57 protein-coding genes and 6 pseudogenes (2 of these 63 only partly in view) are annotated in these 56100 nt (G+C 74.2%); 43 read left to right on the forward strand and 20 right to left on the reverse strand.

Features of this window, described 5'->3' with window-relative positions; genetic code table 11:
• From REH70_RS08110 to REH70_RS08125, 4 genes and pseudogenes are all read left to right on the forward strand, one after another.
• A pseudogene (locus REH70_RS08110) lies at positions 1-698 on the forward strand (CoA-acylating methylmalonate-semialdehyde dehydrogenase) (its annotated part extends 788 nt beyond the left edge of the window); the annotation flags it as partial.
• 76 nt (positions 699-774) lie between these two features.
• On the forward strand, positions 775-1329 hold the full coding sequence (locus REH70_RS08115; RefSeq protein WP_310753631.1) for a Gfo/Idh/MocA family oxidoreductase: 555 nt from the start codon (positions 775-777) through the stop codon (positions 1327-1329).
• Positions 1330-1339: 10 nt separating this feature from the next.
• Positions 1340-1792 (forward strand): Gfo/Idh/MocA family oxidoreductase, encoded by a 453-nt coding sequence (locus REH70_RS08120; RefSeq protein WP_310753633.1) that lies wholly within the window; start codon positions 1340-1342, stop codon positions 1790-1792.
• A 124-nt stretch (positions 1793-1916) separates the two neighbouring features.
• On the forward strand, positions 1917-2780 hold the full coding sequence (locus tag REH70_RS08125; protein WP_310753634.1) for a TIM barrel protein: 864 nt from the start codon (positions 1917-1919) through the stop codon (positions 2778-2780).
• A 93-nt stretch (positions 2781-2873) separates the two neighbouring features.
• Here REH70_RS08125 and REH70_RS08130 read toward each other — a convergent pair whose 3' ends face one another.
• Entirely contained in the window at positions 2874-3287 is a 414-nt protein-coding gene (locus REH70_RS08130; protein ID WP_310753635.1) for a UTRA domain-containing protein, read from the reverse strand.
• On the reverse strand, positions 3272-3619 hold the full coding sequence (locus tag REH70_RS08135) for a GntR family transcriptional regulator (protein ID WP_310753636.1): 348 nt from the start codon (positions 3617-3619) through the stop codon (positions 3272-3274). Before REH70_RS08135 ends, REH70_RS08130 begins: the two co-directional genes overlap by 16 nt.
• A gap of 338 nt (positions 3620-3957) precedes the next feature.
• On the opposite strand from REH70_RS08135, the gene REH70_RS08140 reads away from it, so the two are divergent.
• The 9 genes from REH70_RS08140 (at position 3958) to REH70_RS08180 (ending at position 14365) form a co-directional block, all read left to right on the forward strand.
• Positions 3958-5244: an extracellular solute-binding protein gene (locus tag REH70_RS08140; RefSeq protein ID WP_310753637.1), complete on the forward strand. Its 1287-nt coding sequence runs from the start codon at positions 3958-3960 to the stop codon at positions 5242-5244.
• 128 nt (positions 5245-5372) lie between these two features.
• Positions 5373-6344, forward strand: coding sequence for a sugar ABC transporter permease (locus REH70_RS08145; RefSeq protein WP_310753639.1), 972 nt, complete (start codon positions 5373-5375; stop codon positions 6342-6344).
• Positions 6341-7159 (forward strand): carbohydrate ABC transporter permease, encoded by an 819-nt coding sequence (locus REH70_RS08150; RefSeq protein ID WP_310753641.1) that lies wholly within the window; start codon positions 6341-6343, stop codon positions 7157-7159. Before REH70_RS08145 ends, REH70_RS08150 begins: the two co-directional genes overlap by 4 nt.
• 4 nt (positions 7160-7163) lie before the next feature.
• Positions 7164-8519, forward strand: coding sequence for a hypothetical protein (locus tag REH70_RS08155; RefSeq protein ID WP_310753643.1), 1356 nt, complete (start codon positions 7164-7166; stop codon positions 8517-8519).
• Positions 8516-8911 (forward strand): hypothetical protein, encoded by a 396-nt coding sequence (locus tag REH70_RS08160; protein WP_310753645.1) that lies wholly within the window; start codon positions 8516-8518, stop codon positions 8909-8911. The genes REH70_RS08155 and REH70_RS08160 overlap by 4 nt, the downstream gene beginning before the upstream one ends.
• 225 nt (positions 8912-9136) lie before the next feature.
• The gene (locus REH70_RS08165; protein ID WP_310753647.1) at positions 9137-11515 is read left to right on the forward strand and encodes an EAL domain-containing protein; all 2379 of its coding nucleotides are present in this window, start codon (positions 9137-9139) and stop codon (positions 11513-11515) included.
• A 147-nt stretch (positions 11516-11662) separates the two neighbouring features.
• Positions 11663-11878, forward strand: a complete 216-nt coding sequence (locus REH70_RS08170) for a hypothetical protein (protein WP_310753649.1) — start codon at positions 11663-11665, stop codon at positions 11876-11878.
• Positions 11879-12053: 175 nt separating this feature from the next.
• The gene (locus REH70_RS08175; RefSeq protein WP_310753650.1) at positions 12054-12839 is read left to right on the forward strand and encodes an MASE1 domain-containing protein; all 786 of its coding nucleotides are present in this window, start codon (positions 12054-12056) and stop codon (positions 12837-12839) included.
• Entirely contained in the window at positions 12782-14365 is a 1584-nt protein-coding gene (locus REH70_RS08180; RefSeq protein WP_310753651.1) for an EAL domain-containing protein, read from the forward strand. The genes REH70_RS08175 and REH70_RS08180 overlap by 58 nt, the downstream gene beginning before the upstream one ends.
• Here the strand turns inward: REH70_RS08180 and REH70_RS08185 are convergent.
• The 3 genes from REH70_RS08185 to REH70_RS08195 form a co-directional block, all read right to left on the reverse strand.
• Positions 14355-15470, reverse strand: a complete 1116-nt coding sequence (locus REH70_RS08185) for a glycosyltransferase (RefSeq protein ID WP_310753653.1) — start codon at positions 15468-15470, stop codon at positions 14355-14357. The genes REH70_RS08180 and REH70_RS08185 overlap by 11 nt on opposite strands.
• A 323-nt stretch (positions 15471-15793) precedes the next feature.
• Positions 15794-17203: a DUF2254 domain-containing protein gene (locus REH70_RS08190; protein ID WP_310753654.1), complete on the reverse strand. Its 1410-nt coding sequence runs from the start codon at positions 17201-17203 to the stop codon at positions 15794-15796.
• A 49-nt stretch (positions 17204-17252) separates the two neighbouring features.
• Positions 17253-17777 carry a nitroreductase/quinone reductase family protein gene (locus REH70_RS08195; protein ID WP_310753656.1) on the reverse strand — a complete coding sequence of 175 codons (525 nt, stop codon included), beginning with the start codon at positions 17775-17777 and terminating at the stop codon, positions 17253-17255.
• A 227-nt stretch (positions 17778-18004) separates the two neighbouring features.
• Between REH70_RS08195 and REH70_RS08200 the strand changes: the two are divergent.
• Positions 18005-18763: pseudogene (locus REH70_RS08200) on the forward strand (MFS transporter); the annotation flags it as partial.
• A gap of 382 nt (positions 18764-19145) precedes the next feature.
• On the opposite strand, the gene REH70_RS08205 reads toward REH70_RS08200, so the two are convergent.
• Positions 19146-20000, reverse strand: coding sequence for a potassium channel family protein (locus tag REH70_RS08205; RefSeq protein ID WP_310753657.1), 855 nt, complete (start codon positions 19998-20000; stop codon positions 19146-19148).
• A gap of 140 nt (positions 20001-20140) precedes the next feature.
• On the opposite strand from REH70_RS08205, the gene REH70_RS08210 reads away from it, so the two are divergent.
• From REH70_RS08210 to REH70_RS08225, 4 genes and pseudogenes are all read left to right on the forward strand, one after another.
• Positions 20141-20896 (forward strand): 5-oxoprolinase subunit PxpA, encoded by a 756-nt coding sequence (locus tag REH70_RS08210; protein ID WP_310753658.1) that lies wholly within the window; start codon positions 20141-20143, stop codon positions 20894-20896.
• Positions 20893-21561 (forward strand): carboxyltransferase domain-containing protein, encoded by a 669-nt coding sequence (locus REH70_RS08215; protein ID WP_310753659.1) that lies wholly within the window; start codon positions 20893-20895, stop codon positions 21559-21561. Before REH70_RS08210 ends, REH70_RS08215 begins: the two co-directional genes overlap by 4 nt.
• 167 nt (positions 21562-21728) lie before the next feature.
• Positions 21729-22238 (forward strand): hypothetical protein, encoded by a 510-nt coding sequence (locus tag REH70_RS08220; protein WP_310754199.1) that lies wholly within the window; start codon positions 21729-21731, stop codon positions 22236-22238.
• Positions 22124-22546 (forward strand): annotated as a pseudogene (locus REH70_RS08225) (allophanate hydrolase subunit 2 family protein); the annotation flags it as partial. The gene REH70_RS08220 and the pseudogene REH70_RS08225, both read left to right, overlap by 115 nt.
• Before the next feature lie 13 nt (positions 22547-22559).
• On the opposite strand, the gene REH70_RS08230 reads toward REH70_RS08225, so the two are convergent.
• Both REH70_RS08230 and REH70_RS08235 read right to left on the reverse strand, forming a co-directional pair.
• Complete coding sequence (locus REH70_RS08230) at positions 22560-23039, reverse strand: pyridoxamine 5'-phosphate oxidase family protein (RefSeq protein ID WP_310753660.1); 480 nt, start codon at positions 23037-23039, stop codon at positions 22560-22562.
• The gene (locus tag REH70_RS08235; protein WP_310753662.1) at positions 23036-23506 is read right to left on the reverse strand and encodes a hypothetical protein; all 471 of its coding nucleotides are present in this window, start codon (positions 23504-23506) and stop codon (positions 23036-23038) included. The genes REH70_RS08230 and REH70_RS08235 overlap by 4 nt, the downstream gene beginning before the upstream one ends.
• Between REH70_RS08235 and REH70_RS08240 the strand changes: the two genes are divergently transcribed.
• The 9 genes and pseudogenes from REH70_RS08240 (at position 23505) to REH70_RS08275 (ending at position 32139) form a co-directional block, all read left to right on the forward strand.
• Positions 23505-24998, forward strand: coding sequence for a GAF domain-containing protein (locus REH70_RS08240; RefSeq protein WP_310753663.1), 1494 nt, complete (start codon positions 23505-23507; stop codon positions 24996-24998). The genes REH70_RS08235 and REH70_RS08240 overlap by 2 nt on opposite strands.
• 238 nt (positions 24999-25236) lie before the next feature.
• Entirely contained in the window at positions 25237-25539 is a 303-nt protein-coding gene (locus tag REH70_RS08245) for an ATP-binding protein (protein ID WP_310753665.1), read from the forward strand.
• The gene (locus REH70_RS08250; protein ID WP_310753667.1) at positions 25532-26308 is read left to right on the forward strand and encodes a metallophosphoesterase family protein; all 777 of its coding nucleotides are present in this window, start codon (positions 25532-25534) and stop codon (positions 26306-26308) included. The genes REH70_RS08245 and REH70_RS08250 overlap by 8 nt, the downstream gene beginning before the upstream one ends.
• Positions 26305-27501, forward strand: a complete 1197-nt coding sequence (locus REH70_RS08255) for a glycoside hydrolase family 88 protein (RefSeq protein WP_310753668.1) — start codon at positions 26305-26307, stop codon at positions 27499-27501. Before REH70_RS08250 ends, REH70_RS08255 begins: the two co-directional genes overlap by 4 nt.
• A gap of 150 nt (positions 27502-27651) precedes the next feature.
• Positions 27652-29331, forward strand: a complete 1680-nt coding sequence (locus REH70_RS08260; RefSeq protein ID WP_310753669.1) for a DUF222 domain-containing protein — start codon at positions 27652-27654, stop codon at positions 29329-29331.
• Positions 29318-29644: a hypothetical protein gene (locus REH70_RS08265; RefSeq protein WP_310753671.1), complete on the forward strand. Its 327-nt coding sequence runs from the start codon at positions 29318-29320 to the stop codon at positions 29642-29644. Before REH70_RS08260 ends, REH70_RS08265 begins: the two co-directional genes overlap by 14 nt.
• A 153-nt stretch (positions 29645-29797) precedes the next feature.
• Positions 29798-30322 (forward strand): annotated as a pseudogene (locus REH70_RS20560) (glucose-6-phosphate dehydrogenase); the annotation flags it as partial.
• Between the two features lie 56 nt (positions 30323-30378).
• Positions 30379-31206 (forward strand): annotated as a pseudogene (locus tag REH70_RS08270) (glucose-6-phosphate dehydrogenase); the annotation flags it as partial.
• Positions 31207-31494: 288 nt separating this feature from the next.
• Positions 31495-32139: a vitamin K epoxide reductase family protein gene (locus tag REH70_RS08275; RefSeq protein WP_310753672.1), complete on the forward strand. Its 645-nt coding sequence runs from the start codon at positions 31495-31497 to the stop codon at positions 32137-32139.
• A gap of 23 nt (positions 32140-32162) precedes the next feature.
• Here REH70_RS08275 and REH70_RS08280 read toward each other — a convergent pair whose 3' ends face one another.
• From REH70_RS08280 to REH70_RS08290, 3 genes are all read right to left on the reverse strand, one after another.
• The gene (locus REH70_RS08280; protein WP_310754201.1) at positions 32163-32786 is read right to left on the reverse strand and encodes a response regulator transcription factor; all 624 of its coding nucleotides are present in this window, start codon (positions 32784-32786) and stop codon (positions 32163-32165) included.
• A 70-nt stretch (positions 32787-32856) separates the two neighbouring features.
• Entirely contained in the window at positions 32857-34137 is a 1281-nt protein-coding gene (locus REH70_RS08285; protein WP_310753674.1) for a threonine/serine exporter family protein, read from the reverse strand.
• Between the two features lie 65 nt (positions 34138-34202).
• Positions 34203-35048 carry a thioredoxin domain-containing protein gene (locus REH70_RS08290; RefSeq protein ID WP_310753675.1) on the reverse strand — a complete coding sequence of 282 codons (846 nt, stop codon included), beginning with the start codon at positions 35046-35048 and terminating at the stop codon, positions 34203-34205.
• Positions 35049-35297: 249 nt separating this feature from the next.
• Here REH70_RS08290 and adhE point away from each other — a divergent pair, with 249 nt between their 5' ends.
• On the forward strand, positions 35298-37943 hold the full coding sequence (gene adhE / locus REH70_RS08295; protein ID WP_310753677.1) for a bifunctional acetaldehyde-CoA/alcohol dehydrogenase: 2646 nt from the start codon (positions 35298-35300) through the stop codon (positions 37941-37943).
• 11 nt (positions 37944-37954) lie between these two features.
• Here adhE and REH70_RS08300 read toward each other — a convergent pair whose 3' ends face one another.
• A complete protein-coding gene (locus REH70_RS08300; RefSeq protein WP_310753678.1) occupies positions 37955-38968 on the reverse strand; it encodes a squalene cyclase in 1014 nt (337 codons plus the stop codon).
• A 29-nt stretch (positions 38969-38997) separates the two neighbouring features.
• Here REH70_RS08300 and REH70_RS08305 point away from each other — a divergent pair, with 29 nt between their 5' ends.
• From REH70_RS08305 to REH70_RS08315, 3 genes are read left to right on the forward strand one after another with little or no spacing between them, the layout of a single operon-like run.
• Positions 38998-39909: an LLM class flavin-dependent oxidoreductase gene (locus REH70_RS08305; RefSeq protein ID WP_310753679.1), complete on the forward strand. Its 912-nt coding sequence runs from the start codon at positions 38998-39000 to the stop codon at positions 39907-39909.
• 5 nt (positions 39910-39914) lie between these two features.
• Entirely contained in the window at positions 39915-40085 is a 171-nt protein-coding gene (locus REH70_RS08310; protein ID WP_310753680.1) for a hypothetical protein, read from the forward strand.
• Between the two features lie 56 nt (positions 40086-40141).
• Entirely contained in the window at positions 40142-40504 is a 363-nt protein-coding gene (locus tag REH70_RS08315; protein ID WP_310753682.1) for a hypothetical protein, read from the forward strand.
• On the opposite strand, the gene REH70_RS08320 is transcribed toward REH70_RS08315, so the two are convergent.
• Complete coding sequence (locus REH70_RS08320) at positions 40495-41121, reverse strand: hypothetical protein (RefSeq protein ID WP_310753683.1); 627 nt, start codon at positions 41119-41121, stop codon at positions 40495-40497. The genes REH70_RS08315 and REH70_RS08320 overlap by 10 nt on opposite strands.
• 92 nt (positions 41122-41213) lie before the next feature.
• On the opposite strand from REH70_RS08320, the gene REH70_RS08325 reads away from it, so the two are divergent.
• A complete protein-coding gene (locus REH70_RS08325; RefSeq protein ID WP_310753684.1) occupies positions 41214-41570 on the forward strand; it encodes a hypothetical protein in 357 nt (118 codons plus the stop codon).
• 95 nt (positions 41571-41665) lie between these two features.
• Positions 41666-41899: pseudogene (locus REH70_RS08330) on the forward strand (VOC family protein); the annotation flags it as partial.
• Between the two features lie 145 nt (positions 41900-42044).
• Here the strand turns inward: REH70_RS08330 and REH70_RS08335 are convergent.
• From REH70_RS08335 to REH70_RS08345, 3 genes are read right to left on the reverse strand one after another with little or no spacing between them, the layout of a single operon-like run.
• Complete coding sequence (locus REH70_RS08335) at positions 42045-42668, reverse strand: YdeI/OmpD-associated family protein (RefSeq protein WP_310753685.1); 624 nt, start codon at positions 42666-42668, stop codon at positions 42045-42047.
• 4 nt (positions 42669-42672) lie between these two features.
• On the reverse strand, positions 42673-44718 hold the full coding sequence (locus REH70_RS08340) for a VWA domain-containing protein (RefSeq protein WP_310753687.1): 2046 nt from the start codon (positions 44716-44718) through the stop codon (positions 42673-42675).
• Complete coding sequence (locus tag REH70_RS08345) at positions 44711-46093, reverse strand: magnesium chelatase (protein ID WP_310754202.1); 1383 nt, start codon at positions 46091-46093, stop codon at positions 44711-44713. The genes REH70_RS08340 and REH70_RS08345 overlap by 8 nt, the downstream gene beginning before the upstream one ends.
• 92 nt (positions 46094-46185) lie before the next feature.
• Between REH70_RS08345 and REH70_RS08350 the strand changes: the two genes are divergently transcribed.
• The 9 genes from REH70_RS08350 to REH70_RS08390 all read left to right on the forward strand — a co-directional run bounded on the left by REH70_RS08350 (position 46186) and on the right by REH70_RS08390 (position 52598).
• Entirely contained in the window at positions 46186-47847 is a 1662-nt protein-coding gene (locus REH70_RS08350; protein WP_310753688.1) for a circularly permuted type 2 ATP-grasp protein, read from the forward strand.
• Positions 47841-48779, forward strand: coding sequence for an alpha-E domain-containing protein (locus REH70_RS08355; RefSeq protein WP_310753690.1), 939 nt, complete (start codon positions 47841-47843; stop codon positions 48777-48779). Before REH70_RS08350 ends, REH70_RS08355 begins: the two co-directional genes overlap by 7 nt.
• A 2-nt stretch (positions 48780-48781) precedes the next feature.
• Complete coding sequence (locus tag REH70_RS08360; protein ID WP_310754203.1) at positions 48782-49627, forward strand: transglutaminase family protein; 846 nt, start codon at positions 48782-48784, stop codon at positions 49625-49627.
• An 11-nt stretch (positions 49628-49638) separates the two neighbouring features.
• Positions 49639-49938, forward strand: coding sequence for a hypothetical protein (locus REH70_RS08365; RefSeq protein WP_310753691.1), 300 nt, complete (start codon positions 49639-49641; stop codon positions 49936-49938).
• Between the two features lie 20 nt (positions 49939-49958).
• Entirely contained in the window at positions 49959-50540 is a 582-nt protein-coding gene (locus tag REH70_RS08370; protein WP_310753692.1) for a transglutaminase family protein, read from the forward strand.
• An 85-nt stretch (positions 50541-50625) separates the two neighbouring features.
• The gene (gene arr, locus REH70_RS08375; protein ID WP_310753694.1) at positions 50626-51054 is read left to right on the forward strand and encodes an NAD(+)--rifampin ADP-ribosyltransferase; all 429 of its coding nucleotides are present in this window, start codon (positions 50626-50628) and stop codon (positions 51052-51054) included.
• Positions 51055-51085: 31 nt separating this feature from the next.
• A complete protein-coding gene (locus REH70_RS08380; RefSeq protein WP_310754506.1) occupies positions 51086-51268 on the forward strand; it encodes a hypothetical protein in 183 nt (60 codons plus the stop codon).
• Entirely contained in the window at positions 51223-51879 is a 657-nt protein-coding gene (locus REH70_RS08385; RefSeq protein ID WP_310753696.1) for an SDR family NAD(P)-dependent oxidoreductase, read from the forward strand. The genes REH70_RS08380 and REH70_RS08385 overlap by 46 nt, the downstream gene beginning before the upstream one ends.
• Positions 51876-52598 (forward strand): SDR family oxidoreductase, encoded by a 723-nt coding sequence (locus REH70_RS08390; RefSeq protein WP_310753697.1) that lies wholly within the window; start codon positions 51876-51878, stop codon positions 52596-52598. The genes REH70_RS08385 and REH70_RS08390 overlap by 4 nt, the downstream gene beginning before the upstream one ends.
• Positions 52599-52653: 55 nt before the next feature.
• Here the strand turns inward: REH70_RS08390 and REH70_RS08395 are convergent, their stop codons facing one another.
• The 4 genes from REH70_RS08395 to REH70_RS08410 all read right to left on the reverse strand — a co-directional run bounded on the left by REH70_RS08395 (position 52654) and on the right by REH70_RS08410 (position 55416).
• Positions 52654-53214 (reverse strand): hypothetical protein, encoded by a 561-nt coding sequence (locus REH70_RS08395; protein WP_310753698.1) that lies wholly within the window; start codon positions 53212-53214, stop codon positions 52654-52656.
• Positions 53211-54152, reverse strand: coding sequence for a cold shock domain-containing protein (locus REH70_RS08400; protein WP_310753699.1), 942 nt, complete (start codon positions 54150-54152; stop codon positions 53211-53213). Before REH70_RS08400 ends, REH70_RS08395 begins: the two co-directional genes overlap by 4 nt.
• Positions 54153-54261: 109 nt before the next feature.
• Entirely contained in the window at positions 54262-54711 is a 450-nt protein-coding gene (locus tag REH70_RS08405) for a hypothetical protein (RefSeq protein ID WP_310753701.1), read from the reverse strand.
• A gap of 105 nt (positions 54712-54816) precedes the next feature.
• Entirely contained in the window at positions 54817-55416 is a 600-nt protein-coding gene (locus REH70_RS08410) for a GrpB family protein (protein WP_310753702.1), read from the reverse strand.
• A gap of 162 nt (positions 55417-55578) precedes the next feature.
• On the opposite strand from REH70_RS08410, the gene pflB reads away from it, so the two are divergent.
• Positions 55579-56100, forward strand: the beginning of a protein-coding gene (pflB, locus tag REH70_RS08415) for a formate C-acetyltransferase (RefSeq protein WP_310753704.1). Its footprint extends 1743 nt past the window's final position; the window shows 522 of its 2265 coding nt (coding positions 1-522); the start codon lies at positions 55579-55581; the stop codon falls past the right edge of the window.

Here is a 56100-nt window from a genome sequence, read left to right on the forward strand (position 1 = left end):
TTCGCCGCGGCGCAGATCTCCGCCGGGGCCTTCGGGTCCGCGGGGAGCGGTGCATGGCGGTGCCGGTCGCGGTCGCCGTGGGCTCCGCCGCCGAGCCGCTCGTCGCCGAGCTCCGCAAGGCCGCCGAGGCGATCGTCGTCGGGCCCGGGGACGCCGAGGGGGTGGACATGGGACCCGTCATCACCGCCGAGTCCCGCCGCCGCGTCGTCGACCACGTGACCCGTGCGGTCGACGCCGGAGCGGTCGCCGTCGTCGACGGGCGCGACCTGACCGTGGCCGGTCACGAGGACGGGCACTTCGTGGGCCCCACCGTGCTCGACCGCGTCTCGACCGACATGACCGCCTACTGCGACGAGGTCTTCGGCCCGGTACTCACCGTGCTGCGGGTCGACACGTTCGAGGAGGCGCTCGCGCTGGTCAACGCGTCGCCGTTCGGCAACGGCGCGGCCATCTTCACCGACTCCGGCGAGCTCGCGCACCGCTTCACGACCGAGGTGCAGGCCGGCATGGTGGGCGTCAACGTCCCCATCCCGGTCCCGGTGGCCTACCACTCGTTCGGCGGCTGGAAGCAGTCCCTGTTCGGGGACCACCACGCCCACGGCCCTGAGGGCATCCGGTTCTGGACGCACGCGAAGGTCATCACGACCCGCTGGCCGCACCAGGACAACCCGGTCACCGCGAGCATGAGCTTCCCCGCTCCTGACCTCGGGCGCCCGCCCCGCCGCGTGCCGGCGCACCCCACCCGTCCCGCCCCACCTGCTCGAGAGGACCACCGTGATCGACATCGCCGTCATCGGCGCCGGACGCATCGGGGCCGTGCACGCGGCCTCGGTCGCCGCCCACCCGGGGACCCGGCTCGCCCTCGTCGCGGACCCGTTCGGTGACGGCGCGGCGCGCCTCGCCGCGCCGTACGGGGCGCGGGCGACCACCCGGGTCGAGGACGTCTTCGAGGCGGCCGACGTCGACGCCGTCATCATCGGCTCACCCACGCCGCTGCACGTCGACCAGATCGTCGCCTCGGTCCACGCCGGCAAGGCGGCGCTGTGCGAGAAGCCGGTGGACCTGTCCCTCGACCGGGTCGACGCCTGCCTGGCGGCGATCGCCGGGCAGGAGCACCGCGTCATGATCGGGTTCAACCGGCGGTTCGACCCGAGCATCGCCCAGATCCACGCCCGGGTCGCCGACGGCGAGATCGGGCCGCTGGAGCAGCTGACGATCATCAGCCGCGACCCGGCTGCGCCGCCCGCGGCGTACGTGGCGCAGTCCGGGGGGATCTTCCGCGACATGACGATCCACGACCTGGACATGGCCGCGCACTTCCTCGAGTGAGGTGGTCGAGGTGAGCGCGGTGGGGCAGCACCTCGACGCGGAGATCAGCGCCGCGGGGGACTGGGACGCCGCGGTCGTGACCCTCACCGCCGCCAACGGCGCGGTGGCCACCATCATCAACTCGCGACACTGCGCCACGGGCTACGACCAGCGGCTCGAGGCCTTCGGGCCGTTGGGCTCGCTCGAGCTGACCAACCCGACGCCCGCGCACGTCCGGCACGCCTCGGCTGACCGCTCGGGCGCCGCGGGGCCGTACCTCGCGTTCTTCCTCGAGCGGTACGCGGACGCCTACCGGGCGGAGCTCGACCACTTCGTGCAGGCGGTGACGTCCGGCCGGACCCCCGTGCCGGGCCTCGCCGAGGGGCGCACCGCGCTCGCCCTCGCCGACGCCGCCACCCGCAGCGCGACCACCGGCGGACGCGTCCGGCCGGACGGCACCCTCACGACGGCATCGGCCCGCTGACCGCCCGGTCGACCGGCGGTCACTCCCCGGATCGCGCACGGACGTGGTGCCCCCGCGGGGGCGGCGCGCGTCGCGAACCACCGAACCCAGGGCCGGCGTCGGCCCGCGAGCACGAGGAGCAACCATGAAGATCGCCGGTGCGCCCATCAGCTGGGGCGTGTGCGAGGTCCCCGGCTGGGGCTACCAGATGGGCCCGGAGCGTGTGCTCACCGAGATGCACGAGCTCGGACTGACCGCGACCGAGTTCGGGCCGCAGGGCTGGCTGCCCCAGGCGCCCGCGGAGCGCGCGGCGGTCCTGGCCCGGCACGACCTGGCCGCCGTCGGCGCCTTCGTCCCGGTCGTGCTGCACGACCCGGGCCACGACCCGCTGCCCGCGGTCGACCGCGAGCTCGACAGCTTCGAGGCCGCCGGCGGCGACGTGCTCGTGCTCGCCGCGAGCTCGGGGCAGGACGGCTACGACGAGCGACCGGAGCTCGACGACGCCGGGTGGCAGACCCTGTTCACCAACCTGGACCGGCTGCGCGAGCTCGCCACGTCCCGCGGAATCCAGGCCACCCTGCACCCGCACGTCGGCACGATGGTGGAGCGCGCCGACGAGGTCGAGCGCGTGCTCGCCGGCTCCCGGATCTCCCTGTGCCTGGACACCGGTCACCTGCTCATCGGCGGCGCCGATCCGGTGGCTCTCGCCCGCGAGCACGCCCACCGGATCAACCACGTGCACGCCAAGGACGTCCGCGCCGACCTCGCGGCGCGCGTGCGCAGCGGTGACCTGAGCTACACCGACGCGGTGCGGGCCGGGATCTACACGCGTCTCGGCGAGGGCGACGTCGACTTCGCCGCGATCGTCTCCTCGCTCGACGCCGCCGGGTTCGACGGCTGGTACGTCCTGGAGCAGGACACCGTCCTGGAGCAGGAACCCACGGGGGAGGGTCCGGTCGGGGACGTGCGGGCCGCGATGGAGCACCTGCGGGGCCTCGCCGGCGGGTGACGCCCGCGGTCGCCCCCGAGGCGGCCGGCGACGCGTCGCCCGGGACGCGGGCGGGGCAGCGGGCGGGAGGGCGGACGGCGCGCGCCGGCCTGCTCAGGGGGCGAACAGCGTGGTGGAGAAGCTGTACCGCGACGCCTGGTACAGGTGCACCCCGTGCTCGATCGGCCGTCCGGCCGGGTCGTAGGCCGTGCGCTGCATGGTCAGCAGCGCCGCGCCGGCCTTGAGCTCGAGCGTCCTGGCCTCCGCGGCGGTCGCGGCGCGTGCGCCGATCACCTGGCGCGCCATGTGGATCTCCACGCCCCGGGCCCGGAGCGCGGCGTAGAGACCGACGTCGGCGAGCTCGTCCTCGTCGGGCGCGAGGGCGACCGGCAGGTGGTTCGTCATGAGCGCGAGCGGCTCCCCGTCGGCGAACCGCAGCCGGCGGACCGTGACGACCTCGGAGTCGACCGGGATCTCCAGGGCCTCGCACACCTCGGCCGAGGCGCGCCCGGTCACGTACTCCAGCACCGTGGTCGTCGGACGACGGCCAGCCGTGTCGAGGTCGTCGTAGAGGCTCGACAGCTCGACCTTGCGGCGGACCCGGACCGGCGCGACCTCGGTCCCCACACCCTCTTGCGCACGAGCATCCCGAGGTCGACGACCTCCTGCAGCGCCCGACGCGCCGTCGGGCGGGACACCTTGAGCCGGTCGGCGAGTGCGATCTCGTTCTCGAGCCGCTCGCCGGGGAGCAGCTCGCCGGACTCGATGCTGCGTTCGATCGCCTTCGCCATCTGGTGGTAGAGCGGCACCGGGCTCGTGCGGTCGAGCTCGATGTGCAGCTGCGTGCCTCTGTCGGGCATGTGAACCGGTCCTTGCGGGGCCTGAGGTCCGGCCGGACGGCCCGACCGGTCTGGAGCGTCGGTGTGTCCAGACAATAGGAGTATCTTACGGGCGCCGCGGTCGCCACACGGGCGGAACGGCGGTACGCCTGTGCTCTCGGGTCCGATCTCGCCGCGGGCGCCGAGGTGGGTGTGGACGGACCCTTGTCAGCGTCGACGTGACGTGGTTAGCATGTCCGCATGTCCGGACAAAGGTGCCACCGGAAAGCGGTTGCCTCCCCGGGCCCCGCGGACACGGCTCACCGATGAGCGGTACGACGACGAGGTCGCAGCCCTTGCGGCCCGCAGAAGGAGACACCATGTTCACCACCCGATCGCGGCGCGTCACGGCAGCGCTGGCCACCGGAGTCGTGCTGAGCGTCGTCGCCGCGTGCGGCGGCGGAGACGACGGCGGCGCCACGGGCGAGGCCGGCACCGACGAGCCCCTGCAGTTCTTCCTCTCCGGCGACGCCAACCAGGGCGGCGGCTTCGCCGCGATGGCGGAGAAGTACGAGGAGGAGACCGGGGTGACCGTCGAGATCGTCGACATCGCCAACGCCGACCTCCCCACCAAGCTGAAGAACGCCGCCCAGGCGAACGACCTCCCGGCGCTCGCCCGCGTCGGCGGGGTGGACCCCGTCTGGGGAGACCTCACGGTCGACCTCAGCCCGATCCTCGAGGGCAGCGACATCAACGCCGAGCTCGCCGCCGTCGACCCGGACGGCAAGGTGCTGTCGCTGCCGACCGACGTCACCGCCGTGGGCCTGTTCATCAACAAGACGCTCTTCGACGAGGCCGGTGTCGCGTACCCGACCACCGCGGACGACATCTGGACGTGGGACGAGTACGTCGCCGCGGTCAAGGAGGTCCAGGCGGCGACCGGGACCACCTACGGGATGGTCATGGACCGGTCCTCGCACCGCCTCAAGTCGTTCCTGTTCGAGTTCGGCTCGGAGTACTTCCAGGCCAACGAGGACGGCGAGTTCGAGACCGACGAGGAGATGAAGGTCGCGCTCGAGTACTTCAAGAGCCTCAACGACGACTCGTTCATGCCGCGCTCGGTCTGGCTGAGCGACGCGGACGGCAACGCGCTGTTCAAGAGCGGTGACGTCGTGTCGTACTACTCCGGCTCGTGGCAGATCGCCGACTTCGCGGTGAACATCGCCGACTTCGAGTGGGCTCCCGTCCGGCTGCCGATGCAGCCGGTGCGGGCCGCGAACTACGGCAACGCCGCCAACGTCGTCGTCTTCGAGGGCGACCAGCAGGACGCCGCCGTCGACTTCGTCGAGTGGATGTACGAGCCGGAGAACTACCGCGAGCTCGCGGAGACGTCGAGCTTCCTGCCGGCGATCGAGGGCCTCGAGGTCACGTACGCCACCGACCCCGAGGCGTTCGAGCTGTACAACGAGGAGATCGCCGCCTCGGACCCGATCGTCAAGGAGATCAAGCGGCGCGACCTCGCGTACGAGGTCGCCGGCCTGGCCACCGACGGCGACCCGGTCCGCGACGAGGTCGTGAAGTACCTCAACGACGAGCAGGACGTCGACACCACCATCGACAACATCAACGCCCAGCTCACCGACCAGCTCGGCGCACTGCCGGAGTGACCCGGAGCGCGTGGTGCGGTCGGGAGCACCGGCCGCACCACGCGCACCGCCTCGCCCGTCCCCCCGCTCGTCCCCTCGCCCGGACGCCCACGTCCGGACGTCGACCCGATCCGTCCGACGTGACGGCAGTGAAGGGCATCACCATGGCCGCACTCTCGACGCCCACGCAGGCGTCGGCCGGGGCGCCGACGTCCGGGGCACCGGTCCCGCGCGCCGGCCGCCGCCGCCGCGGGAACCCGTCCCACCGGCTGGCGCCGCTGCTGTTCATCTCGGCCGCCGTCGTCCTGTTCTGCCTGTTCTTCCTGTGGCCGGGCGCCCTGGGCCTCGTCTACTCCTTCACCGACTACCGCGGCGTCGGCGACATGGAGTTCATCGGCCTCGAGAACTACACCGAGCTCTTCGCCGACGAGGCGTTCTACGCGGCCCTGACCCGCACCGCCCTCTACACGCTGCTCGCCGTCCCCGCGCACTACGTCGTCGCGCTCGCGCTGGCGGTCCTGCTCGTCAACACCGCGGCGAAGGGCAAGAACGCGGCCCGCATCATCTTCTTCCTGCCCTGGCTGATCTCGCCGATCGTCGCCGGGGTCATCTGGCGCTGGCTCTTCGGGGAGAACTTCGGCTTCGTCAACTTCCTCATCGGCCAGCTCGGCGCCGACCCGGTGCCGTGGCAGACGGACGGCACCTTGGGGCTGCTCGTGATCCTGGTCGCCGGGACATGGGGCGGCACCGCGTTCAACCTGCTGCTGTTCATCGCGGCGATCCGCAACATCCCGCGGTCCTACCTCGAGGCCGCCGAGCTCGACGGGGCGAGCCCGACGCAGCGGTTCTTCCGGATCACCCTGCCGCTGCTGGGCCCGACGTCGTTCATGGTCATCCTGCTGTCGACCATCGGGTCCATGAAGGAGTTCGCGCTCATCCAGGCGCTCAACGACGGCGGCCCGGGCACCGAGAACATGCTGATCGTCCAGTACATCTACCGGACCGGCTTCGAACGAGCGGACATCGGCTACGCCAGCGCCGCCTCGATGGTGCTCATGGTCGTGCTCATCGTCATCGCCGTGATCCAGCTCCGCTTCGACCGGAAGAGTGCCCTGTCATGAGGTCCCTGCGCTGGGCGCCGATGACGATCGTCCTGTGGGTGGTCGCGGCGCTGTACCTGTTCCCGCTGCTGTGGTTCTTCCTCAGCTCGTTCAAGCCGGGCTCCGAGCTGTTCAGCCTCCCGCTGTCGATCCTGCCCGAGAGGTGGACCCTGTCGGGCTACACCACGGCGTGGACGCGGTTCGACTTCCAGCGGTACTTCGTCAACACGACCATCGTCGCGGTGGTCACCACCGTCTTCACGGTGATCGTGAGCGCCGCGACGGGGTACGCGTTCGCGAAGTACAAGGCCTGGTGGCTCAAGGGCTTCTTCATCTGCATCCTCGCCACCACGATGCTGCCGACCGAGGTCATCATGCCCTCGTCGTTCGCGGTCGTCCGCGACCTCGGCCTCTACGACACCCTGGCCGGCATCATCGTGCCGTCCATCGTCACCGCGACCGGCATCTTCATGTTCCGGCAGTACTTCTCGACCATCCCGGACGAGCTCATGGAGGCGGCGCGCATCGACGGGGTCGGCGAGTTCGGGCTCTTCTGGCGGATCATGCTCCCGCTGGCCAAGCCGATCATGGTCGTGCTCGCGATCTTCTCGTTCCAGTGGCGCTGGAACGACTACATCTGGCCGCTGCTCATCCTCCGGGACCCGGACCGCTACACCCTGCAGGTGGCGCTGCGCAGCATCGTCGGCGCGGACAACATCGACTGGTCGGTCCTGCTCTCGGCCTCCATCATCTCGCTCATCCCGATGCTCGTCCTGTTCGCGATCTTCCAGCGGCAGATCATGAGCGCGGACATCAACTCGGGCCTCAAGGACTGACGGCGTGCGGACGACGGACACCACCCGCGGTACCACCACGAGCGGTACCACCACGATCGACGGGGCGGTCGACACCACGGCGGTCACCGGCCTCGTCGCCGCGGCGGACGCGGAGGTCGAGGGGCTGCTCTCCGGCAGGCTCGAGGTCGGCTACCGCGCCCGCGGCCACCGTGGGCTCATGGCGATGGTCAAGGCCGCCGTGGTCGTCGTGCTCCACCCGGCCTCGACCCGGTGCGGCGACCCCGCAGCGGTCGAGCGGGCGGGGCGGTGGCTCGGCGACCTGGAGGCGCTCCAGGCGCCCAGTGGTCTCTTCTCCAGCGGCGACAACCTCGCCTCACCGCCCGACTCCGCGTTCACCATCGCCGACGTCGCGATCGTCACCGACCTCCTGCGCCGGCACGACGGCCGGGGTCTGGACGCCCTGGAGGCGCGGCTCACCCGCGTGCTGGCATCCGCCGCCGGGGCCCTGGCCACCGGCGGCGTCCACACCCCCAACCACCGGTGGGAGCTCGCGGGCGCCCTGGCGCGCACCGGCACCCTCCTCGGGGACGACGCCCTGCTGGACCGGGCACGGGCCTGGCTCGCCGAGGGCGTCGACGTCGACGACGACGGCCTGTACAGCGAGCGCAGCCCGAACTACGCCGCGCACGTGTCGAACCCGTCGCTCACCGCCCTCGGCGGGCTCGTGGGCCGGCCGGACCTCCACGACGTGGTGCACCGCGACCTGCACGCGCAGCTCGACCTCACCGATCCGGCTGGTGCGGTCGAGACGGTCCACTCGCGGCGGCAGGACCAGAACGCCCCGTTCCCGCTGGGCCCGTTCCTGGGGCAGCTGCGGTGGGCCGCGCTGCGGTTCCACTGCGCGCGGTGCGCGTCCGGTGCCGCCCGTGCCGCGACGTCGCCGGGCGTCGACCCGGTCGACGTGCTCGCCCAGCAGCTGCTCGACCCCATCCTGGCCGCAGCGCTGCCCCCGCACACCGCCGCCGACGACGTCCCGCCGGTGCGCCGGCACTTCGCCTCGGCGGGGCTGCTCGTGGACCGCCGGCCGACGACCGGGTCGCGGTTCGTCGTCTACGGCGGCTCGGACGTGCCCGCGCTCGGGCGCATCGCCTCGGGGCTCGCCTGCAACCCGACCTTCCTGCGCGCCGCGCTGGGCGGTCCGGCGGTCGAGTCCGTCCGGCTGTCGCGCGACTTCTTCGGCCTCGGCCCGTTCCGTGCCTCGACGATGTCGGTGGCCGGCGACCGGGTGCGGCTGGCCGAGGAGGTCAGCGCGTCCTACTACCAGCCGCTCGAGGCGTCGTCCCGCACCGGGGAGCGGGGTGGACGCTCGAGCACGAGGGCCGGTTCGCCGCGGCGATGAGCTTCTCCCGGCGCGAGCGCGACGTCGTGACGCTCCGCACCGACGTCACCGTGGACCTGCACGACGACGGGGTCGACCTCACGGTGACCACCGACGGCCCCGCCACCGGGCACGCGCTCGAGCTCGCGCTGGCTCCGGGTGGGCAGATCAGCGGTGCCCGCGACCTGGGCGACGGCCGGTTCGAGCTCGCGGACGGCGAGGCGCGGTACACCCGCGACGGCCGGACGCTCGTGGTGGGGCCGGGGTTCGGCTCCGGGCTGGACCGGCCCGCCGTCTACCGGCCGGGGGAGGCGTACACGTTCCTGGGCGGCACCGACGCGCTGGGCGGCACCCGGCTGTACGTCACGTGGCGCTCTCCCGGCACGGTGACGGTGCGGCTGCGCCTCGGCTGACGCTCCGCCGGCACCCCGGCCGGCACGCGGCAGGCACCCCGGCCGGCACGCGGCCGGCACGCGGCAGGCACCCGGCAGGCACCCGGCAGGAACGCGGCAGGCACGGACCGGTCCGCCCCGTCGGACCGCGGCGTCACCCGATCGCCTCCTCTCGCGCGGGTGCGGGCAGCCGATGGGCACCGGTGAGACCGGGATGCCGGTCGCCCGACGACAGGACGGACGCCCGTGTTCACCGCAGCCGAGGTCCGTGACGCCGTCGGGCACCCCGACCGGGTGTCCGCTGTCGAGGCGCTCGAGCGGGACCTGGCGGCACTGCGCCGGGAGATGGCGCCGCTCGCGCGCCTCGCGGCGGCCGTCAGCGGGGCCGCGGTCGGCGCCGTCACGCTCGTGACACCGGGGCGCGTGCTCGTCGTCACCTCCGTCGACCCCGCGCGCGAGGTGGAGCACACGGTCCCCGACGAGGTCTCCGCCTGCGCGCACGTGGTCACGGCGGGTCACCCGCTGCACGTGTCGGACTGCCGCGCGGTCGGGCGGCTCGCCGCGCACCCGTCCGTCGTCGCCGGCAGGACCCGCTTCTACGCCGGCGCACCACTGCTGAGCCCCGACGGCGTCGTCCTCGGTGCGGTGTGCGTCTCCGACCCCGAGCCGCGCGGCGTCGCCGACGACGCGCTGCTCGCGGCGCTCGCCGACCTCGCGGACCAGGCCTCCGGCCACCTGCGGCACCGGCGCCACCGGCTCGAGCAGCAGGCGCAGCGCGACGTGCTCGAGGCGGTGGCCTCCGGCGCCCCGCTGACCGACGTGCTCGACCGCCTCGCCCGCAACGTCGAGCGCGTGGTCGCGCCCGGGCTGCTGTGCTCGGTGCTGCTGCTCGACGACGACGGCGTGACGCTGCGCGACGGCGCGGCTCCCAGCCTGCCCGCCGCGTACCGGGCCGCGATCGACGGCCTGCGGGCCGGGGAGGGTGTCGGGTCGTGCGGGACCGCCGTGCACCGGCGCGAGGAGGTCGTCGTCACCGACATCGCCAGCGACCCCAAGTGGGTGGCGTTCCGCGACCTGGCACGGGAGCACGGGCTGACGTCGTGCGTGTCGTCGCCGGTCATCGGCAGCGACGGCACCGTCCTGGGCACGTTCGCCGTCTACCGGCGGGGTCCGGGCCAGCACGTGCACGAGGGCGACCGGGTGAGCCTCGCCGCGTTCCGCGACCTCACCCGGGTCGCGATCGAGCGGCACCGGTCCCGGGTCGCGCTGACCCGCCTCGCCACCCGGGACACCGTCACCGGGCTGCACAACCGCGCCGCGTTCCTGGACGCCGCGGCCCGTGTGCTGGCCGAGTCCGCGGGACCCGGTCGCACGCACGCGGTGCTGTTCTGCGACCTCGACCGCTTCAAGATGGTCAACGACTCCCTGGGCCACGCGGCCGGCGACGACGTGCTCGTCGCCGTGGCCGACGCCCTGCGCTCGGCCGTCCCGCCGGGGGCGGTCGTGTGCCGCTTCGCCGGCGACGCCTTCACCGTCGTGCTCGCGGACGTCGCACCCGACGACGCGGTCGCGGTGGCCGACCACGCGGCGCGGCTCACCGCCACCCCGCTGCGCATCCCGGGCCACACCGTCGAGCTGTCCATGAGCATCGGGTTGGCGACGACGACGCTCAGCGGCACCGACGACCTCAACGCCCTGCTGCGGGACGCCGACCTCGCCATGCACGACGCGAAGCAGGCCGGTCGCGCCCGCGTGCGCGTGTGCGATGCCACGCTCCAGGCCGCGGCGGCGACCGAGCTCGAGACCAGCCTGGCCCTGCGCCGGGCGATCGGCACCGACGAGCTCACCCTGACCTTCCAGCCCGAGGTCGACGCGCGCACCGGGGGCGTCATCGGGTTCGAGGCGCTCCTGCGGTGGACGCGGCCGGGTCTCGGACCGGTGCCTCCGGCGCACTTCGTCCCGATCGCGGAGCGCACCGGTCTCATCGTCGAGCTGGGCGCCGACGTGCTGCTCGGCGCGTGCCGACAGCTGGCCGAGTGGCGTGAGCGGCACCCCGCCGCTCGCACGCTCACGCTGTGGGTCAACGTCTCCGCTCACCAGCTCGCCGCACCCGGCTTCGTCCGGACGGTCACCGACGCGCTCGCGGCCACCGGGGTCCCCGGGGCAGCCGTCGGCCTGGAGGTCACGGAGTCGGCGGTCATGGCGGACCCGGACGCCGCGCGGGCGACGCTGACGAGCATCCGGGCGCTCGGCGTCCGGATCGCGCTGGACGACTTCGGCACCGGCTACTCGAGCCTGTCCATGCTCAAGACCCTGCCCGTGGACGTCCTGAAGATCGACCGGTCCTTCATCAGCGGCCTCGGCGAGGACCCCAGCGACACCCGCATCGTGGCCGCGGTCATCTCCATGGCGCAGGCGCTCGGGCTCACCGTCGTCGCCGAGGGGGTGGAGACCCAGCGCCAGCGCGACGAGCTGCAGACGCTCGGCTGCGAGGCGGCGCAGGGCTACCTGTTCGGCCGCCCGGCGCCCGCGGCCCATGTCGGGAGCGTGCTGACCGCGATGGGATCCCTGCCGAGGCCACGGCCGCCGCTGCGTCCGGCCCCCGTTGCAGCCCTCGGACGCTGACGAGAAGGTGGTGGACGAGCGGCGACGTCGCTCCGCCCGTGGTCCGTTCCCCCGGCCCCACGGCCTGTCGGCCCGGCCGGCGAGGCCGGTAGGGCCGGTGCGGCCGGTCGACCCGCGGGCGCCAGCACCACAGGGAGATGCCACGCGATGAACATCGACAAGAGCCAGATCCTCGACCTGCTGAAGTCCCAGGGAAAGGACGACAAGGCCGCCCAGGCGGACCGGGAGCTTCCGGGCCAGGTGGACACCGACGACAGCGGCCACCAGGATCTGCTGAGCAGGCTTGGGATCGACGTGGGGAGCCTGCTCGGCGGCCTGGGCGGCGGCCTCGGTGGCGGGCTGGGCAAGAAGCTCGGTCTCTGAGCTGCCCTCCGCGCCGTCGGGCACGACGCCCGGCGGCACGGACGGCGCCGGTGCGCGGCCCGGGTGAGCCGTCCCGGTGCGGCCCCGGCGCCGCCCCGGCCGACCGCTCAAGTCCGCGGTCCGGCGTGCCGATGTGGAGGCGACCACCCTCCGCGCCCCGACCGAACGGACCCTCGTGACCACTCCCGGCCCAACGCGTCCGCTGGCGGTCCCCGGCCCGACGCGCGCACCGGCCGACGCCGCACCCACCCGTGGGCTGCTCACGCGGTGGTGGTCGGGTCCCGCCGTCCTCGCCGTGGCGTTCGCCGGCTATCTCGCCGCGGCGCAGGTCGTCTTCCTCCTGCGGGACCCGGTGTCCAGCGGCGCCGCCCTGTGGCCGGCGGCCGGGCTCACGGTCGCCGCGCTGCTGCTGCTCCCGCCCCGCCTGTGGGTCTGGGCGCTGGCCGGTGTCGCCGTCGCGGAGGCCGGCGGTGACCTGCTCCACGGCTACGCCCTGGCCCCGAGCCTGGTGTGGGCGCTCGCCAACTGCGTCGAGCCGCTCATCGGCGCGATGCTCTTCCGGCGGTTCGGGAACCGTGACGCCGCCCTCGCCCCGGTGCGCCAGCTCGTGCTGTTCCTGACCCTCGCGGGCGGCGTCGCCCCCGCGGTCGGCGCCACGATCGGCACCGCGGGCAGCGTGCTCCTCGTCGGTGAGCTGACGTGGTGGGAGGTCTGGCCGGAGTACGCGGTGGGGGACGCGCTGGGCGTGCTCGTCGTCGCCCCGGTGGTGCTCGCCGGCCGCGTCCGCGGGCCACGACGGTCCGCGGCCGAGGTGGCGACGCTGTGCCTGGGTGCGGGCGTGGTCGCGGTGCTGGTGTTCCCCCGCCGGGTCTCGAGTGGGCGCAGGTGCCGACCGTCGTCGTGGTGCCCTTCTTCATGTGGGCGGCGCTGCGCTTCGGCCTGCGCGGCGTCGCGTGGTTGACGCTGGGGGTCACGCTCGTCGCCAACGGGCTGCACACCGCGGCCCTGGTCCACGCACCGGCGCAGGTCGACGACGAGCTGACCGCACTGCAGCTGTTCCTCGCCGTCACGGTGTCCTCCGCGCTCATGACCGCGGTGGTCGTCGGTGAGCTCACCGACCGACGTGAGCTGGACCGTGTGCTGCGCCGGGAGGCGACGCACGACCACCTCACGGGACTGCCGAACCGCGCGGGGCTGCGGGCCGAGATGAGCACCGCGCTCGGGAGCGACGCGGCGGCGCCCGACCGCACCGCGCTCCTCGTGTGCGACATCGACCACCTCAAAACCGTCAACGACACGATCGGCCACGCGGCGGGGGACCAGCTCATCGTGACGGTCGGTCACCGGATCCGTGGGGCCGTGCGCGAGGACGACATCGTCGCCCGCATCAGCGGTGACGAGTTCGTCGTGCTGCTGACCGACGTCGACGTGGCCGAGGCAGGTGCCCTCGCCCAGCGTGTGGTGGACGCCGTCGCGCCGTCCCTGTCGCTCGACACGCACCAGCGCATCTCGCCGTCCCTGTCGGTCGGGCTGGCGATGGGAGCGCCGGACGCCGACGCCGACGAGGTGTTCAACGGGGCCGACGCGGCACTCCTGGAGGCCAAGGTCCTCGGGCGCGGCCGGGTGGTGCACTTCGACGACGCGCTGCGGACCCGCGTCGTGGAACGTCGCCGCATCGAGGCCGACCTGCCCGCCGCGCTCGACGGCGGACAGATCCGGTGCGTGTTCCAGCCCGAGGTCGTCGTCGCGACCGGCGCGCTGTTCGGGCTGGAGGCCCTCGCGCGCTGGCACCACCCGGAGCGCGGGCTCATCGGACCCGACCGGTTCGTCCCCGCGGTGGAGGCCACCGGACTCGCCGGTCGGCTGTTCGACACGGTCCTCGGCCGCACGCTCACCGCGCAGCACCACTGGGCGACGTCACTCGGGTCCCTGCCGTCCGTCGCCGTCAACGTGTCACCGGTGCAGCTGCGCGACCCCCGGCTCGTGCACACCGTGGGCGCGGCGCTCGACCGCGCCGGCACGCCGGCGGACACCCTGTGGCTCGAGCTGACCGAGACCACCGGCGCCGACCGGGACTCGTTCGCGGTGCTGCGCGACCTGCGTGCGCTCGGGGTCCGACTGGCGCTGGACGACTTCGGGGCGGGCTGGTCCTCCATGTCGCGCCTCGCCCACTTCCCGTGGGACCTCGTCAAGCTCGACCGATCGTTCATCACCCCGCTCGGGGTGGAGGCGGGATCCGAGCACGTCGTCCGGGCCATGATCGAGATGGCGCACGCGATGGGCATGCTCACCGTCGCCGAGGGCGTCGAGACGCCGGCCCAGCTGGGCGTCCTCGCGGACCTGGGGTGCGACGTGGTGCAGGGGTACCTGTTCAGCCGTCCGGTGCCCGCCCGCGACGTCCCGGCGTTTGCCGGTCCGGACGGTCTGTGGACCGGCTACCCCACGAACGTCCGCCCGACGCCCCCGGTCGCCGCCGTCACCGGCTGACGACGACGTCCGCGAGCACACCCAGGACGCCGTCGGCGGTCCGGCCGACGTCGAGGTGGGCGGCGGCCCACGGCTGCGCCCGGGCGGCGATCCCGCGCAGCACCTCGGGCCGGCGCAGGTGACGCCCGATGGCGTCCGCGAGCGCGGCGACGTCGTCCACGGGCACGAGCGCGCCGCGGGACCCGTCACCCAGCAGGAGCCGCGGCCCCGACACGCAGTCCGCCGCGACGGCCGGCGTCCCGACGACGAGGGCCTCGGCGAGCGTCTGACCGAACCCCTCCCAGCGGCTCGGCAGGCAGTACAGGTCGGCCCGGGCCACCGTCGCGACCGGGTCGGCGACGAACCCGGGCATGGTCACGCTGTCGGCGACGCCCAGCTCGGCGGCGAGCCGGGTCAGCTCGGCGCGGTCCGGCCCCTCGCCGAGCAGGACCAGCCGGTGCGGCAGACCCGACGTGACGACCCGGGCGTGGGCCCGCACCAGCACGTCGAAGCCCTTCTGCCGGCACAGCCGGCCCACGCCGACGACGACCGGACCGGTGCCGGGCACCTCGACCGACGGTGACGCGGCCGCGGCGGCGCGGATCGCCGCGACGTCCACCCCGTTGCGCACGACCGTGACCCGCTCGGGGGAGACACCCATCGCGACCGTCGGCTCCACGAGCCCGGGGGTGATGCACACGACGCGGTCGGCGGTGCGCAGCGCCCACCGCATCGGTCCCTGCAGGCGGCGCGCCACGTACTGCTCGAGCGCGGCCCGTGGCTCCGAGCGCACCATGACGACGCAGGGCCGCCGGGCGATCAGCGCGGCCACGCGCCCCACCAGCAGGCCCCAGCCGATCTCCCTCCCCACGAGGACGACGTCGGTGCGGCGTGCCAGCACCACGAGGCGCATCAGCCCGCCGAGCAGTGCCCAGCGCAGGCGCGGCTCGCGCGCACCCCACGGGTGGACCGGCTCGACGCCGGGCGGTACCGGTGCACCCGCGTCCGCGCCCGGACGCTGCAGCGCCAGCACGCGCACCGCGACCCCCGCAGCCGACCAGCGATGGGCCAGCCGCAGGTTGGAGCGGCTCGCGCCGTCCTCGGCGAGCCGGTGCTCGACCAGCACGACCGAGATCCGTCCTGCCGGCCGGGCGGGGTCGGCAGGGGCGGGGAGCCGGACAGGTGGGGCACCTCGGGCACCTCAGGGGCGCGGGGCTCGGAGGCCGTGGGGACGCGGGGCGCGGCGGGGGACGGAGCGCGGTGGACGAGCACGGGGACTCCTGAGGTCGTGGGCCGGTCCACCGGGACGCTAGGCAGGCGGGGTGACCCCACGGCGGCGCACGGGTGAACACGGTGCGACGGGCGGGCGTCCCTTCGCGGGCGCGCTGCGGCGACGACGGGTCGCGAGGCGGCGAGGTGCTCGTCCGGGCACCGCCGCGACGGGGTGGGTCAGCCGGGGCGCACCGCACGCAGCACCCGGACGGCGTGCTCGTCGTACCGGCGCGTGTCGTGGTCGTGGTGGCCGGCGCCCTGGAAGGCGTCGCGCAGCAACCCGACCTGGACCGCCATCCGGTCGCGCAGCTCGGCCGTCCGGGCGTGTGCGGTGACCTGCTCCACGAGGTCCAGCGTCGCGTGCATCACCGTCGGCGACGACGCCGCGTACCACCGCATGTGGTCGACGACCGTGCTGATGAGCTCGACGGGGTCGGGACGCGGTGCGTGCACGCGCAGGGCGCCGTCGGGGCCCACGCGGTCCGGTGACGGCAGGTCACGGGAGGCCAGCGCGGTCAGGCCGGCGGCGAGGTCGTGCAGCGCGTTGACGGCCGTGTACGGGTCGTTCGTCCCGGGGGAGAGCGCGCGGACCGCCATCTCGGTGAGCTGCTGGATCGCGAACTCGACGTCCTGCACGGGGCTGCGCTCGTCCGCGACGGACACCGCCTGCCGGACGCCCGCGACGACCTCGTCGTGCGCACGGGCGGACGGGTGGACGACGGCGATCACGTCACCGGCGCACACGTACCGTCCGGGCCGGGTGCGCAGCACCAGCAGGACGTCGGCGTCGCACGCCGCCGCCATGAGGTCGTCGTCGCGGACGTGGTGCACGTACCCGGTCACCTCGGTCGTCACCGCGAACCCCTGCGCATCGGGGTGCTCGGGCAGCCCGGCCCGCAAGCGCGGCGTGGCGGCGTCGCCGTCGGCCGGGTCGTCGTCGGCCGCGTCGTCGACCGCGCCGTCGTCCGCGGCGGCGCCGCGGTCCGCGCGGGCGTCCCGGCCGACGTCGGCCGGGTACATGCGGTCGACCACGAGGGCCAGGTCGTCGCGCACCTCGCGCGCCAGGGTGGAGACCTGGATCGAGTCGGTGATGTGGTGGATGAAGTAGACGAGCACGGCGACGTTCGCCAGGGCCAGGACGACGGCGGCGTTCACCGCGAGGTGCGGGACGAACACGTCGGCCTCGGGGTCGCCCGGGTCCCCGATGGCGCGGATCGACCGGAGCACGAGCACGCTGTACAGGAAGGTCGAGACGTACACGCCCAGGACGGTCTGGTTCCCGCGGTCCGCCATGAAGTTGCGGACGAGGCGTGGCCCGTAGCTGGAGGAGGTCAGCGCGAGCACCGCCATGGTGATGGAGAACGTCGTCCCGGCCACCGCGAGGCTCGACGTCGCGATGGCGCCGAGGATGTCCCGGCTTCCGCTCTCGCCGACGCGGTAGAGCACCGCGCGTACCCAGCCGGGCACGTCGCCGACGCCGACGTGCTCGTCGATCACGACGAGACCCTCGGCGAGCACGAGCGCGGCCAGGCACAGCAGGGCCGGGACGAACCAGAAGCGCTCCCGGAGCCGGTCGACGATGGTCACCCGGCGAGCCTGCCACTGCGAGGCCGCGCCCGGGCGCGGATGACCGCCGTCATCGCGGGGCGTGCCCGCGAGCCCGGCGACCCGCGCTAGAGGTCGACGCGCTCGTTCTCCCCGCCGGAGTAGCGCTCCCCGGTCGCCTTCGCCTTGACGAAGCTGATGAGCGTCGCGACCCGGCCGCCGGGGAGTCCCAGTACTCGGCGGACGTCGCCTCGACGTGCAGCAGGGCGACGCCCGGCGACTCCGGCTCGGCGTCGCCGAACCACGCCTCGACGCCGGCGTTCCACAGCTCGCGCTTCTTGGCGTCGTCGCGCACGACCCGCGCGGTGCCGGTGAGCGACACCCAGCTCGCGCCGGATCCGACGGTCACGTTGACCTGCGGGTCGGCGGCGACGTGCGTGAGCTTGCGCGCGTCGGCCTCGCTGAAGAACCACAGGTCGCCGTCGAACTCGACCTCCTGCAGCGCCATGGGGCGGCTCGTCAGGGTGCCGTCGAGGGCGCGCGTGGTGAGCATCGCGATCCGCTGACCCTCCAGCAGCTCGGCGACCTTGCGGGTCTGGTCCTGGTCGGCGCTCATCCGTGCCACTCCTGTCGTCCGGGGATCGGGGTGGCCATCGTCACCCCGACGCCGGCCGTCCGCGACCCGGTGCGGACGCCGGGACCGGCCCCCGCCACGGCCACCTAGAGTGGCGCGGTGCCCGGGTCGACCTCCATCGCGTCGTCCCGCCGCATCGTCTGGCCCGTCGTCCTCGGCGTCCTGCTCACCGCCCTGAGCCTGCGCGGCCCGATCGTCGCGCCGCCCCCGTGATCGGCGACATCCGCGCCGACCTCGGGATCTCCGCCGCGGTCGCCGGCCTGCTCACCGGCATCCCGGTGCTCTGCTTCGCCCTGGCGACGCCCCTGGCCACCCGGGTGATCCGCCGCGCCGGTGCCGAGACCGCGGTGCTGGTGTGCCTGCTCGGGGTGCTGCTCGGCACCCTGGTCCGGTCGGCCGGACCGACATCGGTCGTGCTCGCCGGCACCGTGCTCATCGGCGTCGCCGTGACGATCGGCAACATCGTGGTGCCCGTCCTCATCCGGCGCGACGTCCCGCCGCGACGGGTCGGTGCGGTCACCGCGGCGTACTCCGCGGCCCTCAACATCGGGTCCATGATCACGTCGATCGGCACGGCGCCGCTCGCGCAGGTGCTGGGCTGGCGCGGCGCGCTCGCGGCATGGGGTCTCCTGGCGGTCCTGGCCGCGGCGTTCTGGGCGGCGGTGACACGCGGCGCCGGGCGGGCGCACCGCGCCCGGGCCGGCGTGCCGACGCCGCACGTCGCGCCCTCGCGCGAGGTGTCCCGCATCGGGTGGCTGGTCATGATCGCGTTCTGCGGGCAGTCGTTCGCCTACTACGCCGTGACCGCGTGGCTGCCGAGCCTGCTCACCGAGGAGCGCGGGCTCGATGCGGCGTCGTCGGGCGCGGTCGCCTCGCTGTTCCAGGTCTCCGCCGTCGTCGGCGCCTTCGCCGTGCCCGCTCTCGCGGTCCGTGCGCCGGCGTGGGTGCCGGTGGCTCTCATCGGCGCCCTGTGGTGCGCGCTGCCGATCGGCCTGCTGCTCGCGCCGGGTGCCGCCACGACCTGGTCGGTCATCGGTGGGGTCGCCCAGGGCGGCGGGTTCACCGCGCTGTTCTCCATCGTGGCGCGCGTGGCCGGGTCCGACCGCGAGACGGCGACCCTGTCGGCGCGCGTCCAGACCGGGGGCTACCTCGCCGCGACCACCGGCCCCCTGGTCGCCGGTGGCCTGCACGCCACGACGGGGACCTGGGCCGCGCCCATGCTCGCCGTCCTGGCGGCGACCGTGACGTTCACGGTCGCCGGCCTGCTCGCCGCCGTCCGGGCGGGGCACGGACACGGACATGGACATGGGCACGGGTACCCGACGACGCCGGGGGAGGGGACGGCGCGGCTCAGTCGGGGCCGAACCCCTGGTCCCGCGCGTAGCGATCCAGCACCTGCGCGCGGGGACCCGAGGCCACGAAGCGCTCACCGAGGAGCGCGGCGTAGTCGTCCAGGGCGACGTCCAGCATCCGGGCGGCGGCGCGCCGGTCCGGGTCGTCGCTGCCCCGTGCCCGCCGCGCGAGGTCCGCGGCGTGCGGCAGCGCGAGCGCGAGCGCCGAGGTCTCGTCGCGCTCGTGGAAGTAGTACGTCGAGGCCGACTGCCCGAGGTCGACGTGCGTGCGGGCCAGGTCGCGCGCGAGGCCGTCCAGGAGCTCCACCGAGGGGACGGTCGCGGTCTCCTCGGTCCCACGGCGGTGGGCGGACAGCAGGCGCGCGAGAGAGCGGCGTCGCCCCAGGATCTGCTGGGTCTGCAGGACCCAGGACAGTGCCGCGGTGAGCAGCGCGAAGCCCACGAGCCCCTGGCCGGCGGTGACCATCCGCAGCCAGCCGTCCCGGGCGACGACGTCCCCGAAGCCGAGCGTCCCGGTCACCACCGTGGAGAGGTACACCGCGTCGAGCAGGTCGCTCCGCGCCCCGGGCGCCAGGCCCGGGGAGAAGGCGAACCCGGAGTCCATGCGGGGCCAGTACACGAGCGCGAACCCGGTGATGACGAGCACCGTCCACACCACCACGACGCCGACCAGCAGCAGCGGGCCGGCGAGCTCACGTCCTCGTCGTCCCATCCGGCCACCGGCCCGCCAGAGCAGCCGGCTCAGCACCCTGCTCGTCGTGCCCTCGCCCGAGGGGTGCCACAGCGTGTGGAAGGCGTCGCGCAGCGTCAGCGCGACCAGCAGCGCGCCGAGGAGCGTCGGGATCCAGGTCACCGGGCCTGCCTACCATGACCCTGAGGGGCGGCGCGTGGGCGAGGCGGGGCTGCGACCACGCACCGATCGGTCCCCGCCGCCCGTCCCCGCCGCCCGTCCCCAGCACCCGTCCCGCTGCCCGTCCCGCCAGGAGCCGCCGCGTGCAGATCGACCTGAACAGCGACGTCGGCGAGTCCTTCGGCGCCTGGACCATGGGCGACGACGCGGCGGTGATCCCGCTGGTGTCGAGCGCGAACGTCGCGTGCGGCTTCCACGCGGGGGACCCGCTCACGATGCAGCGGACCTGCGCCGCCGCGGCAGCGGCCGGGGTGAGCGTCGGCGCGCACGTCGGGTACCGCGACCTCGCCGGCTTCGGGCGCCGCTTCGTCGACGTCGCCCCGGCCGAGCTCACGGCCGACGTCGTCCACCAGATCGGCGCGCTCGCCGCGCTCGCGCGGACCGCGGGCACCGGCGTCCGCTACGTCAAGCCGCACGGGGCCCTGTACAACGCGATCGTCCACCACCGCGAGCAGGCGCGGGCGGTCGTGCGCGCGGTGGTCGACGTCGACCCCGGTCTGCCGATCGTCGTCCTGCCCGGCAGCGTCGTCGCCGCGGAGGCGCACGCCGCCGGGCTGCGCACCGTCACCGAGGCCTTCGCCGACCGTGCCTACGCGGCCGACGGCACGCTCGTCCCGCGCGGCGCGCCGGGCGCCGTCCTGCACGACCCCGAGACCGTCGCGGCCCGCGTCGTCCGGATGGCCGTCGACCGCACGGTCGTCACCGTCGACGGCGACGTCCTGGGCGTCGACGCCGAGAGCGTGTGCGTGCACGGTGACACCCCCGGGGCGGTCGCGATCGCGACCGCCGTCCGCGCCGCACTGGCCGGTGCGGGTGTGCGCGTGGCGAGCTTCGTGTGAGCGCACCGACCCGCACCTCACGGGTGGGACGCGCGGTGCACCCGGTCGGTGGCCGAGCCCTGCTCGTCGAGTGCCGTGACGGCGCCGAGGTGCGAGGGCTGCGTGCCGCGCTCGACGTCGACCCGCCGACCGGGCTGGGCGAGATGCAGCCCGGTGCCCGGACCCTGCTGGTCCACCTCACGCCGGCCGCCGCGGCCGACCCACGCCTCGCCGACCGGCTCGCGGGCGTGCTCGCCGAGCTGCCGGCGCTTCCCGAGGCGGACCACCCGACCACGGGCGACGTCGTCGTCATCGAGACCGTCTACGACGGCGCGGACCTCGCCGACGTCGCCGCGGCACTGGGGACGTCCCCCGCGGCCGTGGTCGCGGCCCACACCGAGCGGTCGTGGACGGCGTCGTTCGTGGGGTTCGCGCCCGGGTTCGCCTACCTCGAGCCCGACGGCGACCCGCTCGACGTCCCCCGGCGCGCCACGCCGCGCACCGCGGTCCCGGCCGGTTCGGTCGCGCTGGCCGGACCGTACTCGGCGGTCTACCCGCGCCGGTCACCCGGGGGTGGCAGCTCGTCGGGCGGACCGCGGCCGTGCTGTGGGACCTCGCGCGGCCCGAGCCCGCGCTGGTCCCGGCCGGGACGCGGGTGCGGTTCCGCGCGGTCCGCGAGGTCGTGACGGGGGCCCCCGCCCGGTCGGGGTCACCGGTGCCGGACGCCTCGCCCGGTGCGCCGTCGCTCGAGGTGGTCGCGACCGGACCGCTCGCCCTCGTCGAGGACCTCGGGCGTCCCGGTCACCTCGCCCGCGGCGTGGGTGCGTCCGGGGCCCTGGACCGGGACGCCGCCGTGCGCGCGAACCGGCTCGTCGGCAACCCGCGCGGCGCCGCCGTGATCGAGGTGGTGCTCGGCGGGCTGGTCCTGCGCGCGCACGGCCCGCAGGTGCTCGCCGTCACCGGCGCGCCCGCGCCCCTCACCGTGCTCGCCGCGGACGGTGGCGAGCGGGCACACCCGCGCCCGGGGCGGCCGTTCGCGTTGCCCGACGGCGAGCGGCTGCGGCTCGGTGCGCCGGCGTCCGGGCTGCGCTCCTACGTCGCGGTCCGGGGTGGGATCGGTGTCGCGCCGGTGCTCGGCAGCCGGTCCACCGACGTGCTGTCGGGCCTCGGGCCGTCCCCGCTGCGGACGGGGGACGTGCTGGGCGTCCTGGGCCCGCCCCGGACGCCGTCGCCGCGTGGCCGGACGAGCCCGACGAGCGCGACCCGGGCGACCCGCGCGGCCCGTCGGCCGGGCGGACCACCGACGGCACCCCGCCGCCCGTCGAGGTGCGCGTGCGGCGGGGTCCGCGCGCGGACCGGCTGACCCCGTCGAGCCTCGAGCGGCTCACCGCGGCGACCTGGACCGTCTCACCGCAGGCGGACCGGGTCGGGCTGCGCCTCGAGGGCGAGCCGCTCGAGCACGCGGCGACCGACGAGCTGCCCAGCGAGGGCGTGGTGCTCGGCGCGGTGCAGGTGCCGCCGTCCGGGCTGCCGGTCGTCTTCCTCGCCGACCACCCCGTGACCGGCGGGTACCCGGTCGTGGCGGTCGTCCACGACCGCGACGTGGACCGGCTCGCGCAGGTCCGTCCCGGGGAGGCCGTGCGTCTCGTGCTCGACGGGACCCGACCGTGACGGGGTCGGGCGGTCACGGGCTCGGACCGTGACGGGTCGGCCGGCGACCGGGCCGAGCGTGCTCGTCGCTAGACCGAGCGGCTCCGCTCGCGACGGTCGAGCACGAAGGACCGACCCGAGATCTCGGTGGCGTCGATGGCCACGACCTCGTCCTTGTCCGTGGACACCCACGACGGCCGCATGATGCGGCGCGCCTCGTCGGCCTCCGCGTCGCCGAGGAGGATGCCGCCCCACGGACGACGACGCTGGTGGCGGCCTCCTGGTCGACCTCGTCGACCTCGAAGGCGACGTCCTGGTCCATGACGACGCCGAGGAGCTTGCTCCCCGGTGCGGTGCGTACGAGGATCCGCCGGCCGCTCACCGTGTAGTTGATCGGCACGATGTGCACCTCGCCGAGCAGGTGGAACGCGAGGCGCCCGAGCTCCTGCGTGCGCAGGAACTCCCAGGCGCCGTCGTCCGACAGCGGGACGACGGCGGCGTCGGGTTCGGTCATGGTGTCCTCCCCAGGGAGCGGTGCGTGGTGTGACGGGTGACGGGACGCGCCTGCTGCCGCCCGACGGGTGCCGTGCGAGCAGCCGGCACACGCCCGGGGGCGGTCCCGGTGACCGTGAGAGGCCGCCGCGGACGCGCGGGCAGGAGGTCGAGCGTCACCATGACGCTCGAGCCGGCGCGGCGCATCGAGATGTCGGCGACGTCGGCGCCGAGCCGGTCGCGCAGTGCTGCGAGGTAGGCGGCGCCCGACGGCGCCGAGGCGTCCAGCACGGTGTGGACCAGGCGGGCGTGACGCGCCCTGGCCTGGGCGACCGCAGCGCACAGCAGTCGGGCACCGGCGTGGTGGGTGGTACGTGCGGGATCGGTGACCAGCTCGACCCGGACGTCGTCCGGGCCCGCGTAGAGCACCTCGACCGTCGCGCCGCCGTCGTGCAGGGTCGAGCGCTCGGGCTCGTGGACCGTGATCATGGGTGTCCGCCTCCTGGTGGCCGTCGTCCGTCCTGATCCATTGGACCGTTCGGGTGGGTGCATCGGCGCGGGACCTTGGTCCCGAGACCGTCCGGCCGGGTGCGGCTGCTCGTGCTGTCCCGGCTCGGCACGGCGTCCCGAGCCTCCCGCCCCGACCGCGTCGCGCGTCTGGGGCGTACGTGCGGCGATAGCGTGCGGTGAGCACCGAGGAGGATCACGTGACCCAGCACCCTGTGCCGCAGGACCACACCGAGCCGCCGGACCACACCGAGCCGCAGGACCACACCGAGCCGCGGCACCGCACCGAGCCGCAGCACCGCACCGTGTCGCAGTACCCCGTGACGACGCAGCACACCGCCCGGTCGGCGGCCGGCCCCATCCCGGCGGCCGACCTGCTGCAGGCGGCGCTCAACCTCGTCTCCGACCTCGACCTGCCCTCGGTCTTGCAGCGCTTCGTCGTCGCGTCGGCCGCGCTGACCGGGGCGCGGTACGGCGCGATCAACGTGCTCGACAGCCGCCGCGAGAGCACGACGTTCGTGCAGTCCGGCGTCGACGAGCGGCTCGCGCAGATGCTCGGGCGCGGTCCGCACGCCGTCGGCGTCCTCGCCGCGATCCCGAACGAGGGCACCATGCGGCTCGACGACCTCACGCAGCACCCCGCGTTCGAGGGCTTCCCCCTGGCCACCCGCCGATGGGATCGTTCCTCGGAGCGGCGGTCAAGGTGCGCGACACCGTCTACGGCTACCTGTACCTGTGCGAGAAGCGGGGCGGGTTCACCGACGAGGACGACGCCATCGTCCAGACCCTCGCCACCGCGGTCGCCCTGGCCATCCAGAACGCGCAGCTGTACGCCGCCGCGGAGCGCCGGGAGCAGTGGGTCCGCGCCGGTCAGGAGCTCAGCACGATGCTGCTGTCCGGCGTCGACGAGGAAGAGGTGCTCACGCACGTCGCGAGCTCGTCGCGCACGGTCGCCGCGGCGGACACCGCGGCGCTCGTCCTGCCGGGCGTCGGGGACGACTGGGTCATGGAGATCGTCGACGGCGTGGGGGCGGACGACCTGCTCGGGACGGTCATGCCGCCCGACGGGCGCGCCCGCAGCACGCTCGCGTCCGGTTGGGGGCTGCTCGTCGAGCACCTCGCGGAGGCGCGCGCGGTGCGGATCCCCGCGCTGCGGCAGTTCGGTCCGGCGCTGTACGCCCCGCTGCTGGCGGACGGTCGTGGTCTGGGGGTGCTCATGCTGCTCCGCCGGATCGGGTCGACGCCGTTCTCCGAGTCCGACCTCGCGACCGCGCAGGCCTTCGCCGGCCAGGCCGCCCTCGCGCTCGAGCTCGCCGGGGCGCGGCACGCCCAGGACGTCGCCGCGCTGCTGGACGAGCGCGAGCGGATCGCCCGCGATCTGCACGACCTCGCGATCCAGCAGCTGTTTGCGACCGGCATGCAGCTCGAGACGGTCCGGCGGCGGGCGGCACGGGAGTCGACCCGTCGGAGCTGACCGGCATCGTCGAGGAGGCGCTGGACAACGTCGACTCGACGGTCAAGCAGATCCGATCGATCGTGCACGCGCTCCGCGACCCGGACGCCGCCGCGCCGCTCGCCGAGCGGCTGCGCCGGGAGGCCTCCCTCGCCCGCACCGGCCTGGGCTTCGCGCCCTCGCTGCTCGTCACCGTCGACGGCCGCGTGCTGGACTCCGAGGAGTCCCGGGAGGGGACGCCGCGGCGCTCGACGACCGCGTGGGCGACGACATGGCCGACGACGTCGTCGCCGTCGTCCGCGAGGGTCTCGCCAACGCGGCGCGGCACGCGCGGGCCACCGCGGTGGCGGTGGGCATCGAGCTGACCGCCCACCCGGGCGGGTCGGTGACCGTCGTCGTCGACGACGACGGCTCCGGTCTCCCGCCCGCGCGCGACCGCCGCTCGGGGACCGAGAACCTCGCGGCCCGCGCACGCCGGCACGGTGGCACCTTCACGCTCACGCCGTCGCCGCAGGGGAGGGGCACCCGCCTGCGGTGGGTGGCCCCGCTGGCGCGTGGCTGACGCGGCGGGCGCGGGCATGGGGACGGAACGGATCGCCGTGCTGTCGGACGTGCACGGCAACGTCACCGCGTTCCGTGCGGTGCTCGCGGACATCGAGGCGCGTGGCATCACGACGGTGCTCAACCTCGGTGACGTCGTCGGGAAGGGGCCGCGCGGGTCGCAGTGCGTGGCGATCAGCCGGGAGGCGTGCGCGGTGACCGTGCGCGGCAACTGGGACGACTTTCTGCCGCGACCTGACCCGAACCGGGACACCGCGATGGCGTGGTGGCACGCGGAGCTGACCGCCGCCGACCGGGAGTGGCTGCTCGCGCTGCCGCTCGTCCACCACCTCGAGCTGAGCGGCCGGCGGATCCGCCTCGTCCACGCGTCCGCCGCCAGCCTCTACACCAAGGTGTTCTTCCACCACACCCCCGAGGAGTTCGCGGCGATGTTCGCGACGACGGAGCTCACCGGCGCCGGCGCCGCACCGGACGTCGTCGGGTACGGCGACGTGCACGACGCCTACGTCGAGACGTTCCGGGGCCGGACGCTGTTCAACGCCGGCAGCGTCGGCAACCCGCTCGACGAGACCACCGCGTCGTACGTGGTCCTCGAGGGCGTCCCCGGCGGAACCCGGGCCGACACCTTCGGGATGGCCTTCGTGCGGGTGCCGTACGACATCGAGGCCGAGATCGTCGTGGCGACGGAGCTCGGCATGCCGGCACTGACCGAGTACGCCAGCGAGCTGCGCACCGCGGTGTACCGCGGGCGTGGAGAGGACCAGTCATGACCCACCGCCCCGTGCTCCCGACGACGCTGCCGGTCGTCCTCCCGCACGATCTGCGCGTGGCCGACGAGTTCGCCGACGTCGCCCGCCGCGCGTGGACCACCGCCGCCGCCAAGGTCGCCGCGCTCACCGACGACCATCCGGACGCGTTCCCCCTCTACACCGACGGTGGGCGGTGGGTCGTCGACGGGGAGGCGTGGACCAACTGGTGCGAGGGCTTCCTCGGCGGCCAGCTGTGGATGCTCTCCCACCGCGCCCCTGACGTCGCGGCGCGCGAGCGGTTCCGCGCCCAGGCGGAGCACTACTCGGCGCTCATCGAGCACCGCGCGACCGACGCGACGGTGCACGACCTCGGGTTCCTGTTCTGGTCCACCTATCGCCGCTGGTACGAGCTCACCGGCGACCCCCGCCTCGACGACGTCCTCGTCACCGCGGGCCGCACCACCGCCGGCCGCTACCGCCCGGCGGGCCGCTACATGCCGAGCTTCCGCCGCCCGGACTCGCTGTTCGTCGACATCATGATGAACATCCACATGGCCTTCTACGCCGCCCAGCGCACGGGTGACGACCGGCTCGCGGAGGTCGCCGTCGAGCACTGCCTGACGACGCGACGTCACCTCGTCCGGGGCGACGGGTCGGCGTCGCACGAGGGCATGTTCGACCTGGACACCGGCGCCTTCCTGCGGCAGACCACCCAGCAGGGGTTCGCCGACGACGGCTCGTGGGCGCGCGGGCAGGCCTGGGCGCTGTACGGCTTCGGGACCGTGTACCGCTTCACCGGTGACCGCCGCTTCCTGCGGACCGCCGAGGCATGCGCGGACTTCTACCTCGAGCGCACCCGGGATGCCCTGATCCCGCCCAACGACTGGGCGGAGCCCGACCCGCCGCGCCCGTGGGAGAGCTCGGCGGCGGCGGCGGCGGCGGGCGGGCTGTGGCAGCTCGCCGGCCTGGTGGACGACGCCGCCCGGGCCCACGCGTACGCCGACCACGCCGTCCGGACGATCGTCGCCCTGGGCAGCACCGAGTTCCTCGCGCAGCCGGACGAGGCGTGGGCAGGCGTGTTGAAGCATGGCGTCTACCACGAGAGGAAGAATCTCGGTGTGGACGAGTCGGTGATGTGGGGGGACTACTGGTTCCTCGACACGGTCGACACCATCCAGCGATTTGTGGAAGGCGTTGGTCGTCCCGTCGCGTGATGGATGTGCGGATTGTGTCCGGCTGTCCACAGGTGGCACTGTGTTGGTGCCGCCCACAATGGCCTCCCGGCCTTCGTCGAGTGTCAGAGGCCCGCCGTAGAATGGCGGAGTCAAGAACACCCGCGACGCGGCGACGGGAGGGCAGCATTCATGGACGAGTCGTCTGCGTCGTCGCCGAAGAACGCGGGCGGCGACGCCGTGCCGCTTTCCGCGGAGGTCGCTGCCGCGCTTTCCGCGATGGATGCCGCGGTGGACGTGCTCGCGGGTCTGGACCTGTCGGTACTCGAGGGTCGCCAGGCCGCGGTGGTGGCGCGCCGGCTCGCGGAAGTAACCAGCCGGGCGGGCGTGGCGAAGGTCCGGTTGCTGCCGGTGATCGACGACGACGGCGTGTGGGCGCTGAGTGGTGCGCGGTCGTTTCCGGTGTGGCTGTCCCACGACCACCGGCTCTCGGTCGCGGCGGCTCGGGCGCAGGTGCGGCTGGGTCGGACGCTGCGCGATCACCTGCCTGTGACGGCGGCTGCGGCGGTGGCTGGTGAGGTGACGGTGGAGCAGGCGCAGGTCATGGCGGCGCTCGCGCCGACGAGTGAGCAGCGGCGTGAGCTACTGGCGGACCCTGAGCGCGAGTGCAACGAGGCGCTGCTCGTGGAGCAGGCGCGGCAGCTGTCGGTGGACGAGACACGTGTGCTGGTGCGGCACTGGGCCGCCTACGCCGACCCCGACGCCGACGACCGCGGGTACGTGGACTCGTGCGACCGCGAACGCCTGGACATCGCCCGCCTCGGTGACGGATACCGGGTGGAGGGGCAGCTCACCGCGGAGCACGGGCAGGCGCTCAAGGCCGCCCTCGCCGCAGTGACGCCGGTGCCGGCGGCGGATGACGACCGCACCTCGTCCCAGCGGCGGGCGCACGCCCTGGGCGACGTGGCCCAGATCGTGTTGGACAACGGGCTCGCCGGGACCGGGCGGGCGGTGCGCCCGGTGGTGACCGTGCTGGTGGACTACCCGACCCTGTCCGCCTTGGTCGCCGCCGCAGACACCCGTCCCCGGCAGGGAAGCCTGCTCGACGACGCCAGCAGCGGGGACGGCTCAGGCGACGAGGGCCCGACCCGTACCCCGCCCGTGCTGACGAAGGCGATGCTCACCGGACAGACGGTCGCCGGTGGACCGCAGTACGAGGACCGCACCCCGGTCCCGCGCAAGGTCCTCGACCGGATCGCGTGCGACGGCGGCCTGAACCGGATCCTGTTCGGTCCGGACTCCGAGGTCCTGGACGTGGGTCGCACGGAACGGACGTTCACTCGGGCGCGGCGGGCGGCGATCATCGCCCGCGACAAGCGCTGCCGATATCCCACGTGCACCGCACCACCGATCATCTGCCAGGCGCATCACGTCGAACAATGGGCACGCGACGGCGGAGAGGAGCGTGGACAACGGCATCCTGCTGTGCGCATTCCACCACCGGATCGTCCACGACCGCGATATCGCGATCGGCCGCCACCGCGGCCGCTGGACTCTCACCGACCGCCACGGACAAGCCATCGACCCCGACCGGGACCGTTCCCTCGCCGCGCGTTGGCGGAGAAGCAGACGGTCGCCGGAATGAGAGTTCCGCCGGATCCTGGAGGTCCACGCGGTGTCGTCGCGAGCGCCGGTCACCTCGACGGCGTCGTCGGCCTCGGTCGTGAGCTCGCGCACCGCACCCGGCGCGCGACACCATGTCGACATGGTCGAGCCGGTGGTCCCTGCGCGAGTCGCCCTCTTCCACGGTTGGGCGGGGTCGCCGGTCTGGTACCGGACCCCGGACGAGATGGGGCCCGTGGACCTCGCTGAGCTGCCGATCTCGGACGGGCTGCGGCAGCGGCTGCTGGCCTGGGACCTGCACGCCGACACCACGCTGTCCGCCCACGACCTCGAATGGCCGGACACCGACACCGAGGCCCGCTTCACGGCCGCCGGGTCCGTGCTGGCCCAGGAGCTGCGTGACGAGCTCGGCATCGAGGTCGTCTACACCCCCGACGGCGACGAGGACACCCCGCCCCCGCGGCCGGACCCACTGCCGGGACACTTCTGGACCGCCTTCGCGCCGCTGAGCGGCGAGACCTACGACCCGCGACCACCGTCCGGCTCCTCGACAGGGGAGTAGCCGTCCGCGGGCTCGGGCGAGCCCCCAAACCACTGTGAGCGTGACCGGCTCGTGGTGGTACCACGTCGCCACGGCTCCCGACAGGTCGGGCCGGGACGGCCCCGCCTCGGACCGCTTCGCGCGCGAGCGGCCCCGCGTGCGAAGGTCGGAGGCATGATCACTCGCCTCGTCCTGCTCGGCGCCACCGGTGACATGGCGGGGCGCTTCCTTCTCCCGGCGCTGACCACGTTGCGGGCCTCGGGCGACCTCGACGCCGACCTCACCGTCGTCGGCGCCGGGCATGAGGACTGGGACGACGACACCTTCCGCGAGCACATCGCCGCGCGCCTGGCGGAGCACGCCGGTGACGTCCCGGAGCCCGCACGACGGTGGCTGCTCGACGGGCTGCGGTACCGACGGATGGACCTCGACGCCCCGGGTGGGATCGCCGCCGACATCGTGGCGGTCGCCACCGGACCCGAGGCCGAGCCGGTCGCCGTCTACCTCGCCCTGCCGGCCCCCGTCTTCGCCCCGACGCTCGAGGCGCTGAGCACAGCCGTCCTGTCACCGGGCAGCCGGGTCGCGGTGGAGAAGCCGTTCGGTGACGACCTCGCCGGCGCGACCGCGCTCAACGCGCTGCTCGACCGCGTGAGCGGAGGGGACACGGACGCGGTCTTCCGGGTGGACCACATCCTCGGGATGCCAGCCGTGCACGAGCTGGAGCGTCTGCGCGGACCGGGGGCGCGCTCGAGCCGTGGTGGGACGGTGAGCACCTCGAGCGGGTCGAGGTGCTGTGGGAGGAGACACTCGGGCTGGGCACCCGGACGGACTTCTTCGACCGCACCGGCGCGCTGCGCGACGTCGTGCAGAACCACCTGCTGCAGGCCCTCGTGCTCGCCGCGATGGAGCCACCCGCCGGCCCGTCCGAGCACGACCTGCACGCCGCGAAGCTGGCCCTCCTGCGGTCGCTGCGGGCACCGTCCGTCGACGCGATGGCCACGCGCAGCCGCCGGGCGCGGTACACCGCGGGGGCGCTCGTCCTCCCGGACGACCCCGCCGGCCGACCCGTCCCCGGCTTCGCCGAGGAGCGCGGCGTCGACCCGCAGCGCGGGACCGAGACCTACGCCGAGGTCCTCCTCGAGGCCGACTCGCCCCGGTGGGCGGGCACGACGTTCGTCCTGCGCAACGGCAAGGCGCTCGGCACCGAGCGCAAGGGGATCGCACTGCACTTCCGCACCGCGGTGCCCGACGACGTCCCGCACCGCCTCGAGCGTGTCTCCGACACCGAGCTGTGGCTCCAGCTCGACGGCGCACAGCGTGACGCCCCGGCTGGTGTCCACGCACCCGCTGTCCACGCACCCGGCATCCAGGCACCCGGTGTCCACGCACCCGGTGAGCGGTCCGCGTACGCGGCGGTCATGACCGACGTCCTGAGCGGTGGATCCCGCACCTCGGTCAGCGCCGAGGAGGCGGAAGAGGCGTGGCGGGTCCTGGAGCCGGTGCTGCGCGCGTGGTCGGCAGGGGACGTCCCGCTGCTCGAGTACCCGGCCGGGTCGGCCGGCCCCGGGTACGTCGACGTCTGACCGATCGGCGGTCACTCGCGGACCTGCGGTGACGAGGTGGGACGCTGCTCGGGGCGGTTCCGTGAAGATCTCGTCCCTAGGCCTTCGGTCCCGTCATGTCGGGCCGATCGCCGCCGATCCTTCTGGCATGGACATCACGGACAACACGCGCACCATGACCCTCGCCGACCTCCTGCGTGAGCTCGGCGTGGCCGACGACGACGCCCTGCCGCAGTTCTGGGACTGAGCGCCGGCCCGACCACCGACGACGCAGCGACCACCCACCGCCCGGCTGACACCATGGGCGTCATGACCGTCTCCACCGACCTGGCACGCGCGACCGTGCTGGAACGGCTGCACCGGCTGCGCGGCTCCGACCGGTTCATCTTCACGACGATGCTGCTGTCGGCGTGCGTGAGCCTGCTCGCGTCGCTCGTGCTGTCGATCGACGCGGTGCGCCTCGCCGCGGACCCGGACACCGCGCTGGCCTGCGACATCAACGCGACCATCAGCTGCGGCGCGGTCGCCCAGGCGTGGCAGGCGTCCCTGCTCGGGTTCCCCAACGCGTTCCTGGGGCTCATGGCCGAGCCGGTGGTCATCACGATCGCCGTGGCGTCGCTGGGCGGCGTGCGCTTCCCGCGCTGGTTCATGGCGTCCGCGCAGGCCGTCTACACGATCGGGCTCCTGTTCGCGTACTGGCTGTTCGCGCAGTCGATGTTCGTCATCGGCGCGCTGTGCCCGTGGTGCCTGCTGGTCACGGTCTCGACCACGCTCGTGTTCACGTCGCTCACCCACGTCAACATCCGGGACGACAACCTCTACCTGCCGCGCCGGCTGCAGGCCCGGCTGGCCGCGGCGGTCGAGGCCGACGTCGACGTGTTCGTCGTCGGGGCGTGGCTCGTGCTGCTCGCGACCGCGATCGTCGCCCGCTACGGGACCCAGCTGCTCGCCTGAGCGTGCGCCGCCGGGCGGAGAGCTCAGTGGCTCTCGCCGCGCCAGGCGCTCGCCTTGCGGCCGGCGACCCACGCGGTCACCTGGGTGCGTCGCTGCAGCCCCATCTTCGCCAGCACCGCGGTGACGTGGTTCTTCACCGTCTTCTCCGAGACCCCGAGCCGCTCGCCGATCTCCCGGTTGGACAGGCCCTCGCCGATGAGGTCGACGACCTTGCGCTCGCTCGGCGTGAGGTCACCGGCCGGGTCGTCGTGACCGGCGCGGCGGCGGGTGATGGTGCGCTCGTCGAGCAGCGTCCGGCCGGCGGCGACCGAGCGGATGACCTGCGCGATCTCGGCGCCGTGCACCGACTTGAGCACGTACGCGGCGGCGCCCGCCTCGAGGGCCGCGGCGAGGGCGTCGTCGTCGTCGAACGAGGTCAGGACGACGGCGCGGGTCTCCGGCAGCGCCTCGCGCACCGCGCGCAGGATGTCGATGCCGCTGCCGTCGGGCAGCTGGAGGTCGACCAGCATGACCTGTGGCCGGACCAAGGTCGCACGGCGCACGCCCTCGGACACCGAGCCGGCCTCGGCCACGACGGTCATGCCCTCGGTGCGCTGCACCACCTCGGAGATCCCGCGCCGGACGACCTCGTGGTCGTCGATGATCATGACGGCGATGTCCCCGGTGGGGCGGGCGGCGGGTGTCGTCGGCGGCATGCGACCAGCCTAGGGCTGATGACTACCGCTCGTAGGCCCACGCCCGGTCGGTGAGCATGCGTGCCGCAGCGAGCCCGACGGCGATCGACACCACCACGAACAGCGCCTGGGTGCCGGACGCGAACGCCGTCACGGCGTCGCCGTCGTTCAGCCCGACGACGGCCCGGTACACCGCCGCGCCGGGGACCATGATGACGACCGCCGGCACCGAGATGGTGATGCGCGGGACGCCGAGCCGGGGCGCCACCCACGCGGCGAGGAGCCCGACGAGCAGCGTCGCGCCCATCGTCGCCGCCTGCACGGCGACCCCGAGGTCGACCAGCTCGAGCCGCAGCACGTTCGTCACCATGCCGATCCCGGCCGCGCCGAGCGCCATCCGGACCGGTGAGTTGAACATCAGCGCGAACCCGAGCACGCCGAGAAAGCTCGCGAGCAGCCGCAGGGCGAGCTCGAGCGCCGCGGGCAGCGGCTCGGGGGTGAGCGGCGCGGCGTCGACGCCGGTCACCCACAGCACGCCCCACACGCTCAAGCCGGCCGAGATCAGCACGAGGTTGGCGTAGACGGTGCGCGCGATGCCGGCGGAGAAGTCGAGCTTGGCGAGGTCGAGCGCCGCGGTGACCAGGGCGAACCCCGGCACGAGGAACAGCACCGCGGAGACGTAGCCGGCCTGGTGGGTCGGCTCCGCGCCGGCCCACGCCTCAAGGGCCAGCACGAAGCCCAGGTACACCAGGCACGCGACGCCGGCGGCGACCATCGTGGTGCCGAACTGGTTGATGCGTCGGTGCAGCATCGCCCGGCGCACGGCCTGGCCGAGGCCGGCCGCCAGCGCGACCCCGAGGACCTCGATGACGCCGCCGGCGTTGAGGTACGCGAACGCTCCGCACGCCATCGCGGCGAAGAGCGCGTTGGCCACCGCCGGGTACCGCGGCCGCATCGCCTCGATGCGGTCCAGCTCGTGGTCGACCTCGTCGACCGTCGCGCCCGGGCGCAGGCCGTCGCACAGCCGGGTGAGCTCGGCGAGCCGGTCGGAGTTGACCCCGATGGTGCGCGCCTCGGTGACCTCGGTGCGGAAGATCGACCCGCGGTGCGACGTCGCCGTGATCTCGGTGAGCGTCACGTGCGCCTCGTGCCGGTCGAGCCCGACCGCACGGGCCACCTGCTGCATGGCGGTCTTGACCCGGTAGGAGCCGGTGCCCGCGGCGAGCATCGCCCGCCCGGTGCGCAGGACGACCCCGGACTGCCGGATGAGCTCCACCGGCTCGAGCTCGTCCTCCGGGACGTGGGTGCGGGGTGGCGGCGTCACGGGCGCCATCATGCCGGGACCGCCGGGACCGCCGGGACCGCCGGGACCGCCGGCACGACCGCGGGTCAATCGCGGGCGTCGGCGATCGCGGCTTCGAGCTGCCCCGGCTGACGCCAGTCGTACCTCTGCGGGTCGAGCTGCTCGCCGTCGATGAGGATCGCCGGGGTGGCGAGCTGATCCAGGTCCTGCCCGGCTCGCTCGGTCACCGCGGCGACCCACGGACGGAACGAGTCGTCCCCGGTGAGGTAGCTGCCGTCGGCGATCGCGGCGACCACCGCCTCGTCGGCGCCCGCCTCGGCCGCGACGTCCGCGATCTGCGCGTCGGTCAGGCCGGCGGAGTTCTCCGCGGGCTGCGCCGCGTACATCGCGTGGTTGAACGCGACGAAGGCCTCGGGGGACCGGTCCGCGACCAGCGCCGCCGCGGTCGCCGCGCGGGTCGAGTACTCCGACCCGGCGGAGAGCCGGTCGAGGATCGAGACCGGGTGGTACTCGACGACGACCTCCCCAGACGCGCGCATCGCGTCCAGCGCGTCGGCGTTCGTCTCCTCGAAGAGGCCGCAGAACGGGCACAGGTAGTCGGCGTACACGCTCACCACGACGGCGTCCGGGTCCGAGCCCTCGGTCGTCCCCGCGACGCCGGACGCACCCACCGGGATCGCGCCGGCCTCGGTCGAGCCGGCCGGCGCCGTGACCTCACCGAGCGGGGCGCCGGTCGGGACGTCGTCATCGGCGGAGGTGAGGATGACCGCGACGACCGCACCGAACAGCACGAGGCACGCCACCAGCACCGAGATCGCGATGGTGCGTGCGCGCCGGGCAGCCCGCTCCTGCTCCTCGCGCAGGCGCGCGGCGGCCGCCCGGGCCTCCTCCCGCCGTCGGGCAGCAGGCGGTCGGTTGTGGGTCGTGCTCATGTGGATCTCCGTCCGTCGCGCGAGGAGGCGTGCTGCTGAGGCGGTGTGGTCCCCAGGAGGTGTCGTCCTACTGTCGGCCGACCGCACCCGGGTCGCCATGGGTCGCAGGTCCTAGCCGGCGCGGCGTCGCCGGGCGCCACGCGTCACCGGACGGGGACCTAGGACCCGGAGGACAGTCTCCCTGACGCACCAGGGTGGAGGCAGCCAGGTCGGCTCGCCGCCGGACGTGCGGCTCTCGGAAGGACCGTCATGAGCGTTGCTCCACCCCTCAGCCCCAGCCCGATCGATGCCTTGGTCGCCGCGGCGACCAAGGCCCTCGCCGGGTTCATGCACCTCACGCAGGAGGACGTCGACCACGTGGTCGCGAAGGCGTCCGTCGCCGCGCTGAGCCAGCACGGCCCCCTCGCGCAGGCCGCCGTCGCGGAGACCGGGCGCGGGGTGTTCGAGGACAAGGCGGTGAAGAACATCTTCGCGTGCGAGCACGTCACCCACTCGATGGGGTCGCTGCGCACGGTCGGCGTCGTGGGCCGTGACGAGGTGACCGGGATCGTCGAGATCGCCGAGCCGGTCGGGGTGGTCGCCGGCATCACGCCGGTCACCAACCCGACGTCGACCGCGATCTTCAAGTCGCTGGTCGCGCTCAAGACGCGCAACCCGATCATCTTCGCCTTCCACCCCTCCGCCCAGGAGTGCTCGGTCGCCGCGGCCCGGGTGGTGCGCGACGCCGCGGTCGCCGCCGGTGCCCCCGAGGACTGCATCCAGTGGGTCGAGCAGCCGTCCCTCGAGGCGACGTCGGCGCTCATGCACCACCCGGGGGTCGCGCTCATCCTCGCCACCGGCGGGAACGCGATGGTCAAGGCCGCCTACTCGTGCGGGAAGCCGGCCCTGGGCGTCGGTGCGGGCAACGTCCCCGCGTACATCGCCCGGGACGCGAAGCTGCAGCGCGCGGTGAACGACGTCGTGCTGTCCAAGGCCTTCGACAACGGGATGGTGTGCGCCTCGGAGCAGGCGGTCATCCTCGACTCCGAGATCTACGACGCCGCCCTCGCCGAGTTCGCGGTCCTGCACGCCTACCGCTGCTCGCCGCAGGAGAAGGCGATGCTCGAGCGGTTCATCTTCGGCGTCGAGGCGGCGTCGGAGAGCTGCGCCGGCGCGCGGCTCAACGCCGCCGTCGTCGGGCAGAGCCCGCAGTGGATCGCGGAGCAGGCCGGGTTCTCCGTGCCGGACGACACGTCGATCCTGCTCGCCGAGGTGTCCGGCGTCGGCCCGCAGGAGCCGCTGACCCGCGAGAAGCTCTGCCCGGTCCTCGCGGTGCTCCGGGCAGGGTCGACCGAGCACGGGATCTCCCTGGCCGAGCAGATGGTGGAGTTCGACGGGCTCGGGCACAGCGCCGCGATCCACTCCGAGGACGCCGCGCTGGTCGAGAGGTTCGGCAGCCGGGTCAAGGCCGTGCGGGTGATCTGGAACTCGCCGTCGTCGCTGGGCGGGATCGGTGACATCTACAACGCCTTCATCCCGTCGCTCACGCTCGGCTGCGGCTCCTACGGCCACAACTCGGTGTCCAACAACGTCTCGGCGGTGAACCTCATCAACATCAAGCGGATCGGGCGCCGCACCAACAACCTGCAGTGGTTCAAGGTCCCCGGGAAGACGTACTTCGAGCCGAACGCGATCCGGTACCTCGCCGACATGCCGGACGTGCACCGGGTCACGATCGTCACCGACGCGACGATGACGAAGCTCGGCTTCGTCGACCGGGTGCTCGACGTCCTCGGCCGGCGCGCCGAGAAGGTCGCGCTGCAGATCATCGACGGCGTGGAGCCCGAGCCGAGCATCGCGACGGTCGACCGCGGCGCGGCACTCATGCGCGAGTTCCGGCCGGACACGATCATCGCCCTGGGTGGTGGCTCGCCGATGGACGCCGCGAAGGTCATGTGGCTGCGGTACGAGCACCCCGAGGTCGTGTTCGCCGACCTCAAGGAGAAGTTCTTCGACGTGCGCAAGCGCGCGTTCAAGTTCCCGACGCTGGGGGAGAAGGCGAAGCTCGTCTGCATCCCGACGACGTCCGGCACGGGCGCCGAGGTGACGCCGTTCGCGGTCATCACCGACCCGGTGACCGGCATCAAGTACCCGCTCGCGGACTACGCTCTGACGCCGACCGTCGCGATCATCGACCCGGCCCTGACCGGCAGGATGCCCGCGTCGCTCGCGGCGGACTCCGGCTTCGACGCCCTCACCCACGCGACCGAGGCGTACGTGTCCGTCTACGCCAACGACTTCACCGACGGGATGGCGCTGCACGCGATCCGGCTGATCTTCGCCAACCTCGAGGCGTCGGTGACCGGTGACGACCCGGTCGCGCGGGAGCGGATGCACAACGCCGGCACGATCGCCGGGATGGCGTTCGGCAACGCCTTCCTCGGGATCGTGCACGCGATGGCGCACACCGTGGGCTCGACGTTCCACCTCGTGCACGGCCGGACGAACGCGACCCTGCTGCCGCACGTCATCCGCTACAACGGCACCGTCCCGACCAAGCTCACGAGCTGGCCGAAGTACGAGCACTACGTGGCCCCGGAGCGGTTCCAGCAGATCGCGGCGATGCTCGGACTGCCGGCGTCGACCCCTGCCGAGGGCGTGGAGTCGTACGCGGCGGCCGTCGAGCGGCTGCGGGCAGCGGTCGGGATCCCGGCGTCGTTCCGGGAGCAGGGCGTGGCCGAGGACGCGTTCATCGGCCGGCTCGACGAGCTCGCGATGCACGCCTACGAGGACCAGTGCGCCCCGGCGAACCCGCGGATGCCGATGCTGGCGGACATGAAGGACCTCATGGCCGCGGCCTACTACGGCACCTCGGTCGGCGACGTCCGGGCCCGCCGGACGGCGACGACCGCCTGACGCCGCAGCGGTCAGCCGGGCGGGTGGACGGGGTCCCACCAGGTGAGCACGCGGGTGGCGAGGAAGGTCAGCCACGGTGACGGCTCACCGGGTGGGACGTCCACCTCGAACCACACCCGGCCCGGGTGGCGACCCTCCTGCACCCAGGTGCCGTCGGGGCGTCGTCGGGCACGGAGGAGGTCGACGGCGTCGCCCAGGCGGCGGTCGGGCGCGACGGCGTCGTGCAGGGCGGCCGCGCGGACGTGGTCCGCCGAGTGGAGCACGCTGTAGACCCAGCGGGGCGGGTGCACCAGCCGGGTGGCCCAGGGGCCGACCACGTCGCCGGTCGTCAGCCGGTACAGCAGGCGCCGCTCCAGCAGGTACTCCTCCCCGGCGTGCCGCGCAGCCCGCACCGCGTCGCTGCCGCCGGTCGCCACCTCGTACGCGAGGAGCCCGCGCACCGCGTTCAGCGTGGAGTGGAACGACGACCGGGCCGCGCCCTCGACCCACGCGCAGTTCCAGCCGCCGTCGGGCAGGCGGTGGTCGACGAACCACTGCGCGAGCCCGGACACGTCCGCCCCGAGCCACGCACCGTTGGCGAGGGTGGAGGCGTTGATGCACACGTCGACCTCGCCGCCCCAGTACGGCAGACCGTCGTACTCCCAGCGGCAGTGGGCATCGAGCAGCGCGGCGGTGCCGTCGAGGTTCGCGGCGTCCACGCCCCACTCGCGCAGGGCGTTGAGCGACCAGGTGGTGGCGGTCCACGGCTGACCGTCCTCGGCCGCCGCGTCGCCGCCACCGTCAGCGCCGCCGTCAGCGCCACCGTCACCGTCACCGCCGCCGGGGAAGTACGCACCGCCGGCCCACTGCCCGTCGGGGTCCTGCAGCGCGAGCAGGCGGGCACCGAAGCCCTCGACGGGCACACGGGCGCGGGTCGCCTGCCACACCGCGGGCGGCGCGCCGAGCACGTCCCGCTCCACCTGCCACCGCAGCGCCGGGTCCGTGGCGAGCAGCCAGTCGATCGGGATGTCGTCCTGTGGTGGCATGTCCGCACCGTAGGACCGACGCGACGTCCGTGCAGGCCGCCCACGAGCCGCACCGCCCGCGGGTCCTTCGATGGGGTTGCTGGAAGACTCACCGCACGGGCCGACCGGCCCGCCCCGGCCCCCATCCGGCGCACGCCCCAGCGAGGAGTCCCGATGACGACGTCCCCGACCGACGCCGCGAGCACACCCGCCCTCACGATCGGGGTCCGCTTCGAACCCGACTGGCCCCCGAGGAGCTGCCTGCGTTCGCCCGCCGCGCCGAGGAGCAGGGTTACGACGAGCTGTGGTTCAGCGAGGACCTGCCGTGGGCGGGCGGGATCGCGATGGCGGCGACCGCACTGGCCCACACGACCCGGTTGCGGGTCGGGCTGGGCCTGCTGCCCGCGGCGTCGCGGAACGTCGTCACGCTCGCCATGGACCTCGCGGCCCTCGAGCGGATCGCGCCCGGACGGCTCGTCGTCGGGCTCGGGCACGGGGTCCCGGCGTGGCTGGAGCAGATCGGTGCGGCCCCGACGGCGCCGCACGCGACGCTGGAGGAGACGACCCACGCGCTGCGGCGGCTGCTGGCGGGCGAGACGGTCAGCGTCGAGGGCCGGCACGTCCGGCTGGACGCCGTGACACTCGGCTACCCGCCGGTCGCGGCGCCGGACGTCCTGCTCGGCACCACCGGGCCGCGGGGGCTCGCGCTCGCGGGCCGCGGCGCGCACGGCGTCATCCTGCCGGAGGTCACCACGCCCGACGCCGTCCGGTGGGCGCGGTCCGCGACGGCGGCAGCGGGGAGGCCGGCAGCACGGTCGTCTTCGCGATGGCCGACCTCGACGACGACCGCGACCGCGCGCTCGCCGCGACCCGCGGCAAGCTCCAGCGCATCCTCGACCTCGGGGTCTTCCCGCGGCTGCACGAGATCGCCGGCCTGGGCGCGGACGGCACGGGCGAGCTGAGCGACGTGACGCTCGCGTCGATGGCGGCGTCCGGGACCCCCGACGACGTGCTCCGTGCGGTCACGGCATGGGCCGACGCCGGCGCGACGTGCGTCGTCCTGGTGGCCGGCGGCGGGGACGCGCACGCGAGCTATGCGCGGTTCGCGGCCGACGTGCTGCCGCGACTGCGGTCGTGATGCCGTGGCCGATGCCGTCGGTGACGCTGTGCCCGTGACGCTGGTCCGGTGACGTCGTGCCCGTGATGCTGCGTCCGGGGGAGCGCCTCGAGGTCCGGGGCCGCGCGGTCACCGTCACGCCGACCGCGTTCGCGTGCCTGCCGCCGGTGCGCGACCGGCTGGTCGAGGCCGCCGTCGCGGGGGAGACGGTGACGTACGGCGAGCTCCGGGAGGAGCTGGGGCTGCGCTACCTGGTGCAGGGCATGGGGCGGCTGCTGGACCTGCTGACCGAGGACTGCGCGCGTCGCGGGGAGCCGTCGCTGGCGAGCCTGGTGGTCAACGCCGCGACCGGCGAGGTCGGCCGCAACGGCGCGGGTGACGCCGCCGCGGAGCGCGAGCGGGTGGTCGCGCACCACCGGGCGGTGCGGCACTACACGTAAGCGGGCTGCGGCTCCGCGGGGTTTGCGCGGACGGCGTCGAGCCGGGGATCCGCGAGCAGGTCGGCGACGGCCGCCGTGCTCGCGCCGATCCCGGCCCAGTGCGGGTCGACGTCGTTCGCGAGGCACCACGCGTGGTCGGCCGGCCAGACGAACGCCGGCGGCATCGTGCGGAAGTGCCCGGGCCACGTCTCGGCCGCGCCCCAGTCGCCGACGTCCGACAGGCGCCCGCGGAACAGGAGGAAGGCCCGGTTCGGGACCGCGAACCGCGGCCCGTCCAGCACCGGGCGTGCGAACGCGGGCGCCGGGCCGGACGGTCCGCCACCCTCGAGGTCGGAGGACCACCCGTCCCACAGGCCGACGTAGACGTCGTCCGGGGTTCCTGTGTGGCGGGCGAGCGTGTCGAGCGCCCCGCGGAGGACGGCGGCCTCCGCCTCGGCACCGCCCGGGCCGGCGTCGACGTCGTTCTCGCTCTGTCCCGGGTACGCGGGGTCGGGGATGAACCGCAGGCGCGCGTACGCCGGGGCGGCCGGGCCGAAGCCCACCAGCCGGTCCCACGGCAGGTCGCTGCCCGTGATCCACGCCGCGGGGGACAGGTCGGTGCAGTGCTGGAGCGTCACCGCACGATCGTCGCAGGCGCTGCGCCGGGCGTCCCGCCGGCCCGTGGCCCCGGCCTGCCCGGGCGTCCCGCCGGCGCGCATAGCCTGCTCGCATGGACGCGACCCCCGCCGACGCCCGGCCGCTGACCCGGGCCGAGGAGTCGGTCCTCGCCGCGCTGCTCGGTCAGACCTTCCCGGGCGTCGAGGCGCTCCGGACCCAGACCGACGGTCTGCTCGCGACCCCGGGCTGCACCTGCGGGTGCGGCACGGTCGACCTGCACGTGACCCGGCGCCCGGGGGTCCGCCGGGCTCTGGTCGTGTCCAGCGACCCCGCGGCCGTCGGCTTCCGGACCGAGGGCGAGCCCGGGACCGTCGTGCTGTTCGTCCAGGACGGCCTGCTCGACCGGCTCGAGATCCTCTCCGTCGACGACCCGCTGTCCATGCCCGAGCCGGCCGACCTGGAGCCCTGAGCCCGCCATCGGGACGGCGATGAGTTCCGGACGGTCACGGAGTCCACCGCGACATGACCACCGCACCGGCCCCCAGAGGCGCCCTCGCCACCGCCATGTTCACCGTCGCCGACCAGGACGCCGCCCTGGCGTTCTACACCGACACGCTCGGCTGGGAGGTCCGTGCCGATACGCGCTTCGGGCCCGACGGCGAGAGCCGCTGGCTCGAGGTCGCGCCGCCGGGATCCGTTGCCCGGCTCTCGCTCAACCCGCCGATGGGCGGCACACCGGGCGGCTCCTCGATCGGTGTGGAGGTCGACGACGTGCTCGGCGAGCACGCCCGCCTCAGCGCCATCGGCGGCATCGACCTCGACCCCGCGCCCGAGACCCTCCGGGCGCCCCGGTGCTCTTCTCCCTGCGGGATCCCGACGGCAACCACATCTGGATCGTCGCGCCGGACGCCTGACGGTCGCCCGACTACCCGGGCGCCGGTCCCTACGGATCCGGGCCCCGCGGATCCGACCCCCGCGGATCCGACCTCTGCGGATACGGCGTGCCCCCGCGCTCGAGCATCGCGACGTGCTGGGCGATCCGGCGCGCGCGGGTCTCGGGGCGCACCGCGGTCACCACGCGGTGCAGCACGGCGTAGCGGTTCTGCCCGGTCAGCCGGGCGAACGACGCCTGCGCCGTCGGGCTTGCGGCGAGCGCGGCGGCCAGGTCGGGCGGCACCTCGATGGTCGCCGGTCCGGCGTAGGCGGCCTCCCACCGGCCGTCCGCCTGGGCACGCGCCACCTCGGCCAGTCCGGCGGGCTGCATGCGGCCCTCGGCGGTGAGCCGCTCGACGTACCCGACGTTGCGCCGCGACCACAGGCTGCGCGCGCGTCGCGGGGTGAACCGCTGCTGGTAGGTGGCGGCGTCGATGGTGCGGGCCTGGCCGTCGATCCAGCCCTGGCACAGCGCCTCGTCGAGCGCCTGCGCGTAGGTGAGGCTGGTCGGCTCGGTGGTGCCCTTCTTGGCGAGCACGAGCCAGACGCCGGGCTGGTCGCCGACGTGCTCGGCGAGCCACGCGCGCCAGGCGTCCACGTCCGGGACGATCAGCTGCGGCGGGTCGGCGGCCACGGGTCTACTCGCCCTCGCCCCATGCGCCGCCCCACGCACCCCACGCACCCCAGGCGCCGTGGCGCCGCGCGTCGAGGTAGGACCCGATCACCGCAGCACCGAGGTCGTCGGCCTCGGGGGCGACGACCTCGCCGCCCGCCCGGCGGGCGAGGGCGTCGACGAAGCGCGCCAGGCTGGGATCGTCCCCGAGGCGGAAGATCGTCGTGCGTGCCCCCAGCCGTGTCGAGGCGTCGAGCTCGCGCACCGCGAGGGCGATCGTCGTGGGGTCCGGCGGGTAGGCGAACCACACCTCGCCGCCCGGCTCGAGGTGCGAGGTGGGCTCGCCGTCGGTGACGACGAGGAGCACCGGCTGGGCGTCGGGGTGCTTGCGGAAGTGCCGGTTGGCCAGCAGCAGCGCGTGGTGCAGGTTCGTGCCCTTGTCCCACCGGGCGTCCAGGCCGACCAGCTCCTCGATCTCCATGACCGCCGCGGACCGTCCGAACCCGATGAGCTGCAGGGCATCCCCACGGAACCGGGTGGTGACCAGGGTGTGCAGCGCGAGCGCGGTGCGCTTCATGGGCACCCACCGGCCCTCCATCGCCATGGAGAACGACGTGTCGACGAGCAGCGCGACGCACGCGCGGGTGCGTGCCTCGGTCTCGAGCACCTCGACGTCGTCGACGTCGATCGTCACGCGCGCGCTGCCGAGCGCGCCCGGGCCGCGCTCGGCAGCGGTCCGGGTCAGGGCGTTGGTGATCGTCCGGGTGACGTCCCAGGGCTCGGTGTCGCCGAACGCCCACGCCCGCGTCGACCCGGACGGCTCGCCGGCGGCGCCGTGCTGACGGACGTCGTGCCCGCCCGGGCGGCGGGACATCGACTCCGCGACCGTGCGCAGCAGGCTCCGGCCGAGCTGCCGCATCGCCTTCGGGGTGAGGGCGAGCCGACCGTCGGAGCCGCGCCGCATCGTGCCGGACCGTTGCAGCGCTGCCTCCAGGCGCTGCAGGGTGCGCGCGTCGACGGCGGCGTCGGCGCCGAGCTGGCGGGCGAGCTTCTCCAGGTCGAGGTCGTCCAGCCGGGCGCCGCCGTAGGACTGCGCGAGCTGCTCCGCGAGCTCGTCGAGGTCGGCGAGGTCCTGGAACACGCCGGTGCCGTCCCCCAGGCCGAGGCCGCTGTCGCCGTCCATCCGCTCGGAGCCGCCCCAGTCCTCACCGGGCCGAAGCTCCCGCAGCCCGTCGTCGAGCCGGCCGAGCTGCTCCATCAGCTCGGGCGACCCGAACGCCCCCTGCGCGAGCGCGTCGAGCTCCGCACGCTGCTCCGGGGTCAGCGAGTTCCGCAGCCGCTGCGCGGCCGCGGCGCGCTGCGCGAGGGTGTCGACCAGCTCCTCGACCGAGCCGGGGCGCTCGGGGAAGAACGCGCCGTGCTTCGCCATGAACTCGGCGAAGTCCTCGGGTGTGTCCTGCGCGCGTGCGTGGGCCTCGAGCAGGTCGTTGAGGTCGGCGAGCATCTCCGCGAGCGCCGCCCGGTCGTCGTCGCTCGCGTTCTCCAGGGCCGCCTTCATGCCCGCGAACCGCTGGTCGAGCAGCTCGCGGCCGAGCAGGTCCTTGATCTTCTCGAACTCCGTGCGCGCCTCACCGCTGCGCCAGTCGTAGTCGTTCAGCTCGTTGACCGCCGCCGCCGGGGAGGCCGGGAGTCCGTCCAACCGCATCTGGGCCAGGGCGCGCTCGCCCTCGTCCATGTCCACGTCGCGCGCGAGCTGCTTGCGCTCGGCGAGGACCGCCCGGTCGAGCAGCTCCTTGATCTCACGGAGCGTGCCGTCGAGGTGGTGGTCACGGGTGAGCTCGCGGCGTCGCTCGGCGACCCGGCGGCCGAGCTCGTCCAGACCGCGGCCGTCCCCGCCGCCGCGGCGCAGGAGCTCGCGCATCGCGGCCTCGGGGGAGGAGCCCGCCATCACGTCCGCCCCGATCGCATCGAGCGCCTCGGTGAGGTCGACCGGTGGGGCGAGCGGATCGGGGCCGCCGGAGTACGGGGCGTACCGCGACCGCCGGGTGAGCCGGCGGTTGGTCCTAGCCATAGACCGCCTCCCCGTCGCCGGTCTCCTTGCTCACCCGGCGCGCCAGGTACAGGCCCTCGAGCGCCAGCTCGATCGCGCCGGCCCGCTGACCGTCCGTCGTCGCACCGAGGCGCTCGCACACCGAGTCGTACAGCTCGGACTCGCCCAGCGCCGGCAGGCCCGCGAGGAAGTCCCGCGCCGTCACCCCCTCACCGGTGGTGATCAGCGTGCCTCGACCGATCGCCTCGACCAGCACGCCGAAGTCCAGTCCGCGCAGGTGGGCGCGCACCGTCTCGGCGGTCGCGGTCCGCAGCAGGTGGTCGAGGATCTCGTCCTCGCGGCCCTCCTCGCCGGACTCGAACTCGATCTTGCCGGCGAGCACGTCCACCGCCGTCTCCAGATCGACCGGTCGGGCGACGGCCTCGGGTTCCCCGTGACGGGCGGCTCGGTGCAGGGCTGCCGCCGCGATCGTCTCGGCGCCCGCGATGGCGAACCGGGCGCTGACCCCGCTGCGCTGGTCGACCGCGCTCGACTCGCGCAGGGCCCGGGCGAAGCGGGCCAGGATCTCCACGAGGTGGTCCGGCACGTCCGCGACCAGTGCGGCCTCCTGCCGGATGACCGAGACCTCGTCGGCGAGCTCGGTGGGGTAGTGGGTGCGGATCTCCGCGCCGAACCGGTCCTTGAGCGGGGTGATGATGCGTCCGCGGTTGGTGTAGTCCTCCGGGTTCGCGCTGGCCACCACGAGCACGTCGAGCGGCAGCCGCAGGACGTAGCCGCGGATCTGGATGTCCCGCTCCTCCATCACGTTGAGCATCGCGACCTGAATGCGCTCGGCGAGGTCGGGCAGCTCGTTGATCGCGACGATGCCGCGGTGGCTGCGGGGGATGAGGCCGAAGTGGATGGTCTCCGGGTCCCCCAGGGCGCGCCCCTCGGCGACCTTCATCGGGTCCACGTCACCGATGAGGTCCGCGACGCTGGTGTCCGGGGTCGCGAGCTTCTCGACGTACCGCTCGTCGCGGTGCCGCCACGTGATCGGCAGGTCGTCCCCGAGCTCGGCGGCGCGCCGCCGGCTCGCCGTGGTCAGCGGCTCGTAGGGGTGCTCGCCGATCTCCGAGCCGGCGATGACGGGGGACCACTCGTCCAGCAGGCCCGCGAGGGTGCGCAGCAGGCGGGTCTTGCCCTGGCCGCGCTCGCCCAGCAGGACGACGTCGTGCCCCGCGAGCAGCGCGCGTTCGAGCTGCGGGACGACCGTGGTGTCGAAGCCGTGGATGCCCGGCCAGGGGTCGCGCCCCTCACGCAGGGCGGCCAGGAGGTTGTCGCGGATCTCGGAGCGCACGGTCCGCAGCTCGTGCCCGAGGGCCCGGAGCTCGCCGACGGTCGCCGCAGGGGGACGCATCACCCGACGGAGCGTAACCCCGGCTCGCCCCGCTGCACCGGGCGTCACATCGCCGCAACGTCGGGGAAACACGTCGGTCCTACGGTCAGGCCATGAGCGACATGTTCGCCGGGTACGCGGAGCGTCAGGCGCGCAGCGGCACGTGGGACGAGATGTTCACGCCCGAGGGCGACACCCGGCCGGAGTGCGTCAACCTCCTCGACGGTCTCCGCCCCCTGGTGGACGCCGAGCTGGGCTCCCGGGCGACCGCCCTGTCGCGTGACTTCCACGAGCAGGGCATCACGTTCCAGATCTCCGGCAAGGAGGCGCCGTTCCCGCTCGACATGCTGCCCCGGGTGGTCTCGGCGGCCCAGTGGCGCGTGGTCGAGACCGGGGTCGCGCAGCGGGTGCGCGCGCTCGAGGCGTTCCTCGCCGACGTGTACGGGCGCGGCGACGTGCTGCGCGACCGCGTCGTCCCGACCCACCTGGTGACCTCGAGCACGCACTTCCACCGCGCGGCCGCCGGCATCGTCCCGCCCAACGGCGTGCGGATCCACGTCGCGGGTGTTGATCTCATCCGCGACGAGGCCGGCCGGTTCCGCGTGCTGGAGGACAACCTGCGCTGCCCGTCCGGGGTCAGCTACGTCTTGGAGAACCGTCGGACGATGGCGAAGGTCTTCCCCGATCTGTTCGCGGTCGAGCGGGTCCGCAGCGTCTCCGGCTACCCCGCGCGCCTCCTGGCAGCGCTGCGGGCCTCCGCGCCACCGAGCCGCGACGACCCGACCGTCGTCGTCCTGACCCCGGGCGTGCACAACTCGGCCTACTTCGAGCACGCGCTCCTCGCCCGCCAGATGGGCGTCGAGCTCGTGGAGGGGCGCGACCTCGTCTGCCGGGCCGACACGGTGTGGATGCGGACCACCGAGGGCGAGCAGCGCGTCGACGTCGTCTACCGCCGGGTCGACGACGACTACCTCGACCGGCTGCACTTCCGCTCCGACTCCGTCGTCGGGTGCCCCGGTCTGCTCAACGCGGCCCGGTCCGGCTCGGTGACGATCGCCAATGCCGTCGGCAACGGCGTCGCCGACGACAAGCTGCTCTACACGTACGTGCCCGAGCTCATCCGCTACTACCTGGGCGAGGAGCCGGTCCTGCCCAACGTGGACACCTTCCGGCTCGAGGACCCGGAGCAGCGCGGCCACGTCCTGGACAACCTCGACCGGATGGTCGTCAAGCCCGTGGACGGGTCCGGCGGCTACGGCCTGGTGATCGGTCCCACGGCGTCCGACCAGCAGCTCGCCGAGCTCCGCACCGCGGTGCTGGCCGACCCGCGGGCCTGGATCGCGCAGCCGGTGGTCCGCCTGTCGACCGCGCCGACCCTCACCGACGACGGCTTCGCGCCCCGGCACGTCGACCTGCGGCCGTTCGCGGTCAACGACGGGGAGCGCATCTGGGTCCTGCCCGGTGGGCTGACCCGGGTCGCCCTGCCCGAGGGCAGCCTGGTGGTGAACTCCAGCCAGGGCGGTGGCTCGAAGGACACCTGGGTGCTGGCGGACGACGACCGGCGCCAGGCGGTGGAGGACGCGCTGGACGACGTCGTCCCGGCGCCGCGGCAGGCGGCCCGTGCACCGACGGGACCGGCCCCCGGTCAGGAGACCGGACCGTGGCCGACCGGCGACGACCAGCAGCAACAACAGCAGCAGCAGCGACAAGAGCAACAACATCAGCAGCGACAGCAGAGGGACGTCGACGGCCCCGGAGGTGACGGACGATGCTGAGCCGGCTCGCGGAGTCGCTGTTCTGGATCGGCCGGTACGTCGAGCGCGCGGAGGACACCGCCCGGCTGCTCGACGTCCACACCCATCTCGTGCTGGAGGACGGTCCGCTCGACGTCGAGGAGGCGTCCCGGACGGTGCTCGCCGTCATGGGCGTCACCGCGGCGGACGACGTGGTCGGCCCCCGGACGGTGACGCATCTGCTGGCGTTCGACGAGGGGACGCCCGCGAGCATCGTCAGCTCGCTCGTCGCGGCGCGTGAGAACGCCCGTGGGAGCCGGGACACGGTCTCGTCGGAGATGTTCAACTGCCTCAACCGGACCTACAACGAGCTGCCCGCGCAGGTGGCGACCGCGCGCCGGGTCGGCCCGGACCCGTTCTTCTCGTTCGTGCGTTCGCGCGGCGCGGAGTTCCACGGGCTCACCGACTCGACCATGAGCCGGGACGAGGGCTGGCTCTTCCTCGTGCTCGGCCGGAGCCTGGAGCGCGTCGACATGACCGCCCGGCTGCTCGAGACCCGGGTCACCGACGTGACGACCACCCACTCGTGGGTCACCCTCCTGCGCCTGTGCGGCGCCTACGAGGCGCACCTGCGGACCTACCGCGGCCGGATCGAACCCGCACGGGTCGCGGAGTTCCTCCTGCTGGACCGCCTCTTCCCGCGGTCGGTGTTCTGCGCCCTGCGCACCGCGGAGGACTGCCTCACCGCGCTGCAGCCGCTGGTCGGCCGGGCGGGTGTCGCGGACGAGGCGAGACGCGCCCTCGGGCGTGCCCGCACCGCGATCGAGTACGGCCGTCCGGAGGACCTCCTGGACGCGATGCCGACCCACCTGCGGATGCTCCAGGACGCCGTCGCCGTGGCGTCCGGCGCCGTCGCGCGGCGGTACTTCCGACCGGGCGTCCCCCTCGAGTGGCACCGGGAGGCCGCCCTGTGAGCATGCGTCTGAAGATCGTCCACACCACGTCGTTCTCGTACGCCGCACCCGTGACGTCGTCGTACAACGAGGCGCGGCTGACCCCGCAGACGACGCCCTCGCAGACGACGCTCGAGGCCGTCGTCCGGACCGATCCACCGTCCACCCCGCAGCGGTACCACGACTACTGGGGCACGCAGGTCACGGCGTTCGACCTGCACCGGCCGCACGACCGGCTCGACGTCGTGGCGTCGTCGCTCGTGGAGACGGCGGGTGGCCCGGCGCCCCGCGACGAGCCGCGGGCGACCTGGGTGGAGCTGCGGTCCGCGGAGCTCCGCAACACCTTCGCCGAGCTGCTCAGCCCGACGCGGTACACCGCGATGGACGCGGCGATGCGTGGGTCGCTGGCCGAGGTCGTCGACGAGCCGGACCCGGAGACGGCCGTCCATGCCGCGTCGGCCCTGGCCCGCGAGCACCTGACGTACCGCGCCGGTGCGACCCGGGTCGCGACCACGGCGGCCGAGGCGTGGGCGCAGGGCAGCGGCGTCTGCCAGGACTTCGCGCACGTCGCGATCGCCTTCCTGCGGGCTGCCGGCGTCCCCGCCCGGTACGTGTCCGGCTACCTGCACCCGGTGGTCGAGCCGCAGGTCGGTGTCACGGTCGTGGGGGAGAGCCACGCGTGGATCGAGGCCTGGGTGGGGTCCTGGCTGGCGGTCGACCCGACCAGCGGCGCACCGGTGGGCGACCGGCACGTCGTCGTCGGGCGGGCCCGGGACTACGGCGACGTCTCACCCGTGCGCGGTGTCTACGCGAGCCCGGGCGGCTCGTCGTCGCTGCGGGTGCAGGTCGAGATCACGCGGGTCGGGTGACGGTGAGCGGGATGCCGGGGGACGGCGGCGCACCGAGCGGCGTCAGCGTCGTCACCTGCGAGATGACCTGGGACGTCAGGGGCCCGACGACGTTCGCGCTGCAGGTGGCGGTCGCGACGGCGGGCGCAGCTCGGGGCGCAGCGGGTGCGGGCTCAGCTCGTGGGGGCGCGGCGGGTGCGGGCGCTGCAGCGGTGGGCGGCCTGGACGAGGACCTCGACGTCCGGTGCGACGGCGGCGACGTGGAGGTCTCGGTGGTGGGTGCGCCCGCGGGCGGGCGTCAGCACGTCGTCCGGGCACCGGGGGTGTGCTGACGGTGCGGTACCGGGCGCGGGTGCCCGCGTCGCCGGTCGCGGCGCCGTCGCCGGTCACGCTCGCGGAGCGCGTCGAGGCGCTGCGCCCGAGCCGGTACTGCCCGTCGGACCGGGTCCTGGGGCTCGCCGCCGGCGAGTTCGGCGGCATCGCCGGGGCGGGCGACCGGGTCCGGGCGGTGTGCGACCACGTCGCCGGCCGGACCGCGTACACGGCCGGCTCGAGCGGCCCGACGACGGACGCGGTCGAGACCCTGCTGTCCGGCACCGGGGTCTGCCGGGACTACGCGCACGCCGTCGCGATGCTGTGCCGCGCGGCCGGCGTCCCGGCGCGGGTCGTCTCGGTGTACGCGCCCGGCCTGAGCCCGATGGACATGCACGCCGTCGTGGAGGCCGAGGTCGACGGCGTGTGGACCGTGTGGGACGCGACGCGGCTCGCCCCGCGCCCGACGCTGGTGCGGATCGCGACCGGGCGGGACGCCGCCGACACGGCGTGGGCGACCGTGGTGGACGGGCGCGCGGACCTGCGGACCTTCGCGGTCACCGCGACCGCGCCCGGGGACCTGCCGCCCGACGACCACGGCCGGCTCGTGGCGCTCCGGTAGGGCGACGCCTGCCGCCGGGGGCTTGTCCGGCCGCCCGCGAGCCGGGTTGGCTGGGCACCCGGACCGACGCCGAAACGGGGTGGGCATGACCGACGACCCGACGCCGGCCGGCGTGCTGGACGCGGGCCCCTTCTTCCACGGCACGCGCGCCGACCTGCGCCCCGGTGACCTGCTCGTGCCCGGCCGCGTCGCGAACTTCGGCGCCCGGAGGCCGGGGCACTTCGTCTACCTCACCGCGACCCTGGACGCCGCGGTGTGGGGGGCCGAGCTCGCGGTCGGTGACGGCCGGGGCCGGGTCTACCGCGTCGAACCCACGGGACCGTTCGAGGACGACCCGAACCTCACCGACACGCGGTTCCCCGGCAACCCCACGCGGTCCTACCGCACCCGGGAGCCGCTGCGGGTGGTCGACGAGGTCACCGACTGGGAGGGGCACCCGCCCGAGGTGCTCCAGCACATGCGTGACCGCCTCGCCGAGCTCGAACGGCAGGGTGTCGAGGCGATCGACGAGTAGGCGCCGGGTGCGGCGTGGCACAGTGGCGCGCATGGAGCTGAATCTCGCGGGCAAGGTCGTGCTGGTCACCGGCGCCGGGCGCGGCATCGGTCGCGCCATCGCCGAGTCGTTCCTCCACGAGGGGCTCGGGTCGTCGCCACGGACGTCGACGAGGCCGCGGTCTCGTGGGTGGCGGCCCGTGGCGACGCGACCGACGGGGCGGCGTTGGCGTTGAGGTGCGACGTGCGGTCGGACGAGTCGGTGGAGCACGCCGTGGCGGCCACGCTCGAGCGCTTCGGTCGGATCGACGTCCTGGTCAACAACGCGGGCGTCCTCGGTGAAGGACTGATCGAGGAGGTCGACGCCGCGACGTGGAGCTTCGTCCTCGACGTGAACGTGACCGGCACCTTCCGGACCTGCAAGGCGGTGATGCCCGCGATGAAGCAGCAGGGGAGCGGCCGCATCATCAACGCGGCCTCCTTCGCCGCGGTGGTCCCCAGCGTCGGGAGCGCCGCGTACGCGGCGTCCAAGGCCGCCGTCGTCCAGCTCACCCGGGTCCTCGCCGGAGAGCTCGGGCCGTGGAACATCACCGCGAACGCCTACGCACCCGGGATGATCCCGAGCGAGCTGAACGGCTTCCTGGAGAAGGACCAGGCCACCCAGGACAGGCTGCTCGACACCCTGACCCTGCGCCGGTGGGGCGACGCCCAGGAGGTCTGCGACCTGCTCTGCTTCCTCGCGAGCGACGCCTCCCGCTACATCACCGGCACGCTGATCGACGTCAGCGGCGGGAAGCTCGCCACCCAGCTGCCGCAGCGGGCCTACGAGCTCGCCGAGGGGCGATGATGGCCGGCTCGCGCGTCCTGTGGGTCACCGGCGCGGGCAGCGGGATGGGGAGGGCGGCCGCGGTCGCCGCCGCTGCCGGTCGCCGGGTCGCCCTGAGCGGACGGCGCCCGGACCGGTTGGCCGAGACCGCGACGCTCGTGGCGGAGGCCGGCGGCGAGGCCATGGTCCTGCCGCTGGACGCCCGCGACGGTGACGCGCTCGCCGGGGCGCACGCCGCGATCTCGTCCGCCTGGGGTGGGGTGGACGACCTCGTGCTCTCCGCCGGTCTGAACTCACCGCGCCGGACGTGGGCGGACCAGTCGATGAGCGAGGTGCAGGCGGTCATCGACACCAACCTCACCGCGGTCGTCCGGACGGTCGACACCGCGCTCCCCGACCTGCGGACCGCTGGCGGTCAGGTCGTGGTGATCTCCTCGTACGCCGGGTGGCGCTTCTCGCCCCTCGCGGGTGTCGCCTACAGCGCGAGCAAGAGCGCACTGCGCTCGCTGTGCCAGACCCTGAACGCGCAGGAGGCCCGGAACGGCGTGCGGGCGAGCCACCTGTGCCCGGGCGACGTGGACACCGACTTCCTGGGCCTGCGTCCCCACGTGCCCGACGACGACGCCCGCTCCGTGATGCTCCGCCCCGACGACGTCGGCCGGGCGGTCCGCTTCGTCCTGGAGTCACCGCCCTGGGTGCGCATCGACGAGCTGGTCATCAGCCCCGTCTCGCAGACCTGACGGCGCACTCGGGCTCGATCCGAGGAGCACCCACCGCGCAGCCGGCGCGACCCGGTCAGCCGCCGGGGCAGACCCGGTCGGTCGAGCTCCGCAGCGTCACCGCGCTCGGGTGGAGCGGCAGCTCGAGCCGGCGGGTGATCCCCAGCGTCGTGACGTCGACCAGCACGTGCTCCACGACCACACCGCTGTCGGCGCCGAGGTCGACGCACGGGAAGTCCAGGGTCTGCCAGACGGCGACGGAGCCGCCCCGCGGGACGGTCACCGCCGGTGCCGCGTGCTCGGGCAGCAGGACGTCGCGCTCGCCGAGGACGCTGACCTCCGAGCGCAGGACCGCCGGCTGGTCGGGGACGGCGGCCACGCGGACCGGGACCGGTCCGGTGCTGCGGTAGGACGCCATGACCCGGGCCTCACCCGGCGCCGGGTCGACGGCCGTCCACCCCCGGTCGGGGTCGCTGGTGTCGACCACCTCCGACGCCCACGCCACCTCGCCCTGCTCGAGCCGCGGGTTGAGGCCGACGACGAGCCAGGCGCTCGCGAGAGCGGCGATGGCGACCCCTGCCGTCCCGGCGAGCGCCCGGCGTCTGCGCATCGCGTCCCGGCCCGCCCGCTCGGTCACAGCAGCTCGACGCGATCCGCCTGCGGTCCCCGGTCGCCCTGACGCACGGTGAACCGGACCCGGTCGCCCTCCTCCAGGGCCTCGTCGCCCCGGACGACCGACACGTGCACGAACAGGTCGGCGCCGCCGGAGTCCGGGGTGATGAAGCCGAAGCCGCGGTCGGCGTCGTAGCGCGCGACGACGCCCTCGCCGCCGCGCACGGGGGCGCCGGACCCCGTCGGACGGGTCGACCGACCACGGGCCGGCGCGGCGGTGGGTGCGCCACGGTGGACCGGGCCGCCCGCGAGCCGCACGTCGCGAGCCTGCGGGCCCTTGTCGCCCACGGCGACGTCGTAGGTGACGCGGTCACCCTCGACCAGCTCGGTGAGCCCGCCGGCCAGCGCGCGGACGTGGACGAACACGTCGTCGCCGCCGGACTCGGGGGAGATGAACCCGAAGCCCTTGTCGGCGTCGTACCAGGTCACGGTGCCGTCGGCTCCGTCGGACGCCGCGGCTGGCGCGGCGGTGGCGCCGAGCGGCAGGAGGTGGTCGGCCTGCGGGCCCTTCTCGCCGTCGACGACGAGGAACGCGACCCGCTGCCCCTCCGAGACGACGCCGCCCCCCACGATCGCCGAGCTGTGCACGAAGATCTCGGCGCCACCGCCGTCGGGCGTGAGGAAGCCGTATCCCTTGCCCGGCTCGTACCAGGTGACGGTGCCGAGCACGCCGAGGGGCGCGTCGGCGGCGTGGTCGCCCGTGACCCGGACGCGGCGTGCCTGCGGACCGCGGGCCCCTTCGCCCAGCTCGAACTCGACCACCTGCCCCTCGCGGAGCTGCTTCGGCCCGTCGTCACCGACGATCTCGGACGCGTGCACGAACAGGTCCTCGGCGTCGTCCTCGAGAGCGAGGAAGCCGAACCCCCGCTCGGCGTCGAACCAACGGACGGTTCCCTGGGGCACGGCTGACTCCTCGTTCACGTGGCGGTGTGCTGCTGTGCCCAGTGTCCCCGACGGGACCGTGGACCGGCGACGCGCGCCGGCCGCACCACGGCGCGCGTGAGCGCAGCGGTCAGCTGCAGTTGTCGCAGACGCCCGTTCCCGGGAGTGCCATCGAGCACGTCGGGCAGATGGACGGTGCCCGCTCCGGCGCGGTGGCCACGCGCCGGGTGGGGGTCCGCGTCGCGGTCGAGGCCCGCAGCGTCGTCGCCCGGGGTGCGCGGGTCGTGCGCGCCGTCCGAGCCGTCCCGGTCGGGGCGAAGAACGGCTCGGTGACCGTGAACCCCCGGCGGCGCAGGATCGCCACGGCACCGTCGAAGCCGCTCGCGACCTCCTCGGGTGTCGCGATGCGGCCGGTCGCGAACCGGTGCGCGACGCCGAGCACCGCGCGGGAGTCGTAGGTGCGGCCCTCGTGGACGACCGGGTAGTCGTCGGACCGGACGAAACCGTAGACGTCGAGGAACTCCTCCTCGCCCCGGGCGTCGTACTCGGCGAGGGCCTGGAGGACGTGCTGCTGCGTCACGGATGAGAACGTCGCCACGAACGGCAGCCTACGTCGCGGGCGCCGTCGGAGCCGTCCCGCCCTCCGGGTCCGGGTCCTCGTCCCTCACCGGCGAGGTACGCGGACTCACCGCTCGCGAGCCGCCCGTGCCCGCGCCTTGATCGCGAGGATGACGTCGGTCTTGGCGTCCGCGTACGCGTTCATGTCGTCCCAGGGCCTGCCGAGCAGAGCCCTCTTCGTGGCCTCGTAGAGGGCGCGGTCGTCCGCGTCGGCCCGGAGATGGTCGCGGAGCAGGAGGTAGTCGTCCACGGCCGGATCGCCGTGCTCGTAGAGGTGGACGTGGACGTCCCGCTCGGGGGTGCGCACGAGGCGGTGCGCCGGCTCGCGGACCCGCAGCTGGTACCCCGCGGCCAGGAGCGCGTCGAGGTAGTTCTCCTCGGCGGTGATGTCGTCCACCGTGACCACGATGTCGACGATCGGCTTCGCGGCCAGACCGGGCACGGCGGTGGAGCCGATGTGCTCGATCCCGATGTCCCGGTCTGCCAGGGCGTCGAGGATCCGACGGCGATGGGCGAGGTACATCTCGGACCAGCGGTCGTCGGAGCCGTGCAGCTCCAGTCGGAGGGGCTCGACCCCTCCGACCAGGTCGACCGTGCTGACGTCCGGTCGGCGCGGCGTGCGGGGGTGCTCACCCGGACATCCTCCTCGCCGATCGCGCATCCACATGACCGGCCGTCGTCGGGCACGACGTCCGGTCGCGGGGCAGCCCGGGACCGAAGACCTACGCCAGGCCGCCGGGCGGGCGGCAGAGTCGAGGGGACGACGCACCGGGAGGGTCCCGGTGCACCGCCCCTCGACGGGGTGGACATCGGAGAGGAACTCCCGACCATGACGACGACCGCGTCGACCGAGCCGGCCACGACCACCACGCCCGCCTGGCGCGGGTACGTCCCCGGGCCGTGGCAGGACGGCGTCGACGTCCGCGACTTCATCCAGCGCAACTACACCCCGTACACCGGCGACGCTGGCTTCCTGGCCGGCGCGACGCCGCGCACGGCGGGCATCTGGGCGCGGTTGACCGCGATGTTCCCCGAGGAGCGCGCCAAGGGCGTGTACGACGTGGACGCCACGACGCCGTCGACCATCACGGCCCACGCCCCGGGGTACATCGACGCGGAGAACGAGATCATCGTCGGGCTGCAGACCGACGCGCCGCTCAAGCGCGCGATCATGCCCAACGGCGGGTACCGCATGGTGGAGAACGCCCTGAAGACCTACGGCTACACGCCGGACGCGACGGTGGCGAAGATCTTCACCGAGTACCGCAAGACCCACAACGCGGGCGTCTTCGACGTCTACCCGCCCCACGTCCGCGCCGCGCGCAAGAGCCACATCGTCACCGGCCTGCCG

This window comes from Cellulomonas sp. ATA003 (assembly GCF_031582905.1).
Classification (GTDB): domain Bacteria; phylum Actinomycetota; class Actinomycetes; order Actinomycetales; family Cellulomonadaceae; genus Pengzhenrongella.

Coding starts and splice junctions, on each gene's coding strand:
- REH70_RS08195 (WP_310753656.1), bottom strand. CDS start 17,777: ATGAGCGCCGACCAGGACCAGACCCGCAAGGTCGCCGAGCTGCTGGAG.
- adhE (WP_310753677.1), top strand. CDS start 35,298: ATGAGCGTTGCTCCACCCCTCAGCCCCAGCCCGATCGATGCCTTGGTC.
- REH70_RS08390 (WP_310753697.1), top strand. CDS start 51,876: ATGATGGCCGGCTCGCGCGTCCTGTGGGTCACCGGCGCGGGCAGCGGG.
- REH70_RS08160 (WP_310753645.1), top strand. CDS start 8,516: ATGAGCTTCTCCCGGCGCGAGCGCGACGTCGTGACGCTCCGCACCGAC.
- REH70_RS08350 (WP_310753688.1), top strand. CDS start 46,186: ATGAGCGACATGTTCGCCGGGTACGCGGAGCGTCAGGCGCGCAGCGGC.
- REH70_RS08300 (WP_310753678.1), bottom strand. CDS start 38,968: ATGCCACCACAGGACGACATCCCGATCGACTGGCTGCTCGCCACGGAC.
- REH70_RS08240 (WP_310753663.1), top strand. CDS start 23,505: ATGGGTGTCCGCCTCCTGGTGGCCGTCGTCCGTCCTGATCCATTGGAC.
- REH70_RS08410 (WP_310753702.1), bottom strand. CDS start 55,416: ATGTGGATGCGCGATCGGCGAGGAGGATGTCCGGGTGAGCACCCCCGC.
- REH70_RS08255 (WP_310753668.1), top strand. CDS start 26,305: ATGACCCACCGCCCCGTGCTCCCGACGACGCTGCCGGTCGTCCTCCCG.
- REH70_RS08380 (WP_310754506.1), top strand. CDS start 51,086: ATGGAGCTGAATCTCGCGGGCAAGGTCGTGCTGGTCACCGGCGCCGGG.
- REH70_RS08345 (WP_310754202.1), bottom strand. CDS start 46,093: ATGCGTCCCCCTGCGGCGACCGTCGGCGAGCTCCGGGCCCTCGGGCAC.
- REH70_RS08365 (WP_310753691.1), top strand. CDS start 49,639: ATGCCGGGGGACGGCGGCGCACCGAGCGGCGTCAGCGTCGTCACCTGC.
- REH70_RS08235 (WP_310753662.1), bottom strand. CDS start 23,506: ATGATCACGGTCCACGAGCCCGAGCGCTCGACCCTGCACGACGGCGGC.
- REH70_RS08260 (WP_310753669.1), top strand. CDS start 27,652: ATGGACGAGTCGTCTGCGTCGTCGCCGAAGAACGCGGGCGGCGACGCC.
- REH70_RS08360 (WP_310754203.1), top strand. CDS start 48,782: ATGCGTCTGAAGATCGTCCACACCACGTCGTTCTCGTACGCCGCACCC.
- REH70_RS08140 (WP_310753637.1), top strand. CDS start 3,958: ATGTTCACCACCCGATCGCGGCGCGTCACGGCAGCGCTGGCCACCGGA.
- REH70_RS08275 (WP_310753672.1), top strand. CDS start 31,495: ATGACCGTCTCCACCGACCTGGCACGCGCGACCGTGCTGGAACGGCTG.
- REH70_RS08290 (WP_310753675.1), bottom strand. CDS start 35,048: ATGAGCACGACCCACAACCGACCGCCTGCTGCCCGACGGCGGGAGGAG.
- REH70_RS08325 (WP_310753684.1), top strand. CDS start 41,214: ATGGACGCGACCCCCGCCGACGCCCGGCCGCTGACCCGGGCCGAGGAG.
- REH70_RS08280 (WP_310754201.1), bottom strand. CDS start 32,786: ATGATCATCGACGACCACGAGGTCGTCCGGCGCGGGATCTCCGAGGTG.
- REH70_RS08230 (WP_310753660.1), bottom strand. CDS start 23,039: ATGACCGAACCCGACGCCGCCGTCGTCCCGCTGTCGGACGACGGCGCC.
- REH70_RS08135 (WP_310753636.1), bottom strand. CDS start 3,619: ATGCCCGACAGAGGCACGCAGCTGCACATCGAGCTCGACCGCACGAGC.
- REH70_RS08170 (WP_310753649.1), top strand. CDS start 11,663: ATGAACATCGACAAGAGCCAGATCCTCGACCTGCTGAAGTCCCAGGGA.
- REH70_RS08355 (WP_310753690.1), top strand. CDS start 47,841: ATGCTGAGCCGGCTCGCGGAGTCGCTGTTCTGGATCGGCCGGTACGTC.
- arr (WP_310753694.1), top strand. CDS start 50,626: ATGACCGACGACCCGACGCCGGCCGGCGTGCTGGACGCGGGCCCCTTC.
- REH70_RS08125 (WP_310753634.1), top strand. CDS start 1,917: ATGAAGATCGCCGGTGCGCCCATCAGCTGGGGCGTGTGCGAGGTCCCC.
- REH70_RS08150 (WP_310753641.1), top strand. CDS start 6,341: ATGAGGTCCCTGCGCTGGGCGCCGATGACGATCGTCCTGTGGGTGGTC.
- REH70_RS08340 (WP_310753687.1), bottom strand. CDS start 44,718: ATGGCTAGGACCAACCGCCGGCTCACCCGGCGGTCGCGGTACGCCCCG.